Raw genomic sequence first — 57,671 nt, forward strand, 5'->3', positions numbered from 1 at the left:
GCTTTGTGGGGGTGAAGAAATTCTGCACCAAGAAGCCGGTGATGAAGCAGGAGAATGTATTGGTGGATATCTGCCCGGCGGATAAGGACAAATACCGCTTTGGCTTTAACGGGCAGGAGAAAGTAAACGAGTGGGCGGGGATAGGGAATTTTATGGATTACACGGAGCGTGGGCAGGATACGAGGACAGGTAGATTCTTAAGTGTTGACGCATTGTCAGATAAGTTCCCTTGGTATAGCCCTTATCAATTTGCTGGGAATACACCAATACAGGCTATTGACCTGGATGGAGCTGAACCTTTCATGGGGATAAGTAGAGCATATCGAGGCGACTTTGGTAAAACCCCACAGAAAGCAGCGGTTTTCTATATCGACGTTTATAAGGGTGCTGCTAAAACCGTGATTGCAGGCATCGGCCTTTTAACTGAGATACCTGGACAGGCGCATCACGCAGACAGAATGACGCCTGAAAACAGAGCGAATCATTTCACACAGACGAATGGAAAAAATGTAGCAGCGCTAGCTGCAGAGGCTGTGACAGCACCAATATCTGCAATTAGAGATGTATACAATAATCCGGCAAATGGAGAGAAGTGGGGGGCGTTAGGAGTTATCATATATGGAGCTAAAACAGGGCTTGATTTCGCTTCTTGGAAGAAAGGTTCTCCCGTAAAAACAGAGACACCAGCAACCACCGCTGCAAAGAGCTTTGAGCCAATTACTGTTAGCGATAAATTTTTTGAATCCTTAGGTGAGAGTGAAATAAGAGATAGCAAAAATACTCTCGTTGGAACTGTTTCCAATTCAGATGGTAATTTGAACTTATTTATCCAAACCAAAGAGACCGGGCTTTCAGGAAGAGGAGGAGATGTATTTAAATCTCTTGTTAAGCATGCTCAGGGGAAGGGTGGAGTATCAGGAATAAACGGAGTTTGGTCAGAGGGATCACTTGGTTCAAATCTGAGGTCATTTAATAAAGCAGTTCAGAGTGGTCTCTCTCCTCAAGAAGCTGCATTTAAAACTTTCACAGGTGAGAATGCTCGTGCACTAGGATTTGATAATGTTCAAATTCATAGATTAGAGGGTACTCCAGGTAATTATACAAGTGTAGAACTTACATTTCAAAAATAAACACAGCTACATGTTAAAGGAAATGCTTGAACTAGGCTTCTTTGAGATAAAGACAGGCGAAGATTCTAAGGTTAGGACTTTTAGATTATATGAGAAATATAAAGAAGTGCAATTGCGTATTTTAGTTAGCTTACAAAACGATGTTTTTGAAGTAGAGCATATTTTTTTTTATTCTCCCAACTCAGATAAATTGAAGTTGGAACTATTTGGTAATGATATAACTGTCGCAAATGTGATAAGTAAAATTAAGGACCTACATAAGCTGTCTAAACCATTTAATAAGAATCCTGAAACTGGTTAGTGGGGGTGGTAATGTTACAGATGTGTGGTTTGGTAGTGTGGTAATGTTACAGATGTGTGGTTTTAGGGTAATGTTACAGATGTGTGGTTTTAGTCGTATTCATAATCTAAATGATTGATTTTTAAAGAAAGTTGTTTTAAGATGTTACCTAAACCGGATGGGCAATTGCCCATCCGGTTTATTTTTAAGCTAAAAAAATCATCTGTGATGCAACAAAATAAGACCTCATGTACCAGATGTGTGGGTGGTGAGAAATACTGTGATCACTGCGGCACGATTTACATCAGGCATGGCTACACAGTTTCCGGCAAACTCCGTTATAAATGCAAGAACTGCAACAGAACGAGAGTTGAACATTATAGCTATAAAGCTTATCGCCATTCTATCAACACTAATATCGTACGGCTCCTCAAAGAAGGCGTGGGCATCCGAAGCACAGCAAGATTATTGAAGATATCCACGACAACGGTAATAAAACGGATATTACGAATAGCCAGGGACCTTGAGGAGCTAAGTCTATGGGAAAAACACGCTTTAAGGTTTCTAAGAAGAAACTTCGCTATAATGGACTTGTAGTACTTCAATCTTTTAATTCGGGCATAGCAATGCCTGAAAGCGGAGGTGAAGTATCAACGATTTCAAAGAGCAATCAAGGTATGTATTGATTTATGTTCGGTTCTGACAACAATAATTTTTGTTGACTTCGCGGCGTCGTTTCCGGTCGGGCGCGAAATCGGTATCCCAGCTTACACGTGTTGCACTGTATACTTCATGCGGTGTAAGGCCCTTATGACTGCCATGCGGCCTCCGGTGGTTATAGTCATTAATGATCTTTAAAATTTGCCTTTGTGGCGTGGGCAAAATGCGCGAAGGATAGGAGCGGAAAGCCCGCAACGAAGCGCAGCGTAGTGAGGACTTGCAGCGGATAGCCTGACCCCGGTTAGAAAAACAAGGCGAGGCACGAGCCGTAGTTTTTTCTTGCCGGGGGCGCGCCCAAACACACAATAATGTGCGCCGCAATATGCCCGTAATGTGGCTTATAACCCAACCCCATAAGATCCCTAGGTGGTGGGTGGGCTGGGTTCTTTTGTTAGCGGCGCAGCCGCGTAATTGTTTTAGCCTTTATTTTTAAAAGCAGGGGAGAGGTGCTGACCTGTAAACGGCTGCAATTGATAAACGACCCTGTTCATTGTTAGCGGCCTTAGCCGCGCAAAGTTTTTTGTTCTTTTGTTTTTTAAAAGGGTGTACAAGGGTAGGGGCAATGCAATATTACCGGTCGTATTTTTCTCTTAGCTCCAGCTTTTTTATTCTCGATTCTATGGCTCCTTCGTTACGTGCAAAAATGGTGCTTAGCTCTTGCACTGCCGTTTTACTTTCGCAAAAAAGCAGCTCCAGCCGTTCATCGTCTTCCCGTGTCCAGCGTTCGTAAGCGTTTTTATGTGCCTGTTGTTTTATACCTATGAGAATAGTGCAACTTGTCTGCTTTGAATGGGTGTTATCTCCTCCATAAAATCAGCCCACAATTCAAAAGTCAGATTGAAATTGTATTTTTCGTTTATGTTATTCAATTCTTTCTGTAATTCAGATTCATCAATAATCTTGGCCAACTCCAAAAGGTCGATGCGCATTAAAACATCTTTTGTAAACGTCCGCTTTGCATCGGTAAATGTTATAGACTGCAAGAATTTCATGGTTACATCGGAGTTTAAAAGTATCAAGGAGTATACAGCAAACTCCAACTTATCAAACCCCAACATGTAACAAGTGTCGTCAAGCATTACAGGCTTTTCACCTTGTGGCAGGACAAGACTAAAATGAAAAGTTTTATAAAGTCCTGAAATAGCTACCTTATATGGCTTAAATGAATAGTCGCCAATACCAAAAATTGAGAATGGTGGTTTATTCTTGTAAATGCTTGACTTTCTTAAATTGAAAACATCCTGATGTTTGGATAAATATTGATATGTTTTTGGATAGCCGTATTGGATGTAATTAGTTTCCTGCCCAACTTTTTTTTGTGTAACAATCGTGTATTTTCTCGTTTCTTTTATGACGGTATTTTTCAGGTCTGAACTTTTTAGAATACCATAAACCAAATCATTTTCTAATTTGATTTCTTCTTTCAGTCCGTTTACAAAATGCCCGTTTACTTTGTCCAATTCCATAATGGAAGAGCAGTCGTGTTTAATTCCTTGTCTCCATTCAAATGGGCAATTGCCATCTAAGTTTTTAGAGTGTGCATATATGTCGATATTCGAAACAAACTTTTGCGAAATCCACCCAAAACGGTTAGCTTTCCTTTCTTCCAACCTTCTATTTGTCCGTCGTATAGCTCGCTGTTCATTTGCATTATAAATTGAAAGTTCGGAACATTCAAATTCGGGTTGGTTATTTAGTTTGCAATAGAACAAAGAAGCCTCTACAGAAACATTAAATTCCTTTTTGCTGTCAATTGAATATTTTTCGATTTCAGCAATTTTGTACTTATTATTATTTTGGTCGAAGACAATGTTCTTGATTACCGAATTTTTCACCAGCAAAGCAATATTTCCTTTCAAATTTTGAAAGGCTTCAATCATACTGAGTGTAATATATTCTGCAATGTCAAAATTTCCTTTTCCCGTAATTGCATCTAATCCACTATGATTTTTGAAGTTTTCTTTTTTAGGAAGATTGGATGAGTTGAGACCTCCTAACTTTGAATTAGTGACCCAGGGTGGATTGCCTATAACTAAAATTTCTTTGCCTGTATATTCGTTGGCAATGTCCTCGAAGTTAAAATCAAAAACGCTACTATGAATAATTGAAATTTGAGGCTTGTTCTCTTTAGTATTCTCTAAATAAAAATCAATAATATTGAACTTGCATTCCCATGTATAAGGTTTGTAAATTTCAATACCAATAATAGCCTTAGTGCTTTCAAAGTGCTGCAATGCTGCAAGAATAAAATTGCCTTTTCCACAAGTTGGTTCAATAACAATTTCTGGAGAAATACGCTTTGACACCAAACGTAAAGCGACTTTGTTGGCTAATTCTATATTTGTTTGAAAATCGCCATATTCAGCTCTATCAGGTTCTTCTACTATATTGGCTATTATTGAAAGCTCTTCTTTAAAGTCAAGAAAATCGGATTCAGATTCAAAAAAAGAATTGATTCCTGATATAGAATGAATTAAAAAATTAGCTGCTTCCAGCGATATATAAGAAGTAAGCTTCTCACAAAAGAACCTTTGAACAGCAGGCGGAATATGTGCTTCAAAAATTCTCATCTTGCTCTGTTTTTGTATAACTGTAATTTAAAAAGACCCATTATTAGAAGTCCTTTATCATTTCTTTTATTTTTTCTACTTTCTTCGCTTCCTTTCTCATATAAACCTCATATGCGTTCTTCATGCCTCTAAAAAATCCTTTTATATCTTGATTCTCATCTACTTTTAAAGGCTTACACATTTGAATAACTCCCCAGCCCTGCGCTTCTATAGTCAGGCAATCCCAATTTATGTTTTGAACGGGTATTAAACCTGAATCTTTAACAATTTCAAGTCCAGCTTCGGTTATTTTGTAATCAACAAATATGAAATACAGTTCGTTCCCTTCTTGTTTTAACCATTCAATAAGTCTTTTAGCTGAGATTATATTAGGTGAATAGTTGTTTTTAGCTACATTGTTGCTTTTTACGTTCACAGGTTTATTAATCTTGTTGTTTAACAGGAAATCACCTATTGATTTTTTTGTTCCTTTTGCAACAGCGCCATGTTGTAGAGCAATTTCTGCCTCTATTTGCTGATAAATGTCCATTTATTTCTTATCGGTCTGGTTAAGGGTCAAATTTAGGCTAATATTTTGGTGTTCAATAGCATAATATCCCTTACCGATAAAAACCATTTGCTTAGGCTCATTTCCCCCAATCAGCTTCTCCAACCTCCCCATCATTTCATCTTTCTCCTTTAGCATCCTTTCATATATCTTCTCATCATGCAACTTCTTTAACTCTTCAATAGGGTTAAAATTAAAAGTGGAGTTGGGATTGCCTACACAAGCATTATCTCCAAATGTATTTGAGATGATATTAATCGCTTGCTCCTCATCAAAATTCTGTATTGCTTCCACAGGTATTTTCAATGCAGCAGAAATCTGTTGGAGTAGGGGAGTATCAACAGTTTCCTTTTGTTCCAGCAGCGATATTTTTTGTTGGTTCCAATCGTCGCCAAGGTCGGCGGCAAGCGCATCTTGCTTTATACCTAGCATTTCACGGAAACGTTTTACGTTTCGGCCTTCATGTATCTTGTTGTTTGGCATAGTTTTAAAAGTTGTCATTAATGGCAAATTTAATTTATTCGTATCACATTATTTAAAGGTACGTAAAATACAATGTTGCATTCGGTAAAGTACAAAGCCACCGTGTAGGTTACGGCATGGCAGCGGCATTGCTTTGCAGTACACAAACAGCATAAACCCCATGAGTACAGAAAACAACCTTCGCCCAAGCAATGTACGCCTTCTTAAAGTGTACGACAAAATGTTTTGCCGTGGTGGCCGGTTCATCACCGCCCATCATTACACTATCATTTTCCCGGAAATAAGATTGATTGGCAAATGGCTTTATGATTGCGGCTTTACACCCGGCCAATGCAAACAATTAACCCCACAACAGCAAACAAATTATCGGCAAGGCGTATAACCGTTTGTGGTAAACAGCTTGGCCGGTTTTCGGGCCGGCGTTATGTCCGCTTTCCAATCATTAGCCTCACGGGTAAGTGGCTGCAGGATAGCGGCTTTAAAATAGGTCATGTGGTAGATGTGGTGAGCGATAATGGAAAAATTACCATCACCTTATCCAAAGAGCAACCGCATTTTGATTACGAATAGTAAAGAAAATCCTGCACGACAATGAAAAAGGCAAAGTATATTGAACTGTGGCTGCAACGGCATCCGGGCCCGATTTAAGCGAATTGGTACTGGATATAGTGGCATTAATGGACTTGGTGGAGCGGCTGGAAAAGGAAACATATTATGTTAAATAGGTAGATGTTGTATATTTAATCCCGGAATGAGAAAGGATATTGTACAATCGAAAGCTATTGATGAGTTGGGTAAAAAGCTGGGCGCATTGGGCTACAAGCCCCAGCCAGAAAGGGTTTCAGGCCAAAGCATTGCTTTTACATCATCCAAAGGAAAGCCTTTAGAAGTAATTGTGTGCCTGCTTAACTTGGCAATACATACAGGTTGGCCCGTGTTTCGTAATTATACTCCCGCTCATTAATGCTTACGCTGCGCTCCCTATCCAATGCTGTATATGCGCGATATGAAAACGCTATTGTACCTTATACCAAGTACCGTATTCGATACGCCTAACAATGTTTTCCTTAATCACGAGCAACTGCCGGCATTGCGTCATTTTTCCACCTGGGAAATAAAAGTGTTTACCAAAGCCGTTCCTGAACTAAGCCGTTATGCGCTGGACGCTGTAAGCGAGCTATAGCGCGGCCTTGAAAAAATGGCGTTAAATGCAGAGCCTGTGCGGTGGCTTTGTGCCGTAAAATTGGCGGCGTAAATTTCTTTTTTAAAACGCCGCAAAAATTTTACCAGCAAAACAGCTTTGGGCAGCGGCTATTTATTATTATAGGACAACGGATTTGCGTGAGCCTAAACAGCGTGTGCCCGTTTTGTCCTATAATTTATATTATGTTAAGTAAAAATTTCACTCGCAATCCCCCACCAGCCACATTCGAAATCATCGCTCGTATTTATTGAACTTTCCCAACAGCATCTAATGCTCATACCTCAATTCGCATACCAGCGCCCCACATGTTGACAAAATATTCCCGGGAAGCAATGGAAAAGAAAACAGTTTTTCTGCAGCACCAGGAAAACCATGAGCAAAAAAATCAGCGTTTGTGTCTATTGAAAATGCCCTGGGGTTCATTTTTCTTTGCAGGTAATGACCAGCCCTAAATACAATGTCATTGCAGCAAGGCCAGCCAATGTATTGAGCAAGTTAATACATAAATCATCACCCGATCGCGGCCAAAATTGATTGAGGTACAGAAAAATGGAAGCAGCACGGCTCCCTACTCTGCTCCGGACTTCCGGCGCTGAATGGCTGGCCAATTTTGCCTTCGCTTTCCTTCTAAAGTTCTGTAAATACAGGAATATTGGTATTTGTAGTGCTTGGTAGTTACAATAATATTGTAGGATGAGGATGAAGTATGGGCGATGAAGCTGCCTGGGATAGTCCGAAATGGGTATATATTTTTAAATATTCATACTGCATGAAAAATGCACTCTCAGTCTTTACTTTTGCTTCATAACCCGGCTTATTGGTCGTAATGGCTAGTCCCTTTGCCGGTAAATGATATTTCCATAGGTAGATAACTGGTGGAAGCCGAAAAACCAAACTAAAAACAGAGTAGGCATCATTATTAAATCCTTAAGTGTATGAATCTGTCAAAGATCAATCGGAAGGTGGTTAAAACCATAAAACCTGTCAATCCGACGCAGACTTTGTCCATTGAATCGTTGAAAAAAGTAATGGGCTGCGGCTGTTATGCCGCCCATTGCTGTGTAGCCAAAAACGTTCAATAGGTCATTGCCGGGGTAATTGTGTCAGGCGGTCGCCTTTCATGATTACCCTTTCTCCCGGCACATACACAGGTATATGAGCGCCCACTAAGACTGTGTTGCTCCTCCTCTCCCCGATACCTGCACTGCCGGCGCCCGAATTGCTTACCAAACCAAGTAAAGCTATGATCACCATTTTACGGGGCACTTCCGGGAACCTGATCCGGTATGTAGCCCGGGAGTACACTACACCGAAGGATTTTATCATCCTGGGGTCGAAAGAGTTCGCATTACCTTTTCTCCTTGTGCGGCTGGTTATGCCAGTGCTGCGCAAGCGGCTGGGTAACGAACAGGTGGAAGGAATGCTGCGTGTCCATAAACTTTCTTTCAGCCTTATTTTCAACAAGCTCACGGAAGCGCTGAGTCTTGAGGAGCAGGGGGAGCAGACCTTGCTTACCGCCCGCTTGTCTTCCAACATCACCCATAGCAGGGTGGCCAAAGATGCTATTTTAAAAGTATATGCCCGGGCGCTTCTGGACATGAAGGAAAGATATGATTTCAGATTGATCATCCCGGATACGACGCACCTGGATACCGGCAGCCTTGATCTGCTGCTTTACCTGTACCAGGTTTTCCCCGACAGCGCTCCCGACCTGGTTATCGGTTATGATCCTGCCTGGAAAAAACCGGTAACGGAGCCGGATACGGGCATCAGCTGGTACTACGCCCTGGACTCAGATACAGTATTGCGCGGTTTTGTATATGCCTTTGAAGCTGCGGCAACCGAGACAAAAGATATTAACAGCACGGGTGGTATTGACATTACAGGGAATAAGGCGGACCGGGAGTCGCCAGGTATCGAATGGGCCGAACGCCTGGATACGTTTGACGACGGGCTGGAGCTAAAGGCCTTTGCGCTCGCCGCGACTGCTCCGCAGCAACTGGATGATAACCAGAAAGCGTTGATGCTCGAGGGCATTCACCGCTGCTTCCGTTTATACGATTTTACCAACGCCCTGTTGCTGAGCCTGCGGTCGTTAGCCGCACTGGGACCGGTGATCAGCAACAGCGAGAAGGCTACGCTGTACCACATCATGGCTTTATCGGCACACAACCGGCATTTTTTTTCCCAGGGAAACCAGGCGCTGGCCGCTTTTATTGATCATGCATTGCAGAAGGCCCTGCTTTACGAAACGGATCCAGCCACCAGCGTGGCGATCCTGTATCGCCTCATCGTCACCCACGGAAGACGAAAGGAGGCGCCGGGCGAGGCCTATGCCTTCCTCGAGCGTGCCTACCAGTTATTGAAGGGAAGCAGCTTTGACCACAAAGAGCTGCTTACGGCCTGGATCAATAATATACACAGCTTCCTGCTGATGAAACAGGGTAAAATAAAAGAGGCGATTGCGGCGCATGAGGAGGGCTTTTATTTGCTGGACGCACTGACGGTCACCGGTCCGCCTGCTATAAAAAATGAAATAGCCTTTACCAAAGCTGTTCTGGCGGAAAATCTGTCCACCTTGAATGCGCTGTCGGGAAATTTCAAGCAAATGAAGATATGGTATGCTATCGAGAGCAAGCTGTCGGAGCAATGGCCGGCATTGCATGCTGTACCTTCTGCCGAATGGCAGTCTTTCCATTATCAGAATCTGGAGCTGGGCAAAGCCCTGGAAAAAACGCAGCAAGGATTGGCAAAGGCCAGGAATAGCTTTCACTATGTACTGGAATATTTTTTCACGATAAGCGCAGCCGACATTCACTATCGTATGGGTGACGCGGCCAACGCCCTGGTATATTTTGAAAAAGCGTTGATCTTCCAGGGCCGGATCGGTTATGAATATGCGTCCGTACATACTTTGCGCATTTACCTTATTAAAACGAAGCTACGGCTGAACAGGATCGAGGAGGCCCTGGTCGACCTAGCAGAAATGAAAAAGGAACCCGTGGAAGTAGCCATGGAGCCTATTGAAATTTGCCTGGTATCCGCCTATGTACATAGCCTTGCGGGAGCCGTTGCAAAAGCAGAAGCAGAAATAAATACAGCTATCGACCTCGCCATTGCCGACGGTGATTGCGGCACGCTGGTGAAGGTCATGTTGTGGGCAGGACTTGTTTGCCAGCAGCTGAACAGGACGGAAGATGCCCTGGCCGCTTATCTCCAGGCCCTGGAAATATCGCGGACAGTATTAGACGGGATACCCTATCAGCCGGATACGGCAGACCTGGCTGAAGTCTATTTCGGGTTATATGAATGCAGTAAAGAGAATACGGGCTACCTGGACCAGGCTATAGATAATCTATCCTTGTCCTTGAAAGGAAACGCAGACAGCTGGTGGTGCTTATCTCCCATCCTGGATGCCTTTTCCCGTCTGCCGCCCGGGAAGCGGGAAAGCTACCTGAAGAAAAATAAGCCGGCCCTGGACCGTATCAGGAAGGCGGCAAGGCAAAGAAAGGATTGCCGACCCTATTTAAACACGTTAAAACTCAGCTCCACTAAAAAGCTAACACCTCAATAAGATGATCAGAATATACCAGGGATCTTCTGCACAGATCGCAAGCCAGTTCCGCTCGTTAAAGGACGAAGCGGGCAATGCCGTTTACCTAGACAACAACAGCGCCTTCCCTACGGGATGGTGGGGCATAAGAAGGTTGATTCATACCTTGAAGGAACATTTTTCTGCTAAAGACATCGATGAGGTTTTAGAAAGACACCAGGCCATCAGCTGCTTCCTGTTTCCCGAAAGAATCCATACACTGACGGGCGCCGGAGCAAAGGAGTATGATTTTTACAAGGCCAGGCTGGAATCCCGTCTTAATGTTCCGTATGGTTTGCTGGAAGCCGTTGCCAGGTTGCTGGAACAGTTGATCAGTCCTTATACCTTCTCCCTGATGATCCCTGATCCGGTCACTATCGATTCGGAAAGCCTGAGGGTAATCGAAAATTATTACCGCCTGTTCCCCGGTACACAGCAAAAAATATTCGTAGGTTTCCCGACAGATATTGTTGACCGGGAAGATGCCGATGGGATTACCTGGGAGCGTTCCCAGGGAACGGTGCAGTATTTTGTGGGCAATCTTTTCCGCTACCCTGCCGTGGAGGTCATTCAGCTGGATGTTGCAGCGCAAAAAAACGTAAAGCAAACGGATCAAGCTTCTGAAAGTGCCGCGCGACTGGCAGACCAGGAGACGCTCACCTTCGACAGCTTGACCGATCGGGAGCTGGACGCCGGAAAAGTGCTGGCGGCCATCAGGGTGATGACGTCTTCTTATGAACGCTATTCTTTCAGGGCAGTAATGAAGATCGGGATGAAAGTGCTGGAAACGCAGCTGTTGACGGACGATGCCCTGAAAGCCGCAGTTCACGGCTTGGTGGGCTCGGCTGCCAGCTTTTACCAATTTACGCATCATGGCAATCCGCCCTTTGATGATTTCCTGGAAGCGCACTTCAGGCAGGCGCTGCGCTTTGAGACCCGCCCCGAGATCAGGTCGGCCTTGCTCTACCGTATCACCTTTACCCTCGCCGAAAGAAAGGCGGACCCGGGTGGTGCGCTTGCGTGGGCCGAACAGGCAGTGGTTGAAGCCAGTCAGAATGCCCTGCCAGAGTTTCAGCACGATTACCATCTTGCCTGGGCGCTCAATGTGAGAGCGCATGTATATGCCCATAGCGGAAGGCTGGAAGCTTGCCGGGAAGATGCGGAAAAAGCCTATGCTTTGCTGAAAAACGGCCTGACCCGTATGGAACAGGAAGGAGATACTTCGCTGAACTATTGGACCGATGATTACAAACGTTCTATATTCAACCTGGCTATTCACCAGGTCTATACCGGCGATGAAATCAATGAGCCGGAGTACAGCAGGGAATGGTTTAAACGAATGAGCTGGGTTATGAGGCTGGTGCCCGGTATCATGCGATTCGATACCTTTCACTGGGTAGACTATCACAGGAACAAGCTGGCCTTGCGGGATGCCTTACTGGCAGCAGAGGAAGGCATTGAAGACGCGCTCTGCTTCAGGCATGGCCAGCTGTATGTATACCTGTTCTGTGCTGCAGACCTGAACTACCGGATCGGTAACGCCGGCAAAGCGCTTCAGCTGTTTGAGCAGGCGGAACAGGTACGCCCCTTGTACAACGACCTGTTCCATATGTTTTCGTTTCCCTGGTTCATAGGGAATTGCTATGCAAAAATGGGCCAGACCGATAAAGCGGAAGCCATTTTCAAAAATGAGCTGGCCAATGCCGGTGAGGTGGACTACCGCATCCGGCTGCTGACCAGCCTGGCATTGCTATCTGCCGGGAAAGGAGAAAAGGAGAAGTCGGAGCGCCGCATGAATGACGCCATTGACCTGGCCGTGGAATATGGCGAGCAGAATCTTTTGCTCAAGGTGACTGCTGGAGCCGGCGATGTCTTACACCGTATCGGCGATGCTGCCGGAGCTGAGGAAGCTTATAACCAGGCAATGGATCTTGTGTTCGCGCTCGGCCAGGAGGGCCTGGCTTTAAACAGTGCCTACCTGTTTGAAATGTATGTAGGCCATTTGACCGTTCTCGGATACAATGAAGAACGCTTTGCCGGGGCGATCCGGCTGCTTCCTGATGCGTTGGATGATATGGAAAGCTGGTGGCATCTTCCCGCCCTGGCCCCTTTTGCTGAGAAATTCAGAAATAACAATCCCGGCGATATAGAACACACGGAGATAGCGGGGGTCTTACAAATATTCGATATGGTAATGGCCGAGCGGACGGAGTATGCTATGACAGCTATGTCCCGTTAAAGGGCGACATCATGCATATCTTCTTGTGGAAAACCCCGGTAACTGTGCATAAATCAGATAATCGAACTATTTAAATATTGTTTAGTTTGCAGTGAACTTTTTTCAACCTTTTAAAAAACAATGGCTATGAAAAATTTTACTGCCGAATTTATGGGCACCTTCTGGCTGGTCTTTGGCGGCTGTGGCAGCGCGCTGCTGGCTGCCGGCATTCCGGAACTGGGTATCGGCTACGCCGGTGTCGCATTAGCATTCGGACTCACTGTACTCACCCTGGCCTACGGACTGGGCCACATCTCCGGTGCACATTTCAACCCTGCGGTTACACTGGGCCTGTGGGCGGCCGGCCGGCACAAAGGCGGACAGGTGCTCCCCTACATTATTGCGCAGCTGCTGGGCGCTACAGTCGCTGCGGCGGTGCTGTATTTCATTGCCTCCGGAAAGCCGGGGTTTGAGGCCGGTGGCTTTGCTTCCAACGGCTATGGCGAGCATTCGCCACATGGCTATTCGATGGGCGCCGCCCTGGTGATCGAGGCCGTGCTTACTTTCGGCTTCCTGATCGTCATTATCGGTTCTACCGATGAGCGCGCTCCCAAAGGCTTTGCGGGTATCGCTATCGGCCTGGCGCTGACGCTGATCCACCTGATCAGCATACCGGTGACCAATACTTCAGTAAACCCCGCGCGCAGCACCAGCCAGGCTATATTTGCCGCAGTTGGCGGACAAGGCTGGGCCCTGAGCCAGCTCTGGGCTTTCTGGGTAGCGCCGATTGTGGGCGCTGTATTGGCCGGGGCTGTTTACAACCTGTTCTGGAAAAAGAATGACTGATCTTCCATTTAAATTTAGATAAGTAAAAAGATCCGCTATTACGGCGGATCTTTTTTTATATGCCGAGTACCTCCGCCTCCTCCCGGCGCAACAGGCGGTTACCTTTGCCTTTCCAAACACCAAACACCTTAACTATGACTACCTTATGCTCAATTGCAGCACTCAGGAATTATACCGGGCCCGACGAGATCGTCCGTGTGCTGGGCTATCACAGCCTGCATGATGGCGGTGGCGGCACTTTTGTCTGGCGGCTGAAATGTCGCTTGCCTGCCGGTGCTGCTGCTGATAATGGCATTTTGTTCGCTTCCGCCAATATTACAGGCACTATTGCCCGGGATAAAGGCCTGTGGGAACGACTGGACCAGGAAGGGCTCAGCGTAAAATGGTTTGGCGCCAGGGGAGATGGTCGTACCGACGATACCCTTTCGCTACAGGCAGCGCTGGATAGCGGTGCTCCGCGTATCTATTTGCCCTACACCTCTGGTGGCTACCGGACTACCGGTATTGTATTACCTGGCGGCACATCGCTGATCGGCTTGCCCGGGCACGGTAAGCATGCCGGAAGAAAACCGGTCTTCAAAATAGCTCCTGGTAAAGATCATTATGCGATTAAAACCACCGAATATGGTGTCTTTGGGTCATTAGAAAATGTGGCTATCGAAGGCATCCCTGGCATCGCTTTCGGGCTGTCTGTTTCCGCTGGTAATTTCCGGACAGTGGATGTCTCTGTCTATGGCTTTACCGATGCGCCCGGTTTAGTGATCGATCGCGGCGGGCGTTCTGTTCATTCACGGCTGCAGATCTATGGCTGTACCCCTGGGTTGCAATTTACGGGTGAATCCTCTCCAGGTTCGGCTGTTATTTTCAACAGCTTACAGCATACAATCCGGGCTTACGGTACGTCCCCAAGTCTTTCTGCTGTAAGAAAAGGCCTTTGGCAGCCATCGCCATCATACCCCGGCAGTCAAAAGACTTATCCGCGTCGCACCGCGCGGTATGCGGCTGATAAGACAATATTTAAGGATGGATAGTCTGGTATTTATTTAATTAATTGATTTATACTTATCAATGATTGTTACATAAACTAAATTTTTGGGACAATTTCTCTCCTGTCCCTCCTACTCTTTAATGGCATAAAATATTGATTAATAATACAGTCCGATTTTCAGATTTCTTTTCTTTAAAAACGGCAAAAATTGATATTTTTTATAAGAAATTGGTATACTGATCTTATAGGTCTTTATTGAAACTAAAAAATCAACTGTTCGCCATAGTACCGCTGCAGGAATAATACGCTTATCAGGCAAAAGATACTAAAAAAATCCGGCCACTGTGGCCGGATTTTCAAAGATTATGAAGGACTATTTGCCGGTTAAGGCTGTATCTGCAGCTTGCGGGCAACGATACCCTTATCGGTGTAGATCTCGATGGTGTACAGTCCGCCGGCAAATCCGGCGAGGGACAGCACATGTTTTTCTTTGCTGTCAGCGGCTGCCCGATATACAACCTGGCCCAGCACATTATATACCTCAATGCGTTCCATTTTCAGCTCGCCTTTATTCCGGATCGTAGCTGTAGTTGTTGCGGGGTTAGGATAAATGGTCACTTCCTCATTACCTACATTCAGGGTTTTGATGCCGACAATATTGGCAGATACAGAATCTACGAGGAAGCCGCAGGAACTGCTGAGCTTCAGCACAACGATATAGCTGGCCGGGTTGCTGGCATAGGTATGAGAAGGGGATTGCTGGTAGCTGGGCATCGAGCCATCGCCAAAATCCCAGAGGTAACCGACTACATTCTGTGGATTTACTGCGGTAAACTTAAAGGTGTTGATACCGTCGTTAGTAATATAAACACCGTCGACATGGGGCAGCTGACCTTCCATTTTGATATTAATAGTGTCGGATTTGATACAGCCCAGGTTATTGGTGACAAATACATGGTAAGCGCCCATACTATTTACTGTAAGCTGTTGTGTGGTGACGCCTGTGTTCCAGAAATAGCTGATGCCGTCGTTCCCTGCATCGAGGGTCAATGTGGCGCCATTACATACTGAGGTATCATTACCCAGGTTCACAATGGGGTTATTTCTCAAGGTGACATTAATCGTATCGTGTCCCACGCAGGTAAATTCGTTGACGACGGTCACATAATAAGTGCCGCTCGTTTTGACCCCTCTTACCTGGCTGATGCTGCCATTATCCCATTCATATTGCGGGCTATGGGGCAGCACACCGGCGTCGAGCACCAGCTGGGCGCCGGTATCGACGCATATGTTAAGGTCGGGGCCCAGGTCTACCGGCAAGGGCAGCACATTGACGGCGATCACATTGGTCGTATCCTTTTCACCGCTGTTGGCACAGGTCACGATACATCGGTATTGCAGGTTCCGGATCACCGGTGGTGTGGCTTGCGTGGAGGCATTGCCGCCAAAATCGGTCCATAGGCCATTGAGCCCGTATTGCCATTGGTAGTCGATGCCCATCCCTATCGTGCTGCCCGTTATGGTCAGCATCGTCGTCTGGTTACATTCAACCACCGGCATGGCGGCTGCAAGATCGCCTGCAGTAGGCGTACCGCTACATTGAGGACTGATGGTTAGCTCCGCAAGTTCGAGGGGAACGTCTTCCTGGTCGATTGTCTGGAAAACATAGGTCTGTCCCGGCACAGCGTTGGCCGTGGGTTTGATCACCCATTCCATCTCCGTTTTTTCGGCATCGTTCAGATTTATGGGTGTGGCGGAAGGGGCTGTGACAATCCGCCCCGGGATGAAAGTGCCAAAGGTGCCCGGCGCCATCTGGTTGGTTGTGGCCGTGCCATTGGTCACGAAAGTGCTGGTAGTATAGGCAAAAGCATCGCTTGCTGCTCCGTTGATCGTGGTCCAGGTGGCGCCGCCGTCGTCGGAGTATTGCAGGTTCTCGGCGAGTGGCGAGCTGGTTGCAAGAGTGTTGTCATTGTCGAATTCTATGCGCAGGCGGATCGACGGTGTGGTAATAGGAATGGTTACGGGCGTATTCTCGGCAGCCATCCAGGTAGCGGTAGCCTGGTTACCGTCGTCATTGCGCCACCGGTATTTGGTTTGCCGCAAAGAAGCATGCAGCTGCACAACACTAACAAGGAGCAAACAGAAGAGTAACAGTTTTTTCATGGGCTGTTTTTGAGGGGTGAAAACAAACGTTTAGCAAGAAAATACAGCAGGCTTATTGCGACCAGGAAGATGGTCATCAATTTATATTCTGAGTATAACGTTATGAAATTATTTCCATTTATCAAAATTTTCGATACGTACCCACTAGAAGATGCAGGGACCTGTTCCACTTCTCCTGAAGCATCTATTTTTCCCGATATGCCCATATTGCTGTTCACCGCCATGTCTTTGCGGACTTCAACGGCACGTAGCCGCGCATTATAAAAATGCTGGTTGACCAGGTAAGGGATCTCACTGAACCATCCATCGTTGCTGATGTTCACCAGGAACGTAGCGCCGTTGTGTACCAGGTCGATAGCGGCATCATCTACAGTAGCCTCGTTACAGATCAAGACACCTGCTTTCCCTTTAAACGTTGGTAAGGGAAGGGCCTCCTCACCAGCTCTTGCATAAAAGCCGTCGGTGCTGAGAAAAGGTAAAGCATAGGCGCCCAGCGGCTTTTCGACAAGGGCCAGCAAAAAACGCTTATCATAGCGTCCGGCAACCTTTCCATCGGGCTGCAGGCAGTAGGCGGAGTTGAATACCACCTCGTCTTTATAGTCAGTGTTGATGCCCATAATATGCGTGATGCCCTGAGGAGAAGAAGTCCTGATCACTTCCCTGACAAAAGGATCTTCGGCCGAATAGGTCCAGGGAACTGCCGACTCCGTCCATACGGCGATATCCGGTCTGAGGGCGGTCATGCGGGCATTGAGCGCCAGCATCTGTTTCGCCATAAAATCGCCGTTGTGCAAATCCCATTTCACGTCGGGCGGCGTGTTCTCACACAGCAGGGCTACGGAAAAAGGTTTTGTAGCCAAACCGGCTTCCCGCCGGACAAAGAGCGCATAGATGCCATAGCCGGCCAGCTGATACAAGAAGATCATGACGACAGGTACCACCAGCCTTTTCCATTGAAGGGTCCGGATAAAATGTGCGGCAAGGTAGTTGACGAACACCACAAAAAAGCTGATGAGCAGCACACCCCCGAATGCAGCGAATTGAATGGCAAACAAATCACGCAGCAGCATATTGCCTGTATGAAAGCCGAACCAGGGCATGCCTTTGAAAGTCGCCAACAACCATTCGCCGCAGGTCCAGAGGCTGGCAGCCAGCAAGGCCTGCGACCAGCCCGATCGTGCTGCCGGCTTCAGTTTTGCAAAGGCGAGAAGGAGCAGGCCGAAATAAAGCGCCGCAAAGATGAGCGCAATAAGGTAGGCTCCTATGCCGAATAACATCGAACCGCCGGTAAAATCGGCGACAACGCCCGGCATCCAGTAGAACAGCAATCCCCCGGCCACCAGGCCAAACAGGATACCGTCGGCAAAGACCTGCTTAGCCTTCCTGCTGCCAAGCGTATAGAAAAGCGGGATCAGGCATACCCAGGCCAGGTAGAAATGGACAAAGATGAGCGCTGTAGCGAATAGAATACCGGAAAGGATGATCCACAAGCGGGACCGGTTGGCTAAATGAGGCATAAGCAAATATATAAGGAAATTGCTTTAATCCGAAGTGCCGGCATGAGGCGCTGCCCTGCTCTGTTCCCTTAACCGGTTACCGGCTGTTCGGCAGCCACTACCTGCGCAACTGCTGTAAGCCATTGCTGGTATAAACAATCTTCGATCGCACAGATATCGGCTGCAATATGCTGCCATTGCGGGTCAAAGGCTTCCAGCATGCGGGTCATTTCCTCAAGGTGTCCGGCTTCTTCCAGGATGATAGACTTCACATTGACCTTCGAGCCGGCCCGGGTCAAGGCCTCCTGGTAAACACCATACAGCTCATCGGCCCTTACCTCTATCGCGTACGTAACAAGGATATAGGCCGCATCATAAAGCGCCCTGCCCTGTTTGCCTCTTTGCTTCAGGTACCGGCAGGTATCCAGGTCGAGCTGCCGCAGGTAATGGTGACTGTGCTTCGGCGCCAGCAGATAACGGTAGCTGTAATCGGGACAACCGGCTTCGCCCAGCAGCCGGGTAATCTGCTTTTTGAGATAGTAAGCATGCCTGGCTTCTTCCGCCGCATGCTTCAATATGGTAAGGTTAGTATGTACCGGGTGCTCATACCGGGCGATTTTACGCGCACCGGTATTTTCCATCAGGGAAAGGGAATTGAGCCAACGGGCATGCAGGTCATCGTTGGCTATAAGCAGTGTCAGTAAAGTGGTAAGGGACTCCGGCATAAAATTGATTTTATAAGGTGGACAGTAGCTGGTCGATCTCTTCATAAACAAAACCGAGTTGTCCGGTAGTGATGCAATAAGGCGGAAGGATGTAAATAATGTTCCCCAATGGACGCAGGAGTATTTTGCGCTCGAGGAAGAAGTGATAGATATGATCGCGATGCCGGTTAAGATAGCCGGTAGCCGTTCCCGTTTCCAGCTCCAGCGCCAGTATGGTGCCACACTGGCGAACAGCTTTCAGCCCTTTCCCGTTTTGCCAGTGTGTCTTTGCAGCACTATGCGCCGAAACAAGCGCATCGATCTGTAGCCGGCATGCTGGCGCCAGCAGCAGGTCCAGGCTGGCAATACCGGCGGTGCAGGCAATAGGATTGGCCGTAAAAGAATGCCCGTGATAAAGGGTCTTGTGATGATCTTCACTGAGAAAAGCATCATAGATCCGCTGCGTACAGGCCGTAACACCCAGCGGCACAGTACCGCCGGTCAGGCCTTTTGAGAGGCAGATAATATCGGGCCGGGCATCCTGAACCTGGTCGCAGGCAAACCAGGTACCGGTACGGCCGAAGCCGGTCATCACTTCATCAGCGATCACCAGGCAGCCGTATTCCCGGCAGCAGCGCATCATCTGTTCCAGTACACCGGATGTGTACATGCGCATACCGGAAGCGCCCTGAACCAGGGGCTCCAGGATCAGGGCCGCTGCATCTTCCTGCTGCAACAAGGTTTCAAGCGCATGCAGCGTCTCTTCCTCCTGCCCGGGATGTGGAAAAGGAATGTAAGCGGTATCGAACAGAAGCGTTTCAAAAGGCCGGGTAAACAAGCTGCGCCCGCTTACCGACATAGCCCCGAAGGTATCGCCATGATAAGCGCCTTCCAGGGCGATGATGCGACGCCGGCCGGTATCCTGGTTGCTCTGGTACTGCAAGGCCATCTTTAAAGCGACCTCCACCGCTGTAGAGCCGTTGTCGGAATAAAAGATCCTGGCCATATTGCCCGGCAGCAGGGGGAGCAGCCGCTCCGCGAGCTGCACGGCCGGCTCATGGGTGAAGCCTGCAAAAATACAATGCTCCAATGTGGTCAACTGCTCGCTTAAACGTTGCGCGATATAAGGATGACTATGTCCATGGAGATTGACCCACCAGGAGGAGATCGCGTCGATGTACCGGTTGCCGGCTTCGTCGATCAGGTACACGCCCTCCCCTTTTACGATCCCGGTAGCCAGAGGCGACAATTGCATCTGGGTATAAGGATGCCAGATAACCTCGCTATCTCTCCGGCTGATGTTGTTCATACAAAAAGGATAAGGAAGTTTTGAGTTGTTGTGCCGCATCCCTGATCTGCCCGGGATTTAGCGGATCCAGCACTCCGGTAAAGAGAACCGGGCTGTCGCCGGTATACCGCCCGATAAAGGATTCGGAAGCCTCGTCACGATGGCCGTTCACCACAAGACACAGCAAGGGAATGCCGCGTTGCCGCATAAGCTCGAGGCACAGCAAAGTATGGTTGATGCTGCCCAGGTAATGACGGGTGACCAGGATGGCGGGCATCTTGTGGCAGGCGATGAAGTCGGCAACGGTATGGTCTGCATCTATAGGCGACATCAGGCCGCCCGCCGTTTCTACCAGCAGCAGGTTGTCCGTTTCCGGAAACAGGAATTGGCAGCTGTCGTATTCGCGGTTTTCACAGGCAGCAGCATGATGCGGCGAGGCTGCCAGCTGCAGGCGTATAGCTTCCGGATGACAGCGGCTTCGGGTATTGGAGATCAGCTCCTGCACCGTCATCCGGTCTGAATGCTCCAGCGTGCCTGCCTGTACCGGCTTCCAGTAGTCGGCCTGCAGCGCCTCCGTCAGTATAGCAGAAACGATAGTCTTGCCGATGTCGGTATGGATCCCGGCGATTGCTATGGGTTGGATTGCAGCCATTGTTCCAGGGTGTGATGTAGTATTAATATTTCGTTTTCTGTATTGAAGGCATGCAGGCAGATGCGTATCCTCGCGGTACCCTCCGGCACTGTAGGCGGCAGTATAGCCGCTGCTTTTATACCCCGCCTGCCAAGATAAGCAGCCGCCTTCCGGGCACGGGTACCCGATCCGAGCACAAGCCCTTGTATGGCCGTTGTACTTTCGATCCACCGGGCGTCACCTGCATTCCTGCATTGCCGGCTGAAGAAGGCGATACGGTCGTGTAGCTGCTGCCTCATGGCATCATGTTGTTCCAGCCATTCATATGCATGCTGTATTGTTATCACGGCTTGCGGTGGTAAAGCCGTTGTATAGATAAAAGACCGGGCATAGTTGACCAGATACGAACGCAGCAATTCGCTGCCCAGCACGGCCGCACCATGGCAGCCCATGGCCTTGCCGAAGGTATGGACCCGTGCAAATACCTGCCGTTCCAGGCCCATCGCGGCGACCAGGCCGCGGCCCTGGTCGCCGATAACACCGGTGCTGTGGGCTTCGTCCACGATCAGGGCTGCATCGTGCCTGGCAGCTAAGGCGACCAGGGCCTCCAGCGGAGCTGCATCGCCTTCCATCGAGTAAACGGCTTCCACGATTACCAGCAAAGGCCCCGTTCCGGCATACTTGTCCAGCTTACGCTGCAGGTCGTCCATATCATTGTGGTGAAAACGGAAAGCCTTTCCGGCATGGCTCAGCCTGATGCCGTCGATGATGCTTGCGTGTACATATTCATCGTAGAGGATGGTCATCTGTCGGTGAGCCAGCGCGGTGATCAGGCCCAGGTTGGCATCATAGCCCGAATTGAACAACAAAGCCGACTGTCCTTTATGATAGGCGGCCAGGTATGCTTCCAGCGCTTCTGCCTCCCGTGTATTGCCCGACAGCAGGCGGGAGCCTGTAGCGCCACAGGCATAGCGATGCACCGGTAATGCCTCCAGCACCCTGTTGGTCGCGATACCCAGGTAATCATTTGAAAAAAAATCGATCCCCGCCCGGCGATGGTACAAGCTGCGCAGGCTGTCCCTTGCTTCGCGCCGTTCCAGCTGCCGGTTCAGGTACGCTTCAAGTTGTTCAGGCATCGGCCGTACTTTTTCCAGCAGGTATGTTTTCCCGCTTATCGGCAAAAGCGGCTTTAGGTTTCAGGCCCAGCAATTCAAACATTTCCAGGTCGCTGTTGAATTCTGGGTTGGGTGTGGTCAGCAGCTTGTCTCCCGCAAAAATAGAATTGGCGCCGGCCAGGAAACACATGCCCTGTTCTGCCAGCGAAAGCTCCAGGCGGCCGGCAGAAAGCCGTGCCGCAGCTTTGGGCATGACCAGCCGTACCGTTGCGATCATGCGGACCAGGTCGTAGAACGGCACCCGCTTCGATTCGCCGAGGGGTGTTCCTTCCACCGGCACCAAAGCGTTGATGGGAACCGATTCCGGATGCTGCGGCAACGTGGCGAGGGTATGCAGCATGCCGATACGGTCCTCGTTCGTTTCGCCCATACCGATAATGCCGCCGCTGCAAACGGTAATGCCCGCTTTGCGCACATGCAATAAGGTACCGATACGGTCTTCAAAATCCCGTGTGCCGATAATATTATTATAGTATTCCTCAGAGGTATCGATGTTATGGTTGTAAGCATACAAGCCGGCTTCGGCCAGGCGGGCGGCCTGGCTTTCGGTGAGCATACCCAGGGTACAGCAAACCTCCATGTCCAGCTTGTTCACCTCTTTAACCATATCCAGCACCCGGTCAAAGTCGCGGTTGTCCCTTACTTCGCGCCAGGCAGCGCCCATACAGAAACGGGAGGCCCCGCCGGCTTTGGCCTCCTGCGCTTTTTCAACCACTTCTTCCACTTGCATCAGAGCCTGCACCTTTACGCCGGTATGGTACCGGGCAGCCTGCGGGCAGTAGGCGCAGTCTTCGGGGCAGCCGCCCGTCTTGATCGACAGCAGGCTGCTCACCTGCACTTCGCCGAAGGTATGGTGCCTGCGATGCATGTCGGCAGCTTCCAGTATCAGCTGCAGTAAGGGCCGGTGGTAGATAGCGGCAATTTCTTCTTTCGTCCAGTTGTTACGGATATCGTTCATCGTGTGATCGTTAAAAAGGCCGCTAAGGTAGCCGATATACCACTATAGATTACCTGCATGTATGGGTGCGATTGCCAATTAGTGTTAAACAGAGGGCCTTTTATTTACATATCACACCTATACAGAGCACCCGGGTAGTAAGATGTCTTTACACCTGGAAACATACGAGTGACAATTCCACGGTCCCCTGTTTCAGGGTTTTCCACCATTTTTGCATAGACATACGGGATCGTCAATGCCTGTTTAAATCAAAATCGTACCTTAATCCCTTATGATGAGACGGACGGTATTCTTCTCTTTGGTCTTCTTCCTGCTACAGGCATTTCATACGCTGAAGGCGCAGCAGCAGGGCACCGCACCCCGGCAGCTCGACAGCCTTACCCGGCTGATGCAGAGCCACCCCCCACCGGAAGTGCAAATGAAGGTCTTTATCGGCCTGTCCGATTACTGGCGGAGCCGTGACAATAATAAAGCGATGGCCTATGCCCGGCAAATGTCCGATATAGCCAGGAGCAGGCAGGACAAGCTTTATATAGGTATTGCAGCTTTCGTGGAAGGCAATGTATACAACAGCGCCGACCAGCTCGACAGCGCCCTGAACCGGTACCGGCAGGCGCTGAAGATACTGGAGCCGCTGAAGGAGAAGACAGCGGTTTATTACCAGGCCCGGGTATGGAACAACAAAGGCATTATTCTTCAAAAGAAAGACAGCGCCGGGCAATACCTGGATATACTGCTGAACACGGTGGTACCGCTGGCGGAAAAGATAAAGGATAGCGCCATGATCGGTCATGCCTATGTTAATATCATTTCCCTGATGGTATATTCGGGCCGCTACGAAAAAGCGTTATCCTATTACGATGCTATTATCGGGCTTTATAAAAAATTCCTTCCCGATGAAATGCTGGCAATAGCCTATCTCGCGTATGTACGGGGTACATTGTTCAGCGGGATACCCGACCTGAATTTTGCAGGAAAAAACCTGGCCCTGGCACGCGCCCGTCTGGCCAAAGATACCTCATCGCGGGTATGGATCAATTATTATGGTATGGCAGGCGGCCTGGCCTTTACCGCTAACCAATATACCAGGGCGCTGCAATGCTTCGATTCGGGTCTTGCGCTGAATGCACGGTGGAAAGTGGGCTACGATGCGCTCACGCTGGTATGGGGCAAAGCGGAAACCTATTACAAAATGAACCGCGTGCAGGAAGCGAAGCGCGCTATGTACGAATTGGATAAATTTGTCAGCATTTACAACATGAAGGCGGACCGCATTGCCCTATTGCGGAAGATCGCTTTTCTGGAGGCGGCCACCGGCAACTACCCGCTTGCTTACCGCAAGCTGGATGAATATGTTCAGCGCATGGATACGGCCAACCTGCTCAAAGCGAATGTGGCGATTGCCGACCTGGAGGAAAAATACCAGAATGCCCAAAAACAGCATGAGATCGAGCTGCTGCAAAGCAAGAGCCGCTTCAACCGCTACCTCACCCTTTCATCTATTGCGCTGACGTTGCTGCTGGTCTTATTGTTGCTGCTGCTGCGCTCACGATACCGGGCCCGGAAAGCAGCGGCAGAGCAGGAGGCAACGCTGCTGTTGCAGAAAATACAGCAGCAGCAGCAGGAACAGCAGTACGAGGTAGCCAGGGCCCTGCTCGAGGGTGAAGAACGGGAGCGCCGCCGGTTAGCTGGCGACCTGCACGACGGGCTGGGCGGCATGCTGGCTACCGCCCGCATGAACCTGACCGGCCTGACCGACGGAGCCGGAGATACACAGCGGGGGCTGGACAAAGTGATCGGTCAGCTGGACCAATCTGTCAATGAGCTGCGCCGTATTGCCCGCAATATGATACCTGAAGCGCTGCTGCGCTCCGGCCTGGAGACGGCGCTCACCGACCTCTGCGCTTCCCTTCCCGCCGATAAGATCAACGTAGATTACCAGATGATCGGTATTCCCGACACAACACCTGGCCAGCAGGAGCTTGTGATCTACCGCATTGTGCAGGAGCTGCTGACCAATGTGCTGCGCCATGCCGGCGCTACCGAGATCTTTGTACAATGCAGCCAGCGGGACCATACCTTTCATATTACAGTCGAAGATAATGGTAAAGGACTGGACGATGTAGCAGACGGCAACAATAAGGGGATCGGGATAGCGAATGTCCGCAACAGGGTCGCCTTTCTACGGGGAAGGATGGACATCCGGTCGGCCCCGGGCAAGGGTACGGCCATAGATATTGAGCTGCACCTCACCTGACCTGCAGAGGCGGAAAATTCCCTTAAATTTCGGTACCTTTGCACCCTTTAACTGAAGGGGATGAAAAGCAGAACGATTAAACAGAATAAGGTCAATATCATTACCTTAGGCTGCTCCAAAAACCTGGTGGACAGCGAGGTGCTGAGCGGACAGCTCCGAGCCAACGAGATCGCTGTGGCACATGAGAATGAGAAATTCGATCACAACATAGTGGTGGTCAATACCTGCGGCTTTATCGATAAGGCCAAGGAAGAGTCCATCAATACCATACTCGAACAAGTCGCTTACAAAGAAGCGGGCCGTCTCGACAAGGTCTATGTAACCGGCTGCCTGAGCGAACGCTACCGCGGCGACCTGGCTAAGGAGATTCCCGAAGTGGATGCCTGGTTCGGTACCCTGGAGCTGCCTTTCATCCTGAAAGAGCTGAATGCGGACTTCAAAAAGGAGCTGCTGGGCGAAAGAATGCTGAGCACGCCCAGGCATTATGCTTATCTTAAAATATCGGAAGGCTGCAACCGTACCTGCTCTTTCTGCGCTATTCCCCTGATGCGTGGCGGACATGTATCCAAGACCATAGAAGAGATTGTAACAGAGGCGAAGCACCTGGTGCGGAACGGAGTTAAGGAGATCATGCTGATCGCCCAGGAGCTGACCTATTACGGCCTGGATATTTATAAGAAAAGAATGCTCCCCGACCTGCTGAAGCACCTTTCGGATGTGCCCGGGCTGGAATGGATCCGCCTGCATTATGCTTATCCTTCCAAATTCCCGATGGAGATCCTCGATGTGATGAAGGAGCGGGACAATATCTGCAATTACCTGGACATGCCTTTGCAGCATTGCAGTGATGCGATGCTGAAAGCGATGAAGCGCCAGATCAGCAAGCAGGAAATGTACGACCTGATCGCGGCGATACGGGAAAAGGTGCCCGGCATGGCTCTGCGTACCACGATGATCACCGGCTTTCCCGGTGAGACCCGCGATGATGTAGAAGAGCTGAAGGCCTTCCTGGAAGAGATCCGTTTTGAACGCGTGGGCATCTTTACCTATTCGCACGAAGAGAATACGTCGGCTTACGACCTGGAAGATACTTTGTCTTCCGAAGAAAAGGAGGCCAGGGCGCAGGAGATCATGGAAGTGCAGCAGGAGATCTCTTACGAGAAAAACCAGGAGCTGATCGGCCGCGAGTTTAAAGTGATCATCGATAAAATGGAAGCCGGTCGCTATATCGGCCGTACCGAATATGACAGTGTGGAAGTGGACAACGAAGTGATCATTCATGCTGAAAAGGAGTTGCCCGTTGGTGATTTTGTGCAGGCACGCATTACCAAAGCCTTCGATTATGACCTCGAGGCGGAAGTCGTATAGGATTTTAAAATTTAGAATTTTGATTTTTGAAATTTTACCTTTTGCCTCCTGATTTTTGAATTTTAACCTATGGTATATAAAGTGATCGGGCTGATGTCGGGAAGCTCGCTGGATGGGCTGGATATTGCCTATACAGAGCTAACGGAGATCAGCGGTAAGTGGAGCTATGAGATCGTGGCGGCGGAATGCCTGCCCTACCCGACAGCGCTGGCCGATGAGCTGCGGCATGCACATACCCTTACCGTTCCCGGGTTCCTGCGCCTGCATACCAGCTACGGCCACTACCTGGGCGAGCAGGTCAACCATTTCATTAAACGGAACAGCTTACAGCATAAAGTACATTTCATCGCATCGCATGGACATACGGTCTGGCACGAGCCTTCGGCCCGTACCACCGCGCAGATCGGCGACGGCTCTGCTATTGCGGGCTGGACCTTGCTCCCCGTGATCAGCGACCTGCGTCATATGGATGTGGCTCTCGGCGGACAAGGTGCGCCTATCGTACCGATTGCCGACAGGCTGTTGTTCTCTGCCTACGACTTCTGCCTGAATCTCGGTGGCATAGCCAACGTTACAGTCAATGGCGCCGAGCCGCTGGCCTTCGATATTTGCCCGGCCAACCAGTTGCTGAATCACTTCGCGCTGCGGCTGGAAAAAGAATTTGACGATAAGGGCGCCATTGCCCGTTCAGGTAGCAACAATGAAGCCGTGCTGGAAAAGATCAACCAGGTGGCTTATTATGGCATGAGCACGCCAAAGTCGCTGCACAATGGCTTTGTAACGGAAGAAGTATTACCGCATTTTGAATCGTTGGAAAAAATGAATGATGCGCTGTATATCTCCACCCGTCATATCGCCACCCAGGTGGCCCGTGCGCTGCAGCCTTATGTTAACCCTTTGCAGGAGCAGAAAATGCTGGTCACCGGCGGCGGCGCCTTCAACGATTTTCTCGTGGAGATGATAAAGGAAGAGCTGAACCGTGAGGGTACTATCGAGCTGGTGATCCCCGACGAGGCAACCATTAAGCATAAGGAAGCCGTTGCCATGGCCCTGTTTGGTACTTTGCGCTGGCGCGAGGAGAACAATGTGCTGCATTCTGTTACCGGCGCCGCACGCAGCAGTGTAGGCGGTGCGCTCTGGCTGCCGCCCGTGGATTGATATTTAGAAAGTCAGATGTTAGATATTAGACAGAACATTCTAAATCTGCTATCTCGTTTCCGCTATCTATCGCATACCACTATTTTATATCTAATATCTAAAGTCTAACCTCTAAGATCTAAACCCCGGTGGAATATAATTTTCAGCAAATTGAGCAACATGCAAAAGCCTTCTGGGCTGCGCAGCAAGTCTATAAAGTAAAGAACGATAGTACACGTCCCAAGTATTATGTGCTGGACATGTTCCCCTATCCCAGCGGCGCGGGCCTGCATGTGGGCCATCCGCTGGGTTATATTGCCTCTGATATATTTGCCCGCTACAAAGTGATGAAAGGCTTCAATGTGCTGCACCCGATGGGCTTCGATGCTTTCGGTCTGCCGGCGGAGCAATATGCCCTGGAGACCGGCCAGCATCCTGCAGTGACGACCGAGAAGAACATTAAACGCTATAAAGAACAGCTGGATAACATCGGTTTCAATTACGACTGGAGCCGCGAAGTGCGTACCAGCGATCCGCAATATTATCGCTGGACCCAATGGATCTTCCTGCAATTGTTCCAAAGCTGGTTCAACCGTGAAAACAATAAGGCCGAGCCGCTGAGCACACTGACCGTTCGCCTGGAACAGGAAGGCAACAAAGACTGTCCTGCTCCCGGTGATGAGACCCTGCGCTTTACGGCAGAAGAATGGAAAGCCATGAGCGAGCGGGAGCAGAGAGGCGTGCTGATGCATTACCGTCTCGCTTATCTCGATCATGCCGAAGTATGGTGGTGCGAAGCCCTGGGCACAGTGCTGGCCAACGACGAAGTGGTGAACGGCGTGAGCGAACGTGGCGGCCACCCGGTAGAACGCAAGAAGATGCGTCAGTGGTTCCTGCGGATCACTGAATATGCCGATCGCCTGATCCATAGCCTCGATAACCTGGAATGGAGCGAGGCGATGAAGGAAATGCAACGCAACTGGATCGGCCGCAGCGAAGGCGCTTCCGTGCATTTTGCGCTGGAAGGCCATCAGGGCAGCATCGAAGTGTTCACCACCCGACCCGATACTATTTTCGGCGTGGACTTTATGGTGCTCGCTCCCGAGCATGAGCTGGTAGACCACATTACCGCTCCTGAACAGAAAGAAGCCGTCGAGCAATATGTAAGCTATGTAAGAAGCCGCAGCGAGCGGGAACGCATGGCCGAGAAGAAGATCAGCGGTTGCTTTACCGGCGCCTATGCCCTGCATCCCTTTAGCGGCAAGCGTATCCCGGTATGGATATCAGAATATGTGCTGGCCGGATACGGTACCGGCGCCATCATGGCCGTACCCTCCGGCGATGACCGCGACCATGCTTTCGCACGGCATTTCGGTATCGATATTACCAATATCTTCGGCGCCTTGTATACCGGCGAAGCTGCGGTGGGCGATAAGAATGTAATCATCGAGCAGAGCGGCTTTGTGAGCGGCAAGAGTGTGAAAGAAGCCGCAGCGTTGGTACTCGAAGCCTTAGAGACCAAAGGTATCGGCACCCGCAAGATCAATTATAAGCTGCGTGACGCGGGCTTCAGCCGCCAGCGCTACTGGGGCGAGCCCTTTCCTATCGTGTATAAGAACAATATTCCCTATGCGGTAAACGAGGCCGGAGTCAACCTGCCCGAAGCCCTGCAGCAATTGCCCGTAGAGCTACCGCATATCGAGAACTACAAGCCCGGCCCCGAAGGCGAAGGCCCGCTGGCCAATGTCGCCGAATGGGTCGTGGTGCAAAACAAAGATGGTGAATTGTTGAAGCGCGAGACCAATACCATGCCGGGCTATGCCGGCAGCAGCTGGTATTTCCTGCGCTATATGGATCCCGGCAATGCCGATGCCTTTGCCGATCCGAAGGCAACCGATTACTGGAAGCAGGTGGACCTGTACATTGGTGGTACCGAGCATGCGGTAGGCCATTTGCTCTACAGCCGCATGTGGACCAAAGCCCTGCACGATTTGGGCTATATCTCTTTTGACGAGCCTTTCCGCAGGTTGGTGAACCAGGGGATGATACAAGGGAGCACGAGATATGTATATCGTATCAATGGTACCAATACTTTCGTGTCACTTGGATTGAAAAATGAACACTTAGTTGATCAGATCCGCGTTGATGTGAACTTTGTAGATGGTGTTGAACTGGACGTCGAAGCCTTTAAGCAATGGCGTCCCGAATATGCTGATGCCGAATTTATTTTGGAGAATGGTAAATATATCTGTGGTAGCGAAACGGAAAAAATGTCTAAATCCAAGTACAATGTAGTCAATCCCGACGATATTGTAAAGCAATACGGCGCCGATACTTTCCGTATGTACGAAATGTTCCTGGGGCCGATCGAGATGAGCAAACCCTGGGATACCAAAGGCATTGAAGGTGTGCACCGTTTCCTGAAGAAGCTCTGGCGGCTCTTTTACGACGAGCAGCAGGGCTGGATCGTGACGGATGAAGCACCCGCTGCGGCAGAGCTGAAGACCTTACACAAGACCATCAAAAAGATCGAAAGCGACACCGAACGTTTTTCTTTCAATACGGTTGTCAGCCAGTTCATGATCTGTGTGAACGAGCTCACCGACCTGAACTGCCATAAGAAGACCATACTCGATCCGCTCGTGCGTATACTGGCGCCCTATGCGCCGCATGTGGCGGAAGCCTTGTGGAAGCAGCTGGGACATGAAAGCTCCGTGGTCCATGCCGCCTACCCCGAATGGGAAGAGCAATATACCGTGGAGAACAGCAAGCTGTACCCCGTAGCCGTGAACGGTAAGCCCCGTGTAGAGCTGGAATTTGCGCTGGATGCCGAGCAGGCCTTTATCGAGCAGGAAGTGCTGGCCAACGAAGTGATCCGGAAATGGCTGGAAGGCAAGGAGCCCAAAAAGTTCGTCTATGTAAAGGGACGGATGATCAATGTGGTGGTGTAAGCCCGGCTTATACTACAGCGATAAATATAAAGATCCGGCTGCAGCTGCAGCCGGATCTTTATATTTATGCCTGGCGAATCAGAGATCAGCTGAGCTTACCCGCCTGGTAGGTTACTCCTTTGAAATATGCCACTTCTTTCAGGAGCTGCTTTTTCTTCAAAGCAGTTTTGATCTTTGCGGTTAGGCTACTGATCGGTGATAATACAAAAATAGCCGTGATGAGGATACGGCTGAACAGCTTGATCACCGGCTTCCTTTCCGGCGCGCCGGGACCGCCTTTGCTACGGGCTTTCGTGGCCCACTTGGGGAACTGGCTTACGCCTCTTTTTTCCAGCACGATCAGGTTGGGTCTTAAATGTACCGCACCCAGGTGCAGCAGGTCCTGCTGCAAGGCTTCGGTCCGGCCCTCTTTGATGTGGCGCAGGATGGGCTTGCCATAGCGCTGTGTATCGCGCATATCGCGTTCCGATACGCCGGCATCGGGCAAGCGCCCCGAGGCTTCTTTCTGCCCTTTGAACAGCCAGCGGATAATAGTGAGTGTAGAAGTAAGATTACCGTGCTTGTCTTCCAGCACGATGTTACCGATATGGTTCGCGCCCAGGCGCTGCAGCTGCTCTTTAACCTTTTCCTGGGCATTGAGCCACATGTTGCGGCAGCCGATCACGGTGATCACCGGCTTGTTGCGTAAGGCTTCTGCCCACTCGCTTTGCAGGAAGCTATTGGCCGGTATCGAAGGGGAAAGGAACCAGGGTTGATAGCCGAAGATCACCAGGTCATAATCTTTATTGCCGAGCGCAGGCATGGGCTGTATTTTTGCCGGTACCTGGAGCACGCTTTCAGGCATAGCGTCAAAAAAGGTTGCCGAGCTCCAGGGAAAAGGGAAAGCCTGATCAGGCCTGATCTCTGCAAAGTCGATCTCTGCCTCGCTCTTCATATCCTGTACTACGTTGTCGAGAATGTTTTTCAGTTGGCCGCTCTGGGAAAAATAGACGACGAGAATCTTCATGGGGCCAAAGATACTCGTATTGTTCAAAATATAGTAAACGCCTGGTTTTTCTACCGGGAAAGCGGTAGAACGTTTTGTACTATAAGCTGTTAAAAATAGTGCTTGTCCGAAAAGTGCCCTTTTTTCTCCGGTAAGTCCTGTCGGTGAGTACAGCAGCAGGGATACATTTGTCAAAAAAGAAATGACAATGAAGAGAACCATTATTCTACCAGGCGTTTTACTATGCGGCATGTATCTCCTCTTCGGCAGTAATGCTGCCGGCCCCGCATCCTCGGGTAGCGGTATCCGCAACGGCGCTCCCGGAAGCAACGGCACCTGTGCAGCCTGCCATGGCGGCGGCACCGGCACCACCACAGCATCCATTTCCCTGAAAGTAAAAGCAAGCGGCGCGGCAGTCACCGGCAGCTATACGCCCGGTACCGTTTATACGGTAAGCCTGACCGGCAACAATGCCGACCTGGCTTTCTTCGGTTTCCAGCTAACTGCAACCAAGGGCGCTGCACAGGCCGGTACTTTCAGCAATCTGGGCAGCAACAAGCATGCTGCCATGCTCAGCGGCTTGCAGGTGATCGAGCACAGCACTGCATTAGCCAAGACCGGCGGTGTTTATGAAGCGACCTTCGATTGGACGGCTCCTGCAGCCGGTACGGGCACCGTTATCTTCAACGGTATCATTAACGGTGTGAACCACGATGGCGGCACCGGCGGCGATAAAGTAAGCGAGATCGTGACACTGAGCCTTACCGAAAGTACGCCGCCGACCGGCATTGCCGGTCGGGATCTGCTGAACCATTTCAGCCTTTCCCCGGTACCGGCTTCCGACAGGCTTCAGCTCAACGGTAGCGGCCTGAACGGCGCTTATACGCTGGCCGTATATGACCTGAACGGAAAAGTGCTGTGGCAAGGCGCTGCCCAGACACAAAATAATAACCTGCAGGCGGAAATACCCGTGAGCCAGCTGGCGACAGGAACCTATTTCCTCCACCTGAAAGGTAAAGAAGGAAAAGCGACCCGGGCCTTTACAAAAAAATAGAACCACCTTATACAGAACCACAAACGGCCGTCTTAAAAAGACCGATTTAAAAGAGGAGCAGTCAAGTTTTTAAAAACTTGACTGCTCCTCTTTACTAAATGTATCTTCTTATTTTGATCCGGATTGCCACAGCAGGCAGCCGTCGCCATAGCTGAGAAAGCGGAAGCCTTCTTTCAAAGCATAATCATAGATATCGCGCCAGGCGGCTCCTACCAGCGCCGATACCAGCAGCAATAAAGTGGATTGGGGCTGATGAAAATTGGTCACCAGGCCGCTAATGATCCGGAACCGGTAGCCCGGAGCAATAATAATGCGGGTGCGTGCCACCACCTTGCTGACCTGGTGGCGATCCAGGTAAAGGGCCAAAGCCTCAAGCGCTTCCACCGGAGATATAGTGATATCCTCTTCATACGGATACCACTGTGATACTGCGATACCAGCTGTGGGTATATAACCAGGGTCTTGCAGCAGCTGTACGCCAATCCAGTAAAGGCTTTCAAGCGTGCGCGCCGACGTGGTACCTACGGCGACGATGGGTAAGCCCTGCTTCAGGCGATCGAACAGCTGCTGCAGTATGGCCGGTCCGGCTTCGATCCATTCCGCATGCATATCGTGTCCTTCCATAGTCTCGCTCTTTACCGGCTTAAAAGTGCCCGCACCGACATGTAGGGTCACCAGGCCGGTAGCGATCTGCCGCTCCGGAAGCGTCGCCAGTATCGCTTCGGTAAAGTGCAGAGCGGCCGTAGGTGCCGCCACACTGCCCTCTTCCCTGGCAAAAATGGTCTGATAGCGCTGCTCATCGCTTTGTTCCGCTTCCCGGTTCAGGTAAGGCGGCAGCGGCACACGGCCCGCCAGCTGCAGGGCTTCCGCAAAGCTGATTTCCGGTGTCCAGCTGAGCTTCAGTATAAAATACCCTTCCTTCTTTTCTGCGATCTCCGCCTGCATGGCCAGCGGTGTATCCTTCCCTGCGGTGAGGGAAAGCACCTGGCCTTCTTTCCATTTGGCCGCCCCGCCCACCAGGCATTTCCAGTATACAGAGCCCTTTTGCAGCATGGCCTGCTGCACTTCGGTATAGCGTTCATCAGGTTCCAGGCAGAAGACCTCTATGCGGCCCCCGGTGGGCTTCTGAAACAACAGCCGGGCATAGATCACTTTCGTCTGGTTGAAGACGAGCAGGGCGCCTGAAGGCAATTCCCCGGCGATATTGCGGTACCGGGTCTCGGTAAGCTTTCCGTCACGGTAAACCAGCAAGCGGGACTGGTCGCGCTGCGGAAGCGGGTAACGGGCGATACGATCGTCGGGCAGCTCGTAAGTAAAATCTTTAATCTGCAGGCGGGATGGATGCATAGAAAATATTGGAGCTGTCTGTCCTGTAACGGCTTGCAGGAGGTATGCAGCCGGTCGGTATTATTGGTTCAGGAAAAAGCAAAAGACTTCTTTAGGGCCATGTACGCCGGTAACCAGGGTCTTCTCTATGTCTGCAGTACGGCTGGGGCCGGTATTGAGGTTGATCATTGAGGGCAGCTGATCGTTATATTTCTGCTTCAGCAGTTTCAGCCCGTCGGCAATATCGGGCACGATCTGGTGCGGTTGCAGAACAACGATATGCACCGGGAAATAAACGGGCGCAACCCGGCCATGGTTTTGCTTGCTGCTGAACAGGAAGCTTCCGGTACGGGCTATCGCCGCTTCGCAATCCGTAATGCAGGCCTGGGCCTGCTCATGCATGGGATTGAATTCCCTCACAAAGGATATCTTATTGTTGACCAAGAAAGAGAACAGGGATTTGTGGGCACACAATACCTCCGTCCAGCCGCGGCTTTCGGCCAGCATTTTCAGGTTGGTCAGCAGCTCGTCCTGGTTGTGGCAAAAAACAAAGTGGCCTCCGGAATTGGAAAACGCAACGGCGAAAGTCTCCTCGGGCGTACTGCCCAACGGGCCGTTGAAAAAAGAAGGTATAGCCAGCTTTTCCGTTTCGGGAAAGGGCATGGGTACTGCCTCTTCCTGCAAGGCTATCCTGATCTTCCTTAATATGTTCTCCCTGGCTTTTGACGTTTTGTATGTCTGCATAGTATACCCCACGGTTCAAGGGCGAAGGTACATAAGTTATCGGTTATGGAAGCGTGGATGGTATTTTTTGAGGGTCTGCCGCAGGAAGCCCCGGTCGAGATGGGTATAAATCTCGGTGGTGGTAATGCTCTCGTGCCCCAGCATCTCCTGTACGGCCCTCAGGTCTGCGCCGCCTTCTACCAGGTGGGTGGCAAAGCTGTGCCGCAGGGTATGCGGATGAATGTTCTTGGTGATCCCGGCGCGCTGAGCGGCTTCCTTAATGATGTAGAAGATCATTACGCGGGACAGTCCGCTACCCCTGCGGTTGAGGAACAGGATATTTTCCTGTCCCTTTTTGGGCAGGATATGGCTGCGCACATGCTCCCGGTACAGCTCAATGTATTTCACTGCCTCATCGCCTATCGGCACCAGGCGCTCTTTGTTGCCTTTTCCGATCACGCGGATAAACCCCACGTCGAGATAGAGATTGGTAAGCTCGAGCGTGATCACTTCGCTAACGCGCAGTCCTGAACCATACATAGTTTCCAGTATGGCCCGGTTCCGTTGCCCTTCAGGGGTGCTGTGGTCGATACCGGCAAACAACTGCTCTACTTCCGTAAGCCCCAGCACATCGGGTAGTTTACGCTTCAGCTTCGGTGCTTCCAGCAGCTCGGTTGGATTCTTGGAGATCACCTCTTCGGTAATGAGGTAATGAAAAAAGGCTTTTACACCGGAGATGATCCTGGCCTGGGAAGCAGCCGCCAGCTCCTGCTCGTGTATCGATTGCAGAAACTGCTGCAGGTGCTGCAGGGCAATCGCTTCGAAAGCAATGCCGGAATACTGTTGCTCCAGGAAGCGCGCCAGCAGCTGCACGTCGTGCAGGTACGCATCAACGGAATGCGGCGACAACGATTTTTCCAGTTGCAGGAATGCCTTAAAGCCTTTGATATAGGTGCTCCACATAAGCGTTCGGTAAAGGGCCGGCGATCAGTCTTTCCCGCAGCCGGGCGTCTGTTCCCTGATCTTGTCGAGCCAATCGCCTATCAGGCGGGCATCACTTTCGCTGATGGCGCCCGCCATTTGTTCATAAGCCTCTACGGCTATGGTATCGGTGCTATTGATGAGGTCGAGCCCTTCGTCGGTGAGCCGCACATCGATCATCCGGCGGTTAACGGTGCTGTTCTCGCGGGTGACGAGGTTTTTCTCTACCAGCTTTTCCAGTATACGGGTTACATTGGAAGTGCGGTGGATCATGCGTTCCTGGATAGCAAAGGCGCTCATCGGCTTGCCTTTTTGTCCGCGCAGGATACGTAAAACATTGAATTGGGGAGTAGTGATGTTGTAATGCTTCAACTTTTGCTGCATGTTGGTTTCCATCCAGCTGGCCGTAAAAATAATGTTCAGGTAGGCTCTTTGGAAATTATCCGTAAATTGTTGCATTTTTAATTCGTCTTCAAGTCTCATGGCAGGCGTTTATAAACAGTATATAGGTACGTCGTCGGGGCACAATTGCCGCCTGGCCGGTGGCCTGCCTGTAGGCGTGTTCCGCCCGGCGGCTGATGCCGCAAATCATTTAGGTGTATGGCAACGAAAGTAAAACAAATTACCAATAAATATTGGAGAATTTTAGTGGATGCAGCAACAGGCTTTGCTGACGATAAGGGAATGAAGCTGAGCTCGGCACTGGCCTACAGCACTATTTTCTCCCTGCCGCCAATGCTGCTGCTCATCATTATTTTCGGGGGCGCCGTCTATGGCCAGGATGCGATACAGGGCAGGATCTTCACCGAGCTTAAAGATGTGCTGGGCGAAGCCACGGCCCGGCAGGTGCAGGATGTGATCAGGGCGCTGCAGTCGCAGAAGAACAGCCTGATGGCTACGGTGATCGGTGCGGTAGCCCTGGTGATCGGAGCAACGGGCATCTTTGTGGAAATACAGGATTCGCTCAATATGATATGGGGCGTGCGGCCCAGGGCCAAGAAAGGGTTCATTAAGCTGCTGCTCAACCGTGCATTGTCTTTTTCCATGATCATCGGGCTCGGCTTCCTGCTTATCGTTTCACTTATCGTCAATGCCCTGTTGATCGGGATGAGCAATTACCTGCTCAGGCTATTGCCTGAGCTGCCGATCAATGTGCTGAGCCTTATCAATACCGCTGTGATCTTCTTTGTGATCAGCTTCCTGTTCTCGGTGATCTTCAAAATGCTGCCCGATGTGCGTATCCGCTGGAGACAGGTATGGCCCGGGGCCTTCGTGACCTCGGCTCTGTTCATGATCGGGAAATTCATTATTGGCCTGTACATCAGCAAAACCAATACGGTAAGCCTTTACGGAGCTGCCAGCTCTGTTATCGTGCTGCTGCTGTGGATCTACTTTTCCGCTGCAATCCTTTACTTCGGAGCGGAATTTACAAGGGCTTATATCGAGTATCACGGCAAGCGTATTATCCCCAGCAGCTATGCCGAATACAGCGACAAGCGGCTGCTCAAGCACCTGAAGGAAGAACATAAATTATCGTAAACTGTGGTTTAGCGACACCCGACAGGGTGCATACAAGGATGAGCATCTGCCTTCACCGCTTAGGTAAGGCGTGCTACAAAGCCCGGAGTATCACGGCTTATTGACCAGGCTTTTGATACAATAGTGGCCGGTTGTTTGGTACGATATCAGTGAAGAGTTACCGTCCATATTTAATGGAGTGGTTTCGCTTAAATTACGCATGTCGTATGACGCGCTATAGCCTGTTTCCTCTGTAATTTTACGCCAGCTTATCCTTATCAGTTACGCATTTCTCTTTGACCTCCGGACCTGGCATTTCAATCATTGCTAACAATTAATTACCCCCAGATTTTTGTTATTCACGATTGTTAAACCAAACTCAATTTTATGAAAAAGAAAACTGCCCAAAAGCTGATGCTTTCTAAATCGACCATATCTCATCTTCAACCGCAAGCCCAGAAGGCGATACAAGGTGGTGAAAGTATTCTGGGTCTCGTATGCGTTAGCATCGGAGATTGTCAGACAAGGACTAAAATTTGCATCGGCGTATTGTCTAAGGTTGTCTGCATCAACCCGTGAGGATAAGCGGACTTTAAGACGCGACCATAGCGTTCCTCAGGTTCCGGACTTTTAGTCATTTATCTTTTCAGCATTCGTATTTGTAGGGATAAGCTAATGGCCTAAAAGGATCATTTAAGTAGTTCTGCATCCTTCTTATGCTATACATGAAGAGAAAGCTATTTCCACTCCGGAGATAGCTTTCTTTTTTGAGCTGAAGAGTTAAGTGTAGTATCGCTTGCATGGTATAAAGCTCGCGGGAGCCGGATATTTGTTGTGTTACAAGGAATAACATAACCTAGCTACGCAGGAGCAAAGCCATGACAGGCAAGAAGTAGCTGCATTCAGCCGCCGTTGTCCCAACCGGGCCTGGGCGTACAATCTCTTTATTACTTCTGCTTTGCCTGACAAATATATCCATCCCTCAGCGTTTTTATGGAATTCCGGTGCCGCGCAGTCTCATGATGAAAGCAAACATTATGGCAGAGCTCCTGATCGCTGCCGGGCGGAACCGCCGGCAAAGAAATAATCCGCGTATCGATCTCACACCCATGGTAGACCTGGGCTTTCTCCTAATCACTTTCTTCATGATGACGACGACTATGGCCAAATTGAAAGTCATGGACATCCAGATGCCCTATGCTCCTTTCCCGGCCACCACGGTCTTTTATGAACCCTCAGCCATTACCCTGATGCCGGCCAAAGGTCACCGGATCTATTATTATGAGGGCCTGTTCCGGCCGGATGTACCGCTTAAGCGAGCGGACACAGAAGAAGCCTTGCAGGCCCTGCTCCAGGATAAGCAAAAGGTACTTCGCGTCAGGCCCATAGCAAGCGAACGGCAGCTACAGGTGCTGATCAAGCCGCATGCCACGGCAACAGTGGCCGATATTATCGGCCTGTTCGATGAAATGGATATCCTGGACATACGGCAGGCCGCAATGGTGGATATCAGCCCGGAAGAAGTTAAGGCAGTATATGCCGCGTTTCAATAGACGTCAAGCCTGATGGCGCTGTTACTTTTTACCCAGGAATACAGGCATGATACCCAGCAAAACGCCCGAGCCAACCAGTATAGCGAAAGGTTTGAGTATTCCTTTCCAGCCGCTGTTGCGGAGGATCACCTCGTTCACGCCTTCCAGGCTCCAATGCAAAGGGGAGAAAAGAGCGATCTTTTTCATCACTTCAGGCAGGATCTCGACAGGTACCCATACGCCACCTATGGCCGAGAACAGCACGATCGAGATCGCACCGAAAGGCATCGCCTGGTTGGCTGTTTTGAAAATGCTGCCGATGAAATAACCGTAGTTCACTGCGGCAAAGGAAATGGCGAAGGCCATGGGCAGGAGGTTCAGGGCATGTGCGCCCAGCGTGAGCTGTGGCAGGCCGAAGAGCGGCAGGATAAAAATACCCACCAGCATCATCACGAAGAACTGGAGTATGCATACCAGGATATAGAAGACGATCTTGCCCAGCCCTACCCTTTTGTTGGCTGTGGGAATAAGCCGGATACGCAGCGCACTGCCTTCGTCCCGCTCGCGGATCATATTGCCGGAGATCGGCACCACGATCAGGAACATGCCGAAGATGGCCCATGCGGGCACGTTGTGCTGGGTTGAGTTCATAGAGGGATTGACGGAGGGGCCGTTGTCAAGGCTTTTCTCGGCAACTGCCAGCACATTCATACTTTCCAGGTTTACCGGCTTATCGCCACTACCGTTCATCCGGCTCAGACGCTGCAGCAATATCTCCGTCTTGACCTGGGTAAGATACTGGTTGAGGGCGAAGCCCAAGGCGCTACGGAAAGAGGGTTTCACCACAGGGTCGAACAACAGCTGAATCGCAGCGCTATCCTGACGGCCCTGGACCGGTAACCCTGCCGGAAGGCCCATGGCGCCGGCCATTTCGTTGGCGAGCTTGTTGGAAGTGTTGATCAGGGAAGCAGTGGCGTCTTCAGGGATCACAATGCCCATCTTGTATTGACCGTCGCGAAGGCTGGCCTTCAGCTGCTCCTCGGTAACGGCTACACCTTGCAGCCTGTCGATCATAATGAAGCTTTTGTTCTTTCTCAGCCCTTCGATCAGCTTCGTACCGGTATTCCCTTTATCCTTATTGGCGACCAGTATCTCGAACTTCATTTCCTGGTAATCGCGGTAAGGGGCATCCTGCACCACGGCCATAACGATAATGAGCGCTGCCGGCATCAGCAACAGCAACAGTAGCCCGCCGGGGTCGCGCAGCAGCAGCAAAAGTTCTTTTCGGAGGGTTGCAAACACAGTTTTCGCTTAAGGTCGCCGGTAACAGGCCGCAGGCAAAGGCTTACGGCCACAAAAAAAGAGTGGCGGCAAAGATACCACCACTCTTTTAAAAGGGAAAGGAAAATGCTTATTTAAAATCGCTTTCTTTCAGATTGCTGTTGGCTTTGGCCGAAGATACTTTAGTGCCGCCGCCGGTCAGGGTCTTTGATTCATAGGGGATCTTATATCCGTTGCCGTTCTTTACCTCACGATAGTCGGAAAGGGTCCGGATCTCGACTTTGGATTTAAGGCCTTCGTTGGTGCTCTCTACTTCTTTCACCAGCAGGCCTGTAGCTACATCATATGACTGGATGGTCTTCTTATGGCCGTCGTTCTCTACGCGCTCTACGCTATAGGCTTCCTGGCCGTTCACTACCTCTTTACCCAGCAGCGTAAAGTTAACGCCGTGCTGTGAGGGGTGCAGCAGCAACTGCAGGTCGGCTTCAGGCTTGTATTCCTTGATGGCTTCGGCAGGCAGGGTTTGTTTCTGTCCGCCGCCTTCGGCATAGCCGGTCTCGCCATTGATCACCATCTTCTGCATCACTTGGCCGTCCACAGTAATCGTTTGCTTAATGTGGGAAGGGGAAAGGACAACCACGCTTTGGGTGTATTCCTGTCCGCCTTCAACCACATTGGATACGATAGAGAGGTCCTTCAGACCTTCAAGAGCTGCTTTACCGCCAATCGCATTGATGTATTTATCCAGCACCTGGTCGATGCTTACGCCGTCGATCACTTTGGATTCGGTCACGATGGTCGGGTTACCGTAGTTGTCATAAAACTTCACCTCGCCGAATTTTTTCAGCTTGGGCAACTCGGTCTTGTTACCCACCACGATGATATTGGCGTTAGCAGGTTTCAGGTATTTCTGTGCGACAGCCTGTATGTCGGCGGTTGTGGTCGCGCTCAGGTTTTTGAGGTAATTTTTGTAATAATCTTTCGGCATCTTGTACCGCTCGATGTTGATCGCATATTGGGCGATGGTTTGCGGGCTTTCGAGGCCGAGCGCGAATACGCCGCTGATGAAATTAACAGCGCCCTGCAGCTCCTCCTGTGTAAGCGGTGTGTTCCGCATGTTATCCATTTCCCTCATCATTTCGACAATGGAGCTGTCGGTTACTTCGTTGCGGCACTGTACATTCACGTCCACATTACCCACGATATCGTCGGAAGAGATGGAGGAGTTAGAGCCGTAGGTCCAGGCGTGGGTTTCCCTCAGGTTACGATCGAGACGTTGGAAGCTGCCGCCCAGCACCTGGTTCATGATACGGGTCTTGATCACATCAGGTGTGCCGATCATCAGGTCGATGGGATAGGTAATGCTCACCGCGCTCTGCACCGCGCCGTCGCGGGGCACGAAGGCTACCTGAGTCTTGGCCGGAGCCGTTGCAGCAGGGTACTGGCTGCGGGGTACGTCGGCCTTTTCCCATTTACCGAAATATTTATTGGCCATCTCTTTTGCTTTGGCCAGGTTGATATCGCCTACGATCGCCATATAAGCGACATTGGGACGGAAGTACTTTTTATAATAAGCATTGCAGTCGGCCAGGGTAATATTATTGACCGTAGCCTCTGTGGTCACCTGTCCATAAGGGTGGTTAACACCGTAATTCAGCACGCTGCTTACATTACTAAGCATGTCGTCCGGATCGGTCTTGCTGGCCTCCAGGCCGGATAGAGCCTGCTTTTTCAGCTTGTCCAGCTCTTCCTGCTTAAAATTGGCGTTCAGCAAAGCGTCGCTCATAAGCTCCAGCATCTGGTCCTGGTATTTGGTCAGCGAGCGGCCGAAAATGCTGCTGTTGCTGGCGCCGATATTGGCGGCGATGCGGTCGGTTTCTTCATCGAACTTGTCTTTGGAGCGGGTTTTGGTACCGGCGGTAATCAGCTCGCCTACCATACTGTGCATACCGCTCTTGCCGCCTTCCGGTTCCGGCCTGATATCAAGAACGATAGAATAGGTTACTGCAGGCAGCTTGTGGTTCTCCACCACAAAAACTTTAAGCCCGTTATCCAGGGTAAAGCTTTCGGCATCGCCCAGCTTGATCTCCGGTGCGGGCCCCGGCTTCGGACGAATGCTTCTGTCCAGCTTTTGCGCGTGTACAGCAGTAAACAGCGATAAAGCAGCTATAGAAAAGAGTATCTTTTTCATTTTATGGATCAATTTTTTGAAATAGGATGGATAAGACTGCTATCCACCGGAATTTTAGATAATTTCTTTGCGTTGTCCAGGCTTATTGCCCTTTGGGAACGTAGTACAGCACTACGCAATTGTCTTTGGTTAAATATTTGTCCGCTACTCTTTTCAGGTCTTCACGTGTAATTTTCTGATAACGGGCCAGCTCTGTATTGATGAGATTGGTATCGTGGAAATAAGTGTAATTGGTCGCCAGCGATTCTGCAATACCGGCAATGCGGCCATTTTGCGATACAAAGCTGTTTTCAGCCTGGTTCTGCAGCTTTTTGAATTCCTCTTCGCTGATGAGGTTATCCCTTACTTTTTCGATCTCGTTTTTCATGGCTTTTTCCAGCTCAGCGGCAGTAACGCCGCGGGCGGCAATACCCAGGGTGATCATCAGGCCCGGATCTTCCAGTGGAGTGTTAAAGGCGCCCACCTGCACGGCTTTCTGGTCTTTGTCCACCACCTGCTTCTGCAGGCGGGAGCTGGCGCCCTGCGACAGGAGCTGGTTTAGCAGCTCGAGCGCATACATATCATCTGTACCCATCTTGGGGGCATGATAGGCCAGCACTACCATAGGCAGCTGTACATTGGCGTTGTATTTAACGCGCTTTTCCTTGGTCTGCGCAGGCTCTGCAACATTAGGCCGGGGCACTTCGCCGGTACCTCTTGGAATATCGCCGTAGTATTTATTGATCCACTCTTTGGCCTGCTCGGGCTTAAAGTCGCCTGCGAGCACCAGCACAGCGTTGTTGGGTACATAAAAGGTCTTATAGAAATCCATGAACTCGCTGGCCTTGGCCTGGTCGATGTATTGCTCTTTACCGATGGGCGTCCAGCGGTAGGGATGCTTGGTAAAGGCGTTTTCAAAGATCAGGGATTGCCACATGCCGTAGGGGCTGTTGTCGTAGCGCATCTTCTTCTCTTCTTTAACCACCTTACGTTGGGTCTCGATACCGGTGCTGTCGATCTTGGCATGCAGCATACGCTCCGCTTCCATCCACAGGCCCAGCTCCAACTGGTTGGCCGGCAGCTCTTCAAAGTAATAGGTCCTGTCCTGGGAGGTATTGGCGTTCAGCACGCCACCATTGTTCTGCACCAGCTTCATATATTCTCCGCGCTGGATGTTGTCCGTACCTTCAAAAAGAAGGTGCTCGAAAAAGTGAGCAAACCCGGTACGGGAGGGGTCTTCGTTCTTAGAGCCGACGTGGTACATCACCGACACCGATACGATGGGCACTGCATGATCCTCATGCAGGATCACATGCAGCCCGTTGGGCAGATCGTACTCGGTGAATTTGATATTCCCCTCCTGTGCAGACACCGAGAAGGCGCCGCCAGCAAACAGAACAGCACTCAGGAAAAAACGTTTCATGAAATTTGATTTTGATTTTATTGTTCGCAAAGATAACAGAATAAGCAAATTAACATTCACACCTTCCAGGGGAATTCTTTTACGGAATGTTTTTGATACATTAACTAACAAACTGGTTGCAGGCGAAATGAAAAATGCTGTTTCCCATAACGGAAAACAGCATCGGAATAGTGTAAACGACCAGGCAGGGACAGGGCGCCGGAAGAAATTACCTGATGGAAAGCAACGATACAAACGACTGGATCCTTTCAGGGCATCCGTATTTATTGCGGGAAGAAGCGCAGGACTGCATCATCAGACATAACAAGGCACCCACCAAGGCCGCGCTCCAGAATTTGTTCATTTTTTTCATTTCCAGAATGATTTTATTTAAAATTGTTATTGGTACTTTGCTGCAATGATAAATAAAAATCCCGTTTAGGTAAACGGTTATTATTTTTGCACGAAATTAATACAAAATTTAATAAATGCACATACATTTTATTGCTGTGGGCGGGGCTATTATGCATCAGCTGGCTATAGCTCTTCACCTGAAAGGGTATACGGTTACCGGAAGCGACGATGAAATAACCGATCCTGCCCGCACCAATCTCCGCCACTATGGCCTGCTGCCCCTGGCCTACGGCTGGTTTCCTGAGAAAATAACCGGTCAGCTCGATGCCGTTATTCTCGGCATGCACGCTAAAGAAGACAACCCCGAATTGAAAAAAGCAAGGGAAGCTGGTATACCGGTTTACTCTTTCCCTGAATACATGTACGAAGCTTCCCGCGACAAAAAGCGTGTCGTTGTTGCCGGAAGCCATGGCAAAACCACTACCACCTCGATGATCATGCATGTGCTGCGCGATCAGCAAATGGATTTCGACTACCTGGTGGGCGCCCGCGTCGAAGGTTTTGAGCACTCCGTAAGAATATCCGAGGCGCCGGTGCTGATCCTGGAAGGCGATGAATATCCTGCCTCCGTGATCGAGAAGCGGCCCAAGATCCATTTTTACCATCCGCAGGTGTCGGTGCTTACCGGCATTGCCTGGGACCATGTCAATGTATTTCCCACGTTTGAGCAGTACAAAGAGCAGTTTGCGATCTACCTGAGGGAAATGGAAACGGGCAGCGTCCTTATCTATAATGCAGAAGATAAGGAAGTCGTATACCTGGTGGAAAAGGAAGCGTCGCACCTGAAGCTGATGCCTTATGTAACGCCCAATTTCAAGGTAACGGACAACGCTGTCGTGCTCAACACTTCTGAGGGAAAAGTAAACCTGCAGATCTTTGGCAGCCATAACCTGCAGAATATGGAAGCTGCCCGCAAGGTGTGCAATATACTTGGCATAAGCGATGCTGGTTTTTACCGTTCCATAGCTGGCTTCAGCGGTGCTGCCCGCCGGTTGGAAAAGATAACCGAAAGGGAGGGCTTTATCGCTTACCGCGATTTTGCTCATGCGCCCTCCAAGCTAAAGGCCACGCTGAGCGCCGTAAGGGAACGTTTTCCCGGCCACGAACTCATCGCCTGCTTCGAGCTGCACACCTTCAGCAGCCTCAACAGCGCCTTCCTGAAAGAGTATGCCCATACTATGGACCCTGCCGATCATGGCGCGCTGTTCTTCAGCGCCCATGCCCTGGAACTGAAAGGGTTGCCCCCACTCGATCCCGTAGAAGTCAAGCAACATTTCGCCAACGACAAGCTGGCTGTGTTTGAGCAGAAGGACGCGCTGGAAGCCTGGATCAGGGAGGCTGCCGGCAAAAGCGACAGGCCGGTATGCCTGCTGCTGATGAGCTCCGGCACCTTTGACGGTATGGACCTCTCCTCGTTCTGAGCCGCTGCTCTTTTATCCGAATCTGTATAATAACCGTAATAAATGAACAAAATCTTAGTCGCCAACCGTGGCGAAATTGCTTTAAGAGTAATGCGCTCTGCAAAAGAAATGGGCATCAAAACGCTGGCTGTTTTTTCCGAAGCTGATCGCAACATGCCTTTTGTTACCTATGCCGATGAAGCGGTATGCATAGGGCCTGCCCCTTCGGCCCAGTCTTACCTACGTGCCGACAAGATCATCGAAGTCGCTAAAGCCTATGGCGCCGATGCCATTCATCCCGGCTATGGCTTCCTGAGCGAGAATGCCGACTTCTCCCGGTCGGTAGCGGAAGCGGGGCTTACCTTTATCGGTCCCTCGGCCCATTCCATAGAGATCATGGGCAGCAAGATCGCAGCCAAGCAGGCGGCACAGAAGTTTAACGTACCCATGGTGCCCGGCACCGACAAGCCGCTGCAGAGCTATGAAGAGGCCCGTGATGTCGCCGAAAGCGTGGGCTATCCCATCCTGATCAAAGCTTCGGCCGGCGGCGGCGGTAAAGGTATGCGCGTGGTGAACAGCGCCGACGAGCTGGAAGAGCAGATGCGTATGGCCAAAAGCGAAGCGCTGAGCGTCTTCAGCAATGACGATGTCTTTATTGAAAAATACGTGGGCTCGCCCAAGCACATCGAGATACAGCTGATGGGCGACCAGATGGGCAACTATGTTTACCTGTTCGAACGCGAATGCTCTATACAGCGACGCCACCAGAAACTGATCGAAGAAGCGCCTTCCTCCTGCCTTACGCCCGATATCCGCAAAGCGATGGGCGAATGCGCCGTGGATGTAGCCCGTGCCTGTAAATACTATGGTGCAGGCACTGTTGAGTTCCTGGTGGATGAGCAGCTTAATTTTTACTTCCTCGAAATGAACACCCGCCTGCAGGTAGAGCATTGTGTAACGGAAATGATCACCGGCATCGACCTGGTCAAAGAGCAGATCAGGGTGGCGCGTGGCGAAAAGCTGTCTTTTTCCCAGGAAGACCTTCATATCAACGGACACTCGATCGAGCTGCGTGTTTGCGCCGAAGATCCTATGGACAACTTCATGCCCGATACCGGCCGGCTCAACATCTACATCCGGCCGCAGGGACCAGGCGTGCGGGTGGACGACGGCTATGAGCAGGGTATGGACATTCCTATTTTCTACGATCCGATGATCGCCAAGCTGGTGGTATGGGGGCGCGACCGCAATGAGGCTATAGACCGCCTGTGCCGTGCCGTTGATGAATACAGGATACAGGGCATCCAGACCACGCTGGGCTTCGGTAAATGGGCGGTGCGCCAGCCCGCTTTTGTGGAGGGTAAATTCGATACGAATTTTATTGCCAAATATTTTAAGCCGGAGTACCTGGTGCATGAAACCGAAGACGAAGCCGCGGTGGCCGCCGCGCTGGCCGGCATCCTCTGGGACAAAGGGAAGAAGGAAATGCAGGCTGCGGTAAGCGGTGGCAATGTTTCCCGCTGGAAGATGCAGCGGAATTGATCTGATTCAAAAAGTGCGGACCGGTTCCGCACTTTTTTTGACCTTGCCTTGTGGATGGCACTGTCCGTCCGGTTTTCAGAGAAAGGCAGCCGGGGTTTTGCCCCTGTAGGCTTAACCTTTTTTAACGGAAATAAAATTTCTGTTTGCCATGCAAATATTTTAGCTTTATGCAGTGCGGAACCGTATTTGCAATACACAGTAATTTAATAAATTATTCCTTTTATGAAAGCAGATGATGATTACAAAGAGCAGGATGGCGAAGGGGAAGAAGAACGGTTCAGCGATGATCCCGAAGAGCAGCTGAGGATCGAAAACGAATTGCTGCGCCTGCAGCTGCAGGCGGAGACCGGCGCCGATATTCACCAGCTGGAAGACGTGCCGCCGGAGGTGGAGCATGCTTTCCTCAACAATATCCTCGCCTTCGAACGGCAGCTGGACAGCGTCGCCGAGGTAAGCATTTACAAGATACTGGGCGAGCCCAAAGACTTCAGGGACGCTGCTGCGCTGAACGATGAGCAGATCGAAAAAGAGCTTGAGCGGCTGGAGGTTTTTATGCGGGATAAAAATATCGAAGTGGATTACGGTGCCGAATATCCTGCGCGGCTCAAGTACAAGTTCATCACCGAGGAGCTGTTCCAGCATGAGACCCAGCAATTCGATATCCCGGAAATGGTGAACCATTTTATTTATGAAGAATTTCATCCCAACCACCGGCTGACCATAGAGGGCATTGCCGAAGACTTCCTGGAAATGTGGCTCGACCGTCAGATCGATGAGCAAAGCTTTATTTTCAGTGATACCTTCCGTACGGACAACGACGGTGTGTATACCAAAGAGCAGTTCCTGGGCCATATCCGGAACATCTTTGCGGCTTACCTTTCTTTCGATAACGGCGGCTACCGGATCAGCAATATTGCTTTTGAAGAGGGGAACGGAGAGCCGGAAGGCCCCGGTTATGCGGAGGGAATGATCACTTACAATGCTACTTTGGAAAGCAAAGAAACAGAGACGGTAGAAGCCCCTTTCAGGATCAGCATGGCCTGGATAAACGGCTACTGGGAGATCGTTAATGTTATCATGCCAGGCTTGTCGCTTTAAATACCCCGATACTTTTTTATCATGAACACAACACTTGCCATCATAGGCGGTGGCAATCTTGGTGTTGCCATAGCCGAAGGCCTTATCAGCAGCGGCTTTGCACAGCCGCAGGAGCTTATTGTTACCCGGCGGAATACCGCTGCCCTGGCCGGGCTGGCCGCACAAGGCGTTACAGTTACTGAAGACAACGCCGCTGCCGCCAGGCAGGCCGATTGGCTTATCCTGGCGGTAAAACCCTTCCAGGTAAAGGAAATACTGGCCTCTCTACAACCCGTTCTCGATCCGGCACGGCACACCATCGTGAGCGTAATAACCGGCGTATGGCTCAGTGACCTGCGCGGCATGCTGGGCGAAGGGTTCAGCCTGTTCAGGGCCATGCCCAATACGGCGATCGCCATCAGGGAAAGCATGACCTGTATTTGTGCCGACGGTGTGACCGAGCCACAAACGGACTATGTCAATGCTTTGTTCAGGCGTCTTGGTAAAACGGTCTTCATCGATGAAAAGCTGATGGATGCCGCGACGGTGCTGGGCGCCTGCGGCACAGCTTATGCTATGCGCTACATCAGGGCCAATATCCAGGGCGGTATCGAGATAGGGTTCGATGCACAGACAGCCTCGCTTATTGCTGCGCAGACCGTGAAAGGCGCTGCGGAACTGCTATTGACGCGACACACGCACCCCGAACAGGAAATCGACAAGGTTACCACGCCTAAAGGCTGCACCATTGCCGGCCTGAACGAAATGGAGCATCAGGGCTTCAGCTCCTCGCTGATCCGCGGCATTGTGACCAGCTACCGGAAGATACAAACCGATATGTAATACAGGCATTATCCTGATAAAACCTGTATTTGAATATACAGGGAAGCTGGTATTCCCCGCGCTTTGAATGGAAGCTAACTTTGGTATCGTCTGCAAGGGCAGACCATGCTGAACAACCTACCCATGGCATGATTAAGATTAGAGACAGGGAAGGATCATCAGACTCAATTTTTTTTATGAAAAAGAAAAGCATTTCACTGAAAGCAAAGCTTACCCTGAACAAAGTAACCCTTGCTCAACTGAATCAGCAACAGCAAACGGCAGTAGCAGGAGGAGGAACTCTTAGCCGTTGCGAAACCGTAAGAACCTGCGCACCGCAGCATACGGGATTTGCCAGCTGCGAAAATATCTGCTGATCCCTGTTTAACATTGATCGCATAAAAAAGGTAAAGCTCAACAAAGGCTTTACCTTTTGTCTTTACAGGATGGAGAACATTTGATTGTGCTTATGGCTGCATCATTTTTTTTGCATCATGCTTGCTTTATCTTCCGCAAAAAACGGCGACATTTACAGCCGGTAAGCGGAACACTGAGAACCCTTCCGCTGCACTGCATTTTATTGTTTTACTACCATCAAATTATAGAGCTATGTCTGTTAAAACAGCATTGATTACCGGCGGTTCCAAAGGCATCGGCTACGGTGTGGCTGAGGCCCTGATCCGCCAGGGCATACGCGTGGCCCTTACCAGCCGTTCCCTGGCCGGCGCCGAAGAAGCAGCGGCAAAGCTTAATGCCATACAGCCCGGCTATGCTCTGGGCCTCGAAGCCGATGTACGCGACCTTGCCTCCCAGCAACGGGCCGTAGATAAGACCCTGCAGCAATGGGGGCAGATCGATTATGTGATCGCCAATGCCGGTGTCGGTCATTTTGCGCCGGTACAAACCATGACCATCGATACCTGGAAAGAAACCATCGATACCAATCTTACCGGTGTTTTTTATACAGCTAAGGCTACCCTGCCCTCTCTCGGGCAAAGCAAAGGCTATTTCATTACGATTGCCAGCCTTGCCGGCGCCAACTTCCTACCGGAAGGCACAGCATACAATGCCAGTAAATTCGGCCTGGTCGGCTTTACACAAGCCATGATGCTCGATGTGCGGAAGGAAGGCATTAAGGTAACCACCATTATGCCGGGCTCAGTAGCCACGCAATTCAATAACCATACAGTGAGCGAACAGGATGCCTGGAAGATACAGCCCGAAGACATAGGACAGATCGTGGTTGACCTGATCCGTATGCCGGCGCGTACCCTTCCCAGCAAAATAGAGGTACGGCCCGCGGTCCCCGGATAGTTGTACAAATAAAAATTTGTGTTAAAGGCAACAAGAAGCCAGTTAATTCGTTGTAGTTTAGCGCAACATCACAACCGTTTTCTATTCAGTAGCTTTACCTCATATATTTTTTCAATCAACATCTAATCCCTGCCCCGCAGGACCGTTTTAATATATGCAAGCAGAAATTTTATGGGTAGACGATGAAATAGAATCGTTGAAATCTCAGATCCTTTTCCTGAAAAACAAAGGTTATGAAGTAAAGCCTTTCACCAATGGCTACGATGTGCTCGAGCACCTCAAAAGCAACCAGGCCGATGTTATCCTGCTGGATGAGAGCATGCCCGGCATGACCGGTCTCGAAACCCTCTCCCGCATCAAAGAAAGTTATCCAACCGTGCCGGTGGTGATGGTCACCAAGAACGAGGCGGAGAACATTATGGAAGAGGCCATCGGCTCACAGATAACCGACTACCTCATCAAGCCGGTAAACCCCAACCAGGTGCTGCTTTCGCTGAAGAAGATCATGGATGGCAAACGCCTGGTGTCGGAAAAGACCACCATTGAGTACCAGAAAGACTTCCGCAACCTGTTTATGGCGCTCAACAGCAATCCCAATGTGGAAGAATGGAAGGACCTGTATAAAAAGCTGGTGTATTGGGAAGTGGAGATGAGCAAGAGCGATAGCCCGGAAATGCAGGAAGTATTCAACACCCAGAAGTCGGAGGCCAATACCGAGTTCTTCAAATTTGTTTCCCGCAATTATATCGACTGGATCAAGAACAAGCGCGAAGATACGCCTGTGATGTCGCATACCTTGTTCAGCCAGATGATCGCGCCGCATGTGAAGAAAGGTAAGCCCACCTTTATGGTGCTGATTGATAACCTGCGCTATGATCAGTGGAAATCGATAGAACCTATCGTGAACCAGTTCTTCAGGGTACAGGAAGAAGATATGTTCTATGCCATACTGCCCACTTCTACCCAATACAGCCGCAACGCCATCTTTTCCGGTATGCTACCGGTAGAGATCGAAAGGCGTTACCCGCTGGAATGGAAGAATGACGATGAACAGGGCGGCAAGAACCTTTATGAACGCCAGTTCCTGGGCGACCAGATCAGGGCGCTCAATATGGGCAATATCCGTTGGGAATACCTGAAGATCACCAATAATGAAGATGGTAAGACCATGGAGGATAATATCCATAACTACCTGAAGAACGACCTTACAGTGATCGTTTACAATTTTGTAGACATGCTATCGCATGCCCGTACGGAAATGGAAGTGCTGAAGGAGCTGGCCGGCGACGAACAATCTTATCGTTCGCTTACCGTAAGCTGGTTTGAGCATTCCCCCTTGTTCCGTGCGCTGAAGAAGATCGCGGAAAAGGATATACAAGTAATCTTTACTACCGACCATGGCACCATGCGTGTGAGGACCCCCAGCAAATGTGTAGGCGACAAATCGACCACGACCAACCTGCGTTACAAGCATGGCCGCAATATCCAGTACGAGGAGAAAGACGTGTTTGCCATCACCACGCCGCATGATGCCGGTCTGCCGCAGCCCAATGTCAATTCCAAGTACATTTTTGCCAAGGAAGATGTTTTCCTCTGCTATCCCAACAACTATAACTATTACGTGAACTATTACCGCAACACCTTCCAGCATGGAGGGGTATCGCTGGAAGAAATGATCGTACCCGTAGTGCGGATGACCAGCAGGTAAGCAATATGTAAATTAATGCAGCCGTGCCGTTCACCGGCACGGCTTTTTTATGCGCCGCCTTTGTTGGTGTTTTCAGCAATAAAGGCGGAAAACAGCAACTCCCGCTTTAAGAAACCGGAAGTAAAAGGGAGGCTTTAAGCCTGACAGGCTTGAAACCTAGTTGCTATCCCCATTGCCGGAGTTTTAACCAGCAAGAGTGGAGCTTGGGCCTCGTTCCATGCTAATTTGACCAAATAGTTTTACCTTTACGCCTACATTTCAACTACAATATGCCTCACTATTATAGCCTGGGAAATATCCCCCATAAGCGACATACACAGTTCCGCAAGCCCGATGGCGGGCTGTATTCCGAGCAACTGTTCAGCACCGAAGGTTTTTCTTCCAATTATTCGCTGCTGTATCATGTTCATCCGCCGACAAAAATCATCAAAACACTGGAGCCTGTTGATGTTTCGCCAAAGGCTTCTACCGACAATATCCTGAAGCACCGCAGTTTCCAGGGCTTCAAAGTGCAGCCCGAGGCCGATTTCCTGAAAAGCAAGAAAACGGTGCTGTTCAACAATGACGTGCACCTCTCCCTGGCGGCGCCACAGAAAGGTCTTACGGGTAATGTTTTCTATAAGAATGCCGATTCCGATGAAGTGATCTTCGTGCATGAAGGTAGCGGCGTATTGAAAACCCAGTATGGACAGCTGAGATTTGCCTACGGCGATTACCTAGTGATCCCCCGCGGTACCATTTACCAGATCGAGTTCGATACCGAGGCCAACAGGCTCTTTATTGTTGATTCTTTCAGCCCGGTAACTTATCCTAAAAGGTACCTGAGCAAATACGGTCAGCTGCTGGAGCATGCGCCGTACTGCGAGCGCGATATCCGCAAACCCGGCGACCTGCAGACTTTCGACGAGCAAGGCGAATTCCTGATCAATATCCGGAAGAAAGGCCTGATGTATCCCATCTGGTACGGCACACATCCCTTCGACGTTGTCGGCTGGGACGGCTACGAATATCCTTATGCCTTAAGCATCCATGATTTTGAGCCGATCACCGGCCGGGTACACCAGCCGCCGCCTGTACACCAGACCTTCGATGCACACAATTTTGTGATCTGCTCTTTTGTGCCCCGTAAATATGATTATCATCCCCTGGCGATACCGGCACCCTATAACCACAGCAACATCGACAGCGACGAAGTGCTGTATTATGTCGATGGCGAATTCATGAGCCGAAAGCATGTCGAACGCGGTATGATCACTCTGCACCCCGGCGGCATTCCCCACGGACCGCATCCCGGCGCTGTGGAGAAGAGTATCGGTAAAACCGAAACGCCTGAACTGGCGGTAATGGTCGATACCTTCCACCCGTTGATGATGACGGATGCGGCCAAGGGTATCGAAGACGAACATTATGTGATGAGCTGGGCAGAGTAAGCCCCGGCTTAAGGTATAGCGATAGAGGTTTCCCGCAAGGACAAGCCTCTTTTTTTTATGCGGTGGCCTGGGAAGGAAGTATATCAACGTTTATCGCCTTCTGTCCCTGTTCGACAATACCAGGTAGCTTATACAGGGCAAGGCAGCGCCGAACTTACCGCTCCGCTGTTTTGATCCTGACAGCCTGAAGGAACTCTTCCCTTTTTCGCTGCGATACATTTACTTCGGTATTGTCGCTCATCAGTATCGTTCCACCCCTGCCATACTGGTATTGCAACAAATGGTCCGGATTGATCAGGTGTTGATGATGCACTCGGATAAAACCATGATCCTTTAGCAACATCTCGTAGCTTCCCAATGTACGGCATACCAGCACCGGCCTTCGATCCGTAAAATGAAAGAGCGTATAATTATCCGATGCTTCGCAACGGATGATTTCTGTAACAGGCACATAAATGAATCCATTGGTCGTAGGCAGGTCTATTTTGGCTTTGAGTACAGAAGGCTGTTGCAGGCTTGCCAGCAGGCCATCGATACGCCCTGCCAGCTGTTCGCGCGTACAATACTGTTGCGCCCGGTCAACTGCCGCCGAAAGACTCTTTACATTCAGTGGCTTCAGGATATAGTCCAGCGCATGCTGCCTGATGGCTTGAAGCGCGTAGCTGTCGTATGCTGTAACGAATATGGTTTGAAAGGACGGATCGGATATTTTCTGAAATAAAGCAAACCCGTTCTCTTGAGGCATATTGATATCCAGGAAAAGCAACATGGGATTGTGTCTCTCAATTTCCGATACCGCGGCCTCAACCGAATCGGCCTCGCCTACGACATGAACATCGGGGCAATAACGGTCCAGGAAATTCCGCAGGGTTTGCCTGCTTCCCATTTCATCATCAACGATTAACGTAGTCAGGATCATGAGTCGTTAATTTTAAGGGTATCAGTAAGGATACCTGTGTGCCGCCGGGCTCACCTCCGGTATCCGGTTTATCGGTAATCTCTACCTGTACGGTGATCCCGTACATGCGGTTAATGGTCTCTATACGCTGGTGGGTGATCTTCATACCCATAGAGGTATGTTGCGGCTGCCGGTAGCTTACCGCCTGCTTACGGCCTATCCCGTTGTCGTCTATGATACAGCACAAATTGTCCTTCTTAAGCGTGAAAGACAAGGTTAGTTTACCCTCCCGGCCTTTAAGATAGCGTAATCCATGGTTAACCGCGTTTTCAACATAAGGCTGGATAAGCATGGCTGGTATGGCAATCTGTTCCGCAGAAATGTTGGACGCAATATCGAAAGTAACCGTAAACAATTGCCGGAAGCGGACCTGCTCCAGTTCCAGGTAGGTTTGTAACATAGCGATCTCTTCGTTTAAAGGTAACCAATGCGCTTGTGAATGAGCGAGTGTGAGCCTGATAAAATGGGCGAACGAAGTCATGTAATCATTGGCCGTTATTTCATCATGCTGGCTGTAATAGAATTGGATCGCATTAAGCGCATTAAAAATAAAATGCGGATTGATCTGAGCCCTCAGGGCATTCAATTCCAGTTCGGCCAATTGCTGCTGCTTCCGTGCTTCCTGCGCCGCGCGTTTTTTCACCCTGTTTATCCTGAAGCGGAAGACCATTGCTACTATGGCGCCAAGGAGCAGGATAAAAGCACCGACCAGGGCGGGATGGCGCCAGAGTGGCGGCAGGATGGTAATGGAAAGCTGGAGCGGCTTCGCTGTCCATTCACTACCAGGACTACGGCACCATAGCAGCAGCTTATAGTCTCCCGGGCCCAATGCAGAGAAATCAATGGTTTGCGCATAGGTGTATAGTGTATCGCCTGTACCGCCCATCAGCAGGTATTTATATTGCAGCGGGGTGCCTCCTGTATAGCTCAGGCCGGTATAAGAGAGCTGTAGGTTTTGTTCTTTATTAGAAAACCGGAGGGTTTGCCCGTTGATCGCGCGGCCGTTTGCCGTCTCTAAGTAAAGCCGGGGTGGTTTGGATTGTAAGGTATCCTGGCTGTTTAGGATCAGAATACCCTGATCCGTGGCCAGGTACAGCCTGCCGCCGCTTTCCGCCAGATCATTGATCTGTTTGCCTGCTATACCTGGAGGAAGGGGAAATGGTTTTACTGTAAAATGTCCGTCTGTTGTCTGCCGTATGCGGTCGATACCGCCGTCTGAGCTCAGCCAGATACAACTGTTCTCAGCAACAAAAAGCCGCTTGCAGCTATTGCCTGCCAGTCCATGATGTCTGTCCAACTGTACCGGCGGCAGCCCGTAGTCTTTTATAAAAAGCAGGCCCCGGGTACTGCTGCCCGCGAGGATACCGCCACCAGGTGCCGGCACCATGCAGGTAATAAAGCAATCCGTTAGCAAGCTGTCCGGGTCGTATTTCACTGGTTGACCATTCTTAAAATAGCGTAATCCATTGATACCGCCGGCCCATAAGATTTGATTGTTGTCCAGTGCCAGGGCTGTTATGCGTCCTATATGGTCACACCTGGTTTTCCGGGTGCGGTTGTCGTAAACAACCAGGCCGAAAATGCACCCGGCATAGAAAAAGCGTTCGGAAAAGAAACCGGCTTTCATTGAAGCCTGCCGCCGGATGCAGGATACATCGTTGTGAATAGTATATAGCCCGACATCGCTTCCCGCCATCAACAATTCATGACCATTATCGCGGACAAACAGGACACGGTTGTTTTGCGGCGTGGTGAGGGTATGCACCTGTATGGTATTGTCTTTCTTTATCCGATAGACATGCCCGAAATCGTCACCAGCGATAATATTTCCTCCCCTGCTTAAAGCAATAGACAATATATTGTTTCTCACCAGACCCGAACGTCGGTCAATGAGCCGGCCACCGTTTGCGGGTATAAAGTATATGCCATCGTTTAAAGTGCTTAGCCACCGGTTGCCTTCATGGTCTGTCCGCATACAGTTCGTGGGTAGACCACGGGGGAAAGCCGTATCCGGTACGATCTTCCCGGACAAGCTATCATAAATTTGCATGCCCCTGGCTGTACAAAGCAGCATACCGCCCTTCCCGGAAGGGCCTATCTGGTATATCCGGCCGGGCACACGATGCGTTTTTAACCTTTGCAGACTATCTCCCACAAAATACCATTGATCCAGTTCCTGTCTCCTGTCCGGATGCCCGAAGCCTGAGGCGAAAAGTGTGTGGCCATCAAAAAATAAAGCGTCGATATAGCCTACCGGCAGTTTTTGATTGAAGCCGGTTTGGATATTGAATACGTCATTACCGGCGACAATATAGTCCTCTCCGTTTCTGCGAAAGTGCTTTACCCGCTCCGGTGAAGACAGCTCAATATTCTGCAATACGCGCAGGTATGGGAACCCGGGACAGAGGATCCCTATTTTTTTGCCCACCAGGCAATCATTACCTTCCCGATCGGTAAACAGCTCGTCATAATATAGGCTCTCGGCATCTATTTTCCGGCAAAGCGGGTCATTCTCACTGGTATATATTTTCCCGTATTTCAGGTAGCAAGCTTTCCTGTTGTAACAGACCAGCCAGTAGCGATGCTGTTTGTCTTCTCTTATCCTGAAGACCTCCATATCCGGAATACCTTCTTTAATGGAATAATTCAGAAAAGCCGATCCATCATAACGGCTTATGCCCTGATCGGTACAAAACCACATAAATCCTTTGCTGTCTTCATACACATCGTACACCACATTGCTGGGCAGGCCGTCTGCCATAGTAACATGTCGTGCCAAAGGCTCCCATGTGGCTGAAGCATACTTTGCAAAGCATAAGGGCAATAGTAAAAAAAGCAATGGGCAGCACCGCATAACAAAAGCATAATTCACAATATAGGTAAAAATAAAAATATCTCTTAGTAATCTGCTTTTGTAGTATACAGATAAGCAGGGAGAAGTATTCCTTATGCCTGAACCGCTCTTTAACCGGTCACTTGTTGCATCATCAACCATAGCGGATAAAAAAAGATCGCGTTTCTGTAGCTGCCAGCTAATGCATTCCTGTCGGTGCAGTTAACAGTATAGGCGTGCATTTGCTCCTCAGCCGGACATACTTACTCAATGTCGTTTCTTTATATGGTCTCTAATAGCCTAATTGCAGGTATAAGGCCCCGGGATCCCTATTACCGGCCATTTCGTACACAATCGCTGAACAACCACCCCATGGCGGTATAAGACAGGGGAGGACAAATCTAAATTTCTCAACGATGAAAAAATCAAAATTAGTGCTGAACAAAAAACTATCTTTTGGTAAAGAGGACATTATGCCCCTTAGCGGAATGAAGA

The 57,671-nt window shown here is 50.1% G+C and carries 48 protein-coding genes; 28 read left to right on the plus strand and 20 right to left on the minus strand.

The window, feature by feature from the left end; all coding sequences use genetic code 11:
* From DZC79_RS19240 to DZC79_RS21925, 3 genes are all read left to right on the plus strand, one after another.
* On the plus strand, positions 1-1,130 hold a 1,130-nt coding region (locus DZC79_RS19240), incomplete at its 5' end, for a hypothetical protein (protein WP_449452783.1).
* A 10-nt stretch (positions 1,131-1,140) separates the two neighbouring features.
* Positions 1,141-1,431, plus strand: a complete 291-nt coding sequence (locus DZC79_RS19245; protein WP_118953252.1) for a hypothetical protein — start codon at positions 1,141-1,143, stop codon at positions 1,429-1,431.
* Positions 1,432-1,638: 207 nt separating this feature from the next.
* Positions 1,639-2,007: an IS1/IS1595 family N-terminal zinc-binding domain-containing protein gene (locus DZC79_RS21925; RefSeq protein ID WP_157977284.1), complete on the plus strand. Its 369-nt coding sequence runs from the start codon at positions 1,639-1,641 to the stop codon at positions 2,005-2,007.
* An 881-nt stretch (positions 2,008-2,888) separates the two neighbouring features.
* Here the strand turns inward: DZC79_RS21925 and DZC79_RS19255 are convergent.
* Genes DZC79_RS19255 through DZC79_RS19265 form a run of 3 tightly spaced genes read right to left on the minus strand, consistent with a single transcriptional unit; the run spans position 2,889 to position 5,748 of the window.
* On the minus strand, positions 2,889-4,700 hold the full coding sequence (locus tag DZC79_RS19255; protein ID WP_118953254.1) for a hypothetical protein: 1,812 nt from the start codon (positions 4,698-4,700) through the stop codon (positions 2,889-2,891).
* 43 nt (positions 4,701-4,743) lie between these two features.
* The gene (locus tag DZC79_RS19260) at positions 4,744-5,229 is read right to left on the minus strand and encodes a hypothetical protein (protein ID WP_118953255.1); all 486 of its coding nucleotides are present in this window, start codon (positions 5,227-5,229) and stop codon (positions 4,744-4,746) included.
* A complete protein-coding gene (locus tag DZC79_RS19265; RefSeq protein ID WP_232831884.1) occupies positions 5,230-5,748 on the minus strand; it encodes a helix-turn-helix domain-containing protein in 519 nt (172 codons plus the stop codon).
* Positions 5,749-5,890: 142 nt separating this feature from the next.
* Between DZC79_RS19265 and DZC79_RS21535 the strand changes: the two genes are divergently transcribed.
* From DZC79_RS21535 to DZC79_RS19300, 8 genes are all read left to right on the plus strand, one after another.
* Positions 5,891-6,112 (plus strand): hypothetical protein, encoded by a 222-nt coding sequence (locus DZC79_RS21535; protein WP_198666962.1) that lies wholly within the window; start codon positions 5,891-5,893, stop codon positions 6,110-6,112.
* Positions 6,061-6,300, plus strand: a complete 240-nt coding sequence (locus DZC79_RS21930; RefSeq protein ID WP_118953257.1) for a SymE family type I addiction module toxin — start codon at positions 6,061-6,063, stop codon at positions 6,298-6,300. The genes DZC79_RS21535 and DZC79_RS21930 overlap by 52 nt, the downstream gene beginning before the upstream one ends.
* A gap of 181 nt (positions 6,301-6,481) precedes the next feature.
* The gene (locus DZC79_RS21375; protein ID WP_157977285.1) at positions 6,482-6,694 is read left to right on the plus strand and encodes a hypothetical protein; all 213 of its coding nucleotides are present in this window, start codon (positions 6,482-6,484) and stop codon (positions 6,692-6,694) included.
* A gap of 42 nt (positions 6,695-6,736) precedes the next feature.
* Complete coding sequence (locus tag DZC79_RS19280; RefSeq protein WP_157977286.1) at positions 6,737-6,913, plus strand: hypothetical protein; 177 nt, start codon at positions 6,737-6,739, stop codon at positions 6,911-6,913.
* 1,264 nt (positions 6,914-8,177) lie between these two features.
* Entirely contained in the window at positions 8,178-10,508 is a 2,331-nt protein-coding gene (locus tag DZC79_RS19285; protein WP_118953259.1) for a tetratricopeptide repeat protein, read from the plus strand.
* A gap of 1 nt (position 10,509) precedes the next feature.
* Positions 10,510-12,765, plus strand: coding sequence for a tetratricopeptide repeat protein (locus tag DZC79_RS19290; RefSeq protein WP_118953260.1), 2,256 nt, complete (start codon positions 10,510-10,512; stop codon positions 12,763-12,765).
* 126 nt (positions 12,766-12,891) lie between these two features.
* The gene (aqpZ, locus tag DZC79_RS19295) at positions 12,892-13,590 is read left to right on the plus strand and encodes an aquaporin Z (protein ID WP_118953346.1); all 699 of its coding nucleotides are present in this window, start codon (positions 12,892-12,894) and stop codon (positions 13,588-13,590) included.
* Positions 13,591-13,724: 134 nt separating this feature from the next.
* On the plus strand, positions 13,725-14,621 hold the full coding sequence (locus DZC79_RS19300) for a glycosyl hydrolase family 28-related protein (RefSeq protein WP_118953261.1): 897 nt from the start codon (positions 13,725-13,727) through the stop codon (positions 14,619-14,621).
* Between the two features lie 341 nt (positions 14,622-14,962).
* Here DZC79_RS19300 and DZC79_RS19305 read toward each other — a convergent pair whose 3' ends face one another.
* The 7 genes from DZC79_RS19305 to bioB all read right to left on the minus strand — a co-directional run bounded on the left by DZC79_RS19305 (position 14,963) and on the right by bioB (position 22,993).
* Positions 14,963-16,741 carry a PKD domain-containing protein gene (locus tag DZC79_RS19305; protein ID WP_118953262.1) on the minus strand — a complete coding sequence of 593 codons (1,779 nt, stop codon included), beginning with the start codon at positions 16,739-16,741 and terminating at the stop codon, positions 14,963-14,965.
* Positions 16,738-18,258: an apolipoprotein N-acyltransferase gene (lnt, locus tag DZC79_RS19310; protein WP_118953263.1), complete on the minus strand. Its 1,521-nt coding sequence runs from the start codon at positions 18,256-18,258 to the stop codon at positions 16,738-16,740. The genes DZC79_RS19305 and lnt overlap by 4 nt, the downstream gene beginning before the upstream one ends.
* A gap of 68 nt (positions 18,259-18,326) precedes the next feature.
* The gene (locus tag DZC79_RS19315; RefSeq protein ID WP_118953347.1) at positions 18,327-18,962 is read right to left on the minus strand and encodes a hypothetical protein; all 636 of its coding nucleotides are present in this window, start codon (positions 18,960-18,962) and stop codon (positions 18,327-18,329) included.
* A 10-nt stretch (positions 18,963-18,972) separates the two neighbouring features.
* A complete protein-coding gene (bioA, locus tag DZC79_RS19320) occupies positions 18,973-20,250 on the minus strand; it encodes an adenosylmethionine--8-amino-7-oxononanoate transaminase (protein ID WP_118953264.1) in 1,278 nt (425 codons plus the stop codon).
* Entirely contained in the window at positions 20,225-20,881 is a 657-nt protein-coding gene (gene bioD / locus DZC79_RS19325) for a dethiobiotin synthase (RefSeq protein WP_198666954.1), read from the minus strand. Before bioD ends, bioA begins: the two co-directional genes overlap by 26 nt.
* Positions 20,860-21,996: an aminotransferase class I/II-fold pyridoxal phosphate-dependent enzyme gene (locus DZC79_RS19330; protein ID WP_118953349.1), complete on the minus strand. Its 1,137-nt coding sequence runs from the start codon at positions 21,994-21,996 to the stop codon at positions 20,860-20,862. Before DZC79_RS19330 ends, bioD begins: the two co-directional genes overlap by 22 nt.
* Positions 21,989-22,993: a biotin synthase BioB gene (gene bioB / locus DZC79_RS19335; protein ID WP_118953265.1), complete on the minus strand. Its 1,005-nt coding sequence runs from the start codon at positions 22,991-22,993 to the stop codon at positions 21,989-21,991. Before bioB ends, DZC79_RS19330 begins: the two co-directional genes overlap by 8 nt.
* Before the next feature lie 274 nt (positions 22,994-23,267).
* Between bioB and DZC79_RS19340 the strand changes: the two genes are divergently transcribed.
* The 4 genes from DZC79_RS19340 (at position 23,268) to leuS (ending at position 30,706) form a co-directional block, all read left to right on the plus strand.
* A complete protein-coding gene (locus tag DZC79_RS19340) occupies positions 23,268-25,250 on the plus strand; it encodes an ATP-binding protein (protein ID WP_198666955.1) in 1,983 nt (660 codons plus the stop codon).
* A 60-nt stretch (positions 25,251-25,310) separates the two neighbouring features.
* Positions 25,311-26,618, plus strand: a complete 1,308-nt coding sequence (gene rimO, locus DZC79_RS19345; protein ID WP_118953267.1) for a 30S ribosomal protein S12 methylthiotransferase RimO — start codon at positions 25,311-25,313, stop codon at positions 26,616-26,618.
* Between the two features lie 69 nt (positions 26,619-26,687).
* Positions 26,688-27,776, plus strand: coding sequence for an anhydro-N-acetylmuramic acid kinase (locus tag DZC79_RS19350; RefSeq protein WP_118953268.1), 1,089 nt, complete (start codon positions 26,688-26,690; stop codon positions 27,774-27,776).
* A gap of 128 nt (positions 27,777-27,904) precedes the next feature.
* Positions 27,905-30,706 carry a leucine--tRNA ligase gene (gene leuS, locus DZC79_RS19355; RefSeq protein WP_118953269.1) on the plus strand — a complete coding sequence of 934 codons (2,802 nt, stop codon included), beginning with the start codon at positions 27,905-27,907 and terminating at the stop codon, positions 30,704-30,706.
* A gap of 85 nt (positions 30,707-30,791) precedes the next feature.
* Here the strand turns inward: leuS and DZC79_RS19360 are convergent, their stop codons facing one another.
* A complete protein-coding gene (locus tag DZC79_RS19360) occupies positions 30,792-31,712 on the minus strand; it encodes an NADPH-dependent FMN reductase family protein (protein ID WP_118953270.1) in 921 nt (306 codons plus the stop codon).
* 187 nt (positions 31,713-31,899) lie between these two features.
* On the opposite strand from DZC79_RS19360, the gene DZC79_RS19365 reads away from it, so the two are divergent.
* Positions 31,900-32,745, plus strand: coding sequence for a choice-of-anchor V domain-containing protein (locus DZC79_RS19365; protein ID WP_198666956.1), 846 nt, complete (start codon positions 31,900-31,902; stop codon positions 32,743-32,745).
* 108 nt (positions 32,746-32,853) lie between these two features.
* Here DZC79_RS19365 and DZC79_RS19370 read toward each other — a convergent pair whose 3' ends face one another.
* The 4 genes from DZC79_RS19370 to DZC79_RS19385 are packed head-to-tail and all read right to left on the minus strand — an operon-like array spanning position 32,854 to position 36,258.
* Positions 32,854-34,092, minus strand: a complete 1,239-nt coding sequence (locus DZC79_RS19370) for an S-adenosylmethionine:tRNA ribosyltransferase-isomerase (RefSeq protein WP_118953272.1) — start codon at positions 34,090-34,092, stop codon at positions 32,854-32,856.
* Between the two features lie 60 nt (positions 34,093-34,152).
* Positions 34,153-34,815 carry a LutC/YkgG family protein gene (locus DZC79_RS19375; protein ID WP_118953273.1) on the minus strand — a complete coding sequence of 221 codons (663 nt, stop codon included), beginning with the start codon at positions 34,813-34,815 and terminating at the stop codon, positions 34,153-34,155.
* A 36-nt stretch (positions 34,816-34,851) separates the two neighbouring features.
* Positions 34,852-35,757: a site-specific tyrosine recombinase XerD gene (gene xerD, locus DZC79_RS19380; protein ID WP_118953274.1), complete on the minus strand. Its 906-nt coding sequence runs from the start codon at positions 35,755-35,757 to the stop codon at positions 34,852-34,854.
* 24 nt (positions 35,758-35,781) lie between these two features.
* Entirely contained in the window at positions 35,782-36,258 is a 477-nt protein-coding gene (locus tag DZC79_RS19385) for a MarR family winged helix-turn-helix transcriptional regulator (protein WP_118953275.1), read from the minus strand.
* 117 nt (positions 36,259-36,375) lie between these two features.
* Here DZC79_RS19385 and DZC79_RS19390 point away from each other — a divergent pair, with 117 nt between their 5' ends.
* From DZC79_RS19390 to DZC79_RS19405, 3 genes are all read left to right on the plus strand, one after another.
* A complete protein-coding gene (locus tag DZC79_RS19390; RefSeq protein ID WP_118953276.1) occupies positions 36,376-37,314 on the plus strand; it encodes a YihY/virulence factor BrkB family protein in 939 nt (312 codons plus the stop codon).
* Positions 37,315-37,680: 366 nt separating this feature from the next.
* The gene (locus DZC79_RS21935) at positions 37,681-37,872 is read left to right on the plus strand and encodes a class I lanthipeptide (RefSeq protein WP_118953277.1); all 192 of its coding nucleotides are present in this window, start codon (positions 37,681-37,683) and stop codon (positions 37,870-37,872) included.
* Between the two features lie 458 nt (positions 37,873-38,330).
* Complete coding sequence (locus tag DZC79_RS19405; RefSeq protein ID WP_157977287.1) at positions 38,331-38,846, plus strand: ExbD/TolR family protein; 516 nt, start codon at positions 38,331-38,333, stop codon at positions 38,844-38,846.
* Positions 38,847-38,867: 21 nt separating this feature from the next.
* On the opposite strand, the gene DZC79_RS19410 is transcribed toward DZC79_RS19405, so the two are convergent.
* The 3 genes from DZC79_RS19410 to DZC79_RS19420 all read right to left on the minus strand — a co-directional run bounded on the left by DZC79_RS19410 (position 38,868) and on the right by DZC79_RS19420 (position 43,699).
* Positions 38,868-40,127, minus strand: coding sequence for an ABC transporter permease (locus DZC79_RS19410; RefSeq protein WP_118953280.1), 1,260 nt, complete (start codon positions 40,125-40,127; stop codon positions 38,868-38,870).
* Between the two features lie 109 nt (positions 40,128-40,236).
* Positions 40,237-42,297 (minus strand): M16 family metallopeptidase, encoded by a 2,061-nt coding sequence (locus DZC79_RS19415; protein ID WP_118953281.1) that lies wholly within the window; start codon positions 42,295-42,297, stop codon positions 40,237-40,239.
* A gap of 82 nt (positions 42,298-42,379) precedes the next feature.
* Positions 42,380-43,699 carry a M16 family metallopeptidase gene (locus DZC79_RS19420; protein WP_118953282.1) on the minus strand — a complete coding sequence of 440 codons (1,320 nt, stop codon included), beginning with the start codon at positions 43,697-43,699 and terminating at the stop codon, positions 42,380-42,382.
* Between DZC79_RS19420 and DZC79_RS21380 the strand changes: the two genes are divergently transcribed.
* The 9 genes from DZC79_RS21380 (at position 43,698) to DZC79_RS19465 (ending at position 53,385) form a co-directional block, all read left to right on the plus strand.
* A complete protein-coding gene (locus tag DZC79_RS21380) occupies positions 43,698-44,003 on the plus strand; it encodes a hypothetical protein (protein ID WP_157977288.1) in 306 nt (101 codons plus the stop codon). The two genes, DZC79_RS19420 and DZC79_RS21380, sit on opposite strands and share 2 nt — an antisense overlap.
* Positions 44,004-44,166: 163 nt before the next feature.
* Positions 44,167-45,513, plus strand: a complete 1,347-nt coding sequence (locus DZC79_RS19430; RefSeq protein WP_118953284.1) for a UDP-N-acetylmuramate--L-alanine ligase — start codon at positions 44,167-44,169, stop codon at positions 45,511-45,513.
* 42 nt (positions 45,514-45,555) lie between these two features.
* The gene (accC, locus tag DZC79_RS19435; RefSeq protein ID WP_118953285.1) at positions 45,556-47,034 is read left to right on the plus strand and encodes an acetyl-CoA carboxylase biotin carboxylase subunit; all 1,479 of its coding nucleotides are present in this window, start codon (positions 45,556-45,558) and stop codon (positions 47,032-47,034) included.
* A gap of 222 nt (positions 47,035-47,256) precedes the next feature.
* On the plus strand, positions 47,257-48,132 hold the full coding sequence (locus tag DZC79_RS19440) for a hypothetical protein (RefSeq protein ID WP_118953286.1): 876 nt from the start codon (positions 47,257-47,259) through the stop codon (positions 48,130-48,132).
* A 21-nt stretch (positions 48,133-48,153) separates the two neighbouring features.
* The gene (gene proC, locus DZC79_RS19445) at positions 48,154-48,954 is read left to right on the plus strand and encodes a pyrroline-5-carboxylate reductase (protein WP_118953287.1); all 801 of its coding nucleotides are present in this window, start codon (positions 48,154-48,156) and stop codon (positions 48,952-48,954) included.
* A gap of 29 nt (positions 48,955-48,983) precedes the next feature.
* A complete protein-coding gene (locus DZC79_RS21385; RefSeq protein WP_157977289.1) occupies positions 48,984-49,310 on the plus strand; it encodes a class I lanthipeptide in 327 nt (108 codons plus the stop codon).
* Positions 49,311-49,542: 232 nt separating this feature from the next.
* Positions 49,543-50,247 (plus strand): SDR family oxidoreductase, encoded by a 705-nt coding sequence (locus tag DZC79_RS19455; RefSeq protein WP_118953289.1) that lies wholly within the window; start codon positions 49,543-49,545, stop codon positions 50,245-50,247.
* Positions 50,248-50,401: 154 nt separating this feature from the next.
* The gene (porX, locus tag DZC79_RS19460; protein ID WP_118953290.1) at positions 50,402-51,955 is read left to right on the plus strand and encodes a T9SS response regulator signal transducer PorX; all 1,554 of its coding nucleotides are present in this window, start codon (positions 50,402-50,404) and stop codon (positions 51,953-51,955) included.
* A gap of 269 nt (positions 51,956-52,224) precedes the next feature.
* A complete protein-coding gene (locus DZC79_RS19465) occupies positions 52,225-53,385 on the plus strand; it encodes a homogentisate 1,2-dioxygenase (protein WP_118953291.1) in 1,161 nt (386 codons plus the stop codon).
* A gap of 154 nt (positions 53,386-53,539) precedes the next feature.
* Here the strand turns inward: DZC79_RS19465 and DZC79_RS19470 are convergent, their stop codons facing one another.
* The gene (locus tag DZC79_RS19470; protein WP_118953292.1) at positions 53,540-54,304 is read right to left on the minus strand and encodes a LytR/AlgR family response regulator transcription factor; all 765 of its coding nucleotides are present in this window, start codon (positions 54,302-54,304) and stop codon (positions 53,540-53,542) included.
* Positions 54,279-57,122, minus strand: a complete 2,844-nt coding sequence (locus DZC79_RS19475) for a sensor histidine kinase (RefSeq protein WP_198666957.1) — start codon at positions 57,120-57,122, stop codon at positions 54,279-54,281. The genes DZC79_RS19470 and DZC79_RS19475 overlap by 26 nt, the downstream gene beginning before the upstream one ends.
* Positions 57,123-57,671 lie beyond the last annotated feature (549 nt).

It is taken from the genome of Taibaiella helva (assembly GCF_003545695.1).
Taxonomy (GTDB): Bacteria; Bacteroidota; Bacteroidia; order Chitinophagales; family Chitinophagaceae; genus Taibaiella; species Taibaiella helva.

What these genes read in the sequence shown, in the direction of transcription:
- DZC79_RS19245 (WP_118953252.1), top strand. Translation starts at nt 1,141, where the DNA reads ATGTTAAAGGAAATGCTTGAACTAGGCTTCTTTGAGATAAAGACAGGC.
- DZC79_RS21925 (WP_157977284.1), top strand. Translation starts at nt 1,639, where the DNA reads ATGCAACAAAATAAGACCTCATGTACCAGATGTGTGGGTGGTGAGAAA.
- DZC79_RS19255 (WP_118953254.1), bottom strand. Translation starts at nt 4,700, where the DNA reads ATGAGAATTTTTGAAGCACATATTCCGCCTGCTGTTCAAAGGTTCTTT.
- DZC79_RS19260 (WP_118953255.1), bottom strand. Translation starts at nt 5,229, where the DNA reads ATGGACATTTATCAGCAAATAGAGGCAGAAATTGCTCTACAACATGGC.
- DZC79_RS19265 (WP_232831884.1), bottom strand. Translation starts at nt 5,748, where the DNA reads ATGACAACTTTTAAAACTATGCCAAACAACAAGATACATGAAGGCCGA.
- DZC79_RS21535 (WP_198666962.1), top strand. Translation starts at nt 5,891, where the DNA reads ATGAGTACAGAAAACAACCTTCGCCCAAGCAATGTACGCCTTCTTAAA.
- DZC79_RS21930 (WP_118953257.1), top strand. Translation starts at nt 6,061, where the DNA reads ATGCAAACAATTAACCCCACAACAGCAAACAAATTATCGGCAAGGCGT.
- DZC79_RS21375 (WP_157977285.1), top strand. Translation starts at nt 6,482, where the DNA reads ATGAGAAAGGATATTGTACAATCGAAAGCTATTGATGAGTTGGGTAAA.
- DZC79_RS19280 (WP_157977286.1), top strand. Translation starts at nt 6,737, where the DNA reads ATGAAAACGCTATTGTACCTTATACCAAGTACCGTATTCGATACGCCT.
- DZC79_RS19285 (WP_118953259.1), top strand. Translation starts at nt 8,178, where the DNA reads ATGATCACCATTTTACGGGGCACTTCCGGGAACCTGATCCGGTATGTA.
- DZC79_RS19290 (WP_118953260.1), top strand. Translation starts at nt 10,510, where the DNA reads ATGATCAGAATATACCAGGGATCTTCTGCACAGATCGCAAGCCAGTTC.
- aqpZ (WP_118953346.1), top strand. Translation starts at nt 12,892, where the DNA reads ATGAAAAATTTTACTGCCGAATTTATGGGCACCTTCTGGCTGGTCTTT.
- DZC79_RS19300 (WP_118953261.1), top strand. Translation starts at nt 13,725, where the DNA reads ATGACTACCTTATGCTCAATTGCAGCACTCAGGAATTATACCGGGCCC.
- DZC79_RS19305 (WP_118953262.1), bottom strand. Translation starts at nt 16,741, where the DNA reads ATGAAAAAACTGTTACTCTTCTGTTTGCTCCTTGTTAGTGTTGTGCAG.
- lnt (WP_118953263.1), bottom strand. Translation starts at nt 18,258, where the DNA reads ATGCCTCATTTAGCCAACCGGTCCCGCTTGTGGATCATCCTTTCCGGT.
- DZC79_RS19315 (WP_118953347.1), bottom strand. Translation starts at nt 18,962, where the DNA reads ATGCCGGAGTCCCTTACCACTTTACTGACACTGCTTATAGCCAACGAT.
- bioA (WP_118953264.1), bottom strand. Translation starts at nt 20,250, where the DNA reads ATGAACAACATCAGCCGGAGAGATAGCGAGGTTATCTGGCATCCTTAT.
- bioD (WP_198666954.1), bottom strand. Translation starts at nt 20,881, where the DNA reads ATGGCTGCAATCCAACCCATAGCAATCGCCGGGATCCATACCGACATC.
- DZC79_RS19330 (WP_118953349.1), bottom strand. Translation starts at nt 21,996, where the DNA reads ATGCCTGAACAACTTGAAGCGTACCTGAACCGGCAGCTGGAACGGCGC.
- bioB (WP_118953265.1), bottom strand. Translation starts at nt 22,993, where the DNA reads ATGAACGATATCCGTAACAACTGGACGAAAGAAGAAATTGCCGCTATC.
- DZC79_RS19340 (WP_198666955.1), top strand. Translation starts at nt 23,268, where the DNA reads ATGAGACGGACGGTATTCTTCTCTTTGGTCTTCTTCCTGCTACAGGCA.
- rimO (WP_118953267.1), top strand. Translation starts at nt 25,311, where the DNA reads ATGAAAAGCAGAACGATTAAACAGAATAAGGTCAATATCATTACCTTA.
- DZC79_RS19350 (WP_118953268.1), top strand. Translation starts at nt 26,688, where the DNA reads ATGGTATATAAAGTGATCGGGCTGATGTCGGGAAGCTCGCTGGATGGG.
- DZC79_RS19360 (WP_118953270.1), bottom strand. Translation starts at nt 31,712, where the DNA reads ATGAAGATTCTCGTCGTCTATTTTTCCCAGAGCGGCCAACTGAAAAAC.
- DZC79_RS19365 (WP_198666956.1), top strand. Translation starts at nt 31,900, where the DNA reads ATGAAGAGAACCATTATTCTACCAGGCGTTTTACTATGCGGCATGTAT.
- DZC79_RS19370 (WP_118953272.1), bottom strand. Translation starts at nt 34,092, where the DNA reads ATGCATCCATCCCGCCTGCAGATTAAAGATTTTACTTACGAGCTGCCC.
- DZC79_RS19375 (WP_118953273.1), bottom strand. Translation starts at nt 34,815, where the DNA reads ATGCAGACATACAAAACGTCAAAAGCCAGGGAGAACATATTAAGGAAG.
- xerD (WP_118953274.1), bottom strand. Translation starts at nt 35,757, where the DNA reads ATGTGGAGCACCTATATCAAAGGCTTTAAGGCATTCCTGCAACTGGAA.
- DZC79_RS19385 (WP_118953275.1), bottom strand. Translation starts at nt 36,258, where the DNA reads ATGAGACTTGAAGACGAATTAAAAATGCAACAATTTACGGATAATTTC.
- DZC79_RS19390 (WP_118953276.1), top strand. Translation starts at nt 36,376, where the DNA reads ATGGCAACGAAAGTAAAACAAATTACCAATAAATATTGGAGAATTTTA.
- DZC79_RS21935 (WP_118953277.1), top strand. Translation starts at nt 37,681, where the DNA reads ATGAAAAAGAAAACTGCCCAAAAGCTGATGCTTTCTAAATCGACCATA.
- DZC79_RS19405 (WP_157977287.1), top strand. Translation starts at nt 38,331, where the DNA reads ATGGCAGAGCTCCTGATCGCTGCCGGGCGGAACCGCCGGCAAAGAAAT.
- DZC79_RS19415 (WP_118953281.1), bottom strand. Translation starts at nt 42,297, where the DNA reads ATGAAAAAGATACTCTTTTCTATAGCTGCTTTATCGCTGTTTACTGCT.
- DZC79_RS21380 (WP_157977288.1), top strand. Translation starts at nt 43,698, where the DNA reads ATGAAATTTGATTTTGATTTTATTGTTCGCAAAGATAACAGAATAAGC.
- DZC79_RS19420 (WP_118953282.1), bottom strand. Translation starts at nt 43,699, where the DNA reads ATGAAACGTTTTTTCCTGAGTGCTGTTCTGTTTGCTGGCGGCGCCTTC.
- DZC79_RS19430 (WP_118953284.1), top strand. Translation starts at nt 44,167, where the DNA reads ATGCACATACATTTTATTGCTGTGGGCGGGGCTATTATGCATCAGCTG.
- accC (WP_118953285.1), top strand. Translation starts at nt 45,556, where the DNA reads ATGAACAAAATCTTAGTCGCCAACCGTGGCGAAATTGCTTTAAGAGTA.
- DZC79_RS19440 (WP_118953286.1), top strand. Translation starts at nt 47,257, where the DNA reads ATGAAAGCAGATGATGATTACAAAGAGCAGGATGGCGAAGGGGAAGAA.
- proC (WP_118953287.1), top strand. Translation starts at nt 48,154, where the DNA reads ATGAACACAACACTTGCCATCATAGGCGGTGGCAATCTTGGTGTTGCC.
- DZC79_RS19455 (WP_118953289.1), top strand. Translation starts at nt 49,543, where the DNA reads ATGTCTGTTAAAACAGCATTGATTACCGGCGGTTCCAAAGGCATCGGC.
- porX (WP_118953290.1), top strand. Translation starts at nt 50,402, where the DNA reads ATGCAAGCAGAAATTTTATGGGTAGACGATGAAATAGAATCGTTGAAA.
- DZC79_RS19465 (WP_118953291.1), top strand. Translation starts at nt 52,225, where the DNA reads ATGCCTCACTATTATAGCCTGGGAAATATCCCCCATAAGCGACATACA.
- DZC79_RS19470 (WP_118953292.1), bottom strand. Translation starts at nt 54,304, where the DNA reads ATGATCCTGACTACGTTAATCGTTGATGATGAAATGGGAAGCAGGCAA.